Here is a 51,395-nt window from a genome sequence, read left to right as displayed (position 1 = left end):
CCGGAAGCTTCGGCTTTTCAATGCCCATTCCACTTAGGAAAGACAAAAGAAACGCCATTGCTTTTTTTGTTTCCGGTGCTGCCAGAGTTCGAAGCATTGACCCGTAGCTGGCTTCCTTGTTTTCAGATTGAACAGCCCCGTGCAGGCCGCCGTTTATTTTCTCGATAAATGGATTCATATCTTCAATATTGACTTTTCCAAGTGCGCCCAGCATAAGCAGCGTATTTTTAATAATCTTAGCGACTTCCGGCTTGTCCGTTGCTTTTACAAGAACATCAAGGTCACTCCGCTTCCCAGCCGGCGGCGTTTCTGGAAAGACAGGCGTTTTCAATCAGCCTCTAACTTTGTCTACACTCTCAATCCGCCCTGTAAAAGGGCGGATTTCTTGGTTATGGCTTTAATACGACTTTGATGCACTCGTCCGCATGCTCGTCGAAAATTTTGTAGGCGTCTGCTGCCTGCTCAAGAGGCACTTTGTGAGTAATGATTTCCGTTGGGTCAATTTCACCGGCTGTTATTTTTTCGAACAGTTCCGGCATATAGTGGATAACCGGTGCCTGCCCCATTTTAACGGTAATGTTTCGTTCAAATAAATAGCCAAGCGGGAACATGTTGTACAGTGAGCCATATACGCCAGTCAGCTGAATCGTTCCGAATTTGCGTACCGCTCTCAAGGCAATCTCGATGGCGCTTAATGTTCCGCCCTGCAATTTTAGCTTTTGCTCGATTGTTTCGACCGGAGATTTTTTTCCGTCCATGCCGACACAGTCAATGACAATATCAGCACCGCCGTTTGTAATTTCTTTTAAATGATCGCCCATATTTTTGTACTCGGAGAAGTTGAAAACTTCAACATTGTTCATTTTTTTTGCGTGAGCGAGGCGATATGGCACGTGGTCAACCGCAATAACACGCTTGGCGCCTTTCATCCATGCAAACTTCTGTGTCATCAGGCCAACCGGGCCGCAGCCGAGGACAACCACAGTGTCTCCCGCTTTTACACCGGAATTTTCAACGCTCCAATAAGCAGTCGGCAGAACATCTGACAAAAATAAAACCGATTCATCTTCTAATTCACATGATTCGGGGATTACAAAAGGCATAAAGTTCCCGTACGGCACGCGCAAAAGCTCCGCCTGGCCGCCAGGGAAGTTTCCGTAACGCTGAGTAAAGCCAAAGTAGCCGCCGGTATCCAGATGAGGGTTAAGGTTGGAATTGTCACACTGACTCTCCATATCGTGATTACAATAGAAGCACTGTCCGCAGGAAACATTAAACGGCAGGACGACACGGTCGCCTTTTTTTACCTTTGTAACTTCCGGACCGACTTCTTCTACAATCCCCATTGGTTCATGGCCAATAACATAGTCGTCTTCCGCCGGCGGCAGCGCCCCTTTATAAATATGTAGGTCGGACCCGCAAATGGCTGTAGAGGTGATGCGGACGATGATATCTTCTCTCTCGCGAATCGTTGGATCAGCTACATTCTTTACCTGCATGTTTTTAACGCCCTGATACGTAACTGCGCGCATAAAAAAACCTCCTAATAGTTGAATAGTTTTCTTTACCCGCATAACAAAATATTATTCTAGCAAAAATTGCTCTTTTTACCTTTTCCCTTCGCAGGGTGTTTTTGGGCTGTTATAGTTAAAAATAACAATGTTAACTTAAAAGAGTGAGGGAGGAGAAAAACATGCAGAATTTATATGATTATCATGCATGGGCCAATGAGCAAATGCTTGGCCATATTCTGCAGCAGTTTCCTGATGTTTTCACTAAGCCGGCAACGGGGCCTTTTTCATCCATTGCCCGGACATTCGAGCATATATACGAGGTGGACAAAATTTGGTTTTCGCGTATGGCGGGAAAAAATCTTCCGCCTGCTGATGGAGCAGAATTTACCGATGTGCAGCAGGCAAAAGAGGCATTTAATTCTTTATCAAAACAAATAAGTTCCTTTTTAAGGCGGGAGCCACATGGGAATAAGATGATCTGCTATAAGGATTTAGAAGGGAATTCGTTTCAAAATACTTTGTCTGAGCTTGTTACGCATATTGTAAACCATGGAACATCCCATCGTGGAAACATAGTGGTTATGCTTAGAGAAGCGGGATACAGAAGCTGTCCGACTGACTATATTTATTTTCTGAGAAGATAATAGCGAACCTGCCCGATTCAGTATAATGGAAAAGAGAACTGCCGTGCAAAGCGGCAGTTCTCAGAGTGTAGACAAAGTTAGAAAGCAGGCTGATTGAAAACGTTTGGCTTTCCAGGAACGCCGCCGTGCTGGGAAGCGGAGTGACCTTTTGGGGTCATGAGCATTCACAGCCGGCAAGTGACGCCGAAAGCAAGCGTTTTCAATCAGCCTGAGAACTGCCGTGCAAAACGGCAGTTCTTTTTTGCGTCTATTCCAGATTGGCATGCCGTCCGTACATATTGCCGGAGTTCATTCCGCGTTTTTCCATGATTTCTAAGATGAGTGAGTCGTAAAATAGCAGCAGGCTTTGCTCAAACAGAGAGCCCATCGGCTGGATCGATTTATTGCTTGTGTCGGCTTTTGTCTGGGCCGGAAGCTCAATGACAAGATCCGCAAGCCGGCCGATTGAAGAGTCTGGCACAATGGTAACGGCTGCCACAGATGCCCCGATGGACTTCGCTTTTTCCGCCATCGCGGCCAGGCTTTTCGTTTCACCGGAACCAGAACCGATGATTAATAAATCCTCTTCTTGTAAATTCGGCGTAATCGTTTCGCCGACAACGTATGGATCTAAGCCAACATGCATCATCCGCATCGCAAATGATTTTGCCATAAATCCGGAACGTCCGGCACCGGCAACGAAGATTTTCTTCGCTTCAAGAATGCGGTTTACAAGCTGGGCAGCATCCTCATCGCGGATCAGGCCGGCTGTCGCCTGAATTTCGTGTAAAATACGTTCAAGCTGCTTCGTCATTAAGCATTAACTGCTTCTTTGATTAATTTTTGCATTTCAGCAGCCGCTGCTTTTTTGTCTTCCTTGCTTGTAATGCCGCCGCCGACAATGACAAGATCCGGCTGCTCCTGGATCACTTCAGGAAGCGTCTCAAGCTTAATGCCGCCTGCAATAGCTGTTTTAGCATTTTTCACAACGCTTTTGATTGTATGAAGATCTTCAAAAGAATTTTTGCCGGCTGCCTGCAAATCATAGCCGGTATGAACACAAATATAATCAACGCCAAGCGCATCCAATTCCCGGGCGCGTGTTTTAATGTCTTTTACGGCGATCATATCAACAAGAATTTGCTTGCCCTGTTTTTTTGCTTCTTCCACCGCGCCTTTAATGGAAGCATCCTCTGCCTGAGCCAGGATTGTTACGATGTCAGCTCCGGCTGCTGATGCCTGTGATACTTCATAGCCGGCTGCGTCCATAATTTTAAGGTCAGCGAGCACATCCAGGTCAGGGAACGCGTCTTTCATTGCTTTAACAGCGTGAAGCCCTTCATTGATGATAACAGGTGTACCGATTTCAACGATATCAACATGCTCCTGTACTTCTTTTACAAGCTCGATGCCTTCTGGAATGTTCACAAGATCTAGTGCTAACTGTAGTTTCATGATGAATTCTCCTTTTTTGTTTGATGTCTGTTCATTGTAAAGCGATGCGGGCCAAAAAAGAAGTACGCACTTTAAACTCATATAGTGCGAAAAAGTATACTGTAAAATCAAAAAAGGCATGCAGCTGCATGCTCCTTTGGTTACTTATTATGTCCAATTTTCATGGAAGGTTCATCTACTTGTTCTTCAATAAATTCCTTATATTTCTTGCCCCAGTCATACATGGATTCCAGGATTGGCATTAACGTCCGTCCCTGGTCCGTTAATGAGTATTCCACTTTTGGCGGTACTACTGGATATACTTCACGATGCACGATAAAATCGGATTCAAGCTCGCGCAGCTGGTTCACAAGCATCCGCTGTGTAATACCCGGCATCAGCGATTTCAACTCATTAAACCGCTTTGTGCCTTCTTTTCCTAAATGCCAGAGAATCAGCATTTTCCATTTGCCGCCGATCACGGCCAGTGTTAATTCTTTTTCACAGTTATAGTCTCTTGCGCATACATGTCCCATCTCTTCGCCTCCTATGGTAAACAGTATACGGAGAGCAGGTACATACGAAAAGAAAACTGCTTACAGACCAGTTGATTCTGGAAAGCTTTACTGAGAAAATGGACAGGAGGAAAGGACTTTGTATATTTTTACAGAAAAGAGGAACTGGATATGAATGTTGCTACGATAGGAACAAGTTCTATCACAGAGCGGTTTATTGATGCATTAAGCAGGACAGATGCGCTCACCTTTGCCGGTGCTTACTCCCGGACGGCCCCTAAAGCGGAAAAACTGGATGCGCCAAAGATTTACACAGATTTAAAAGACCTGGCAGCTGATCAAACGATTGATATTGTTTATATTGCTTCGCCGAATTCCCTTCACTTTGAACAGGCAGCTTTTTTGATGAAGCATAAAAAGCATATTATTTGCGAAAAACCAATGTTTTCAACGTCGGATGAATTAACAGAAGCCTTTAAAATAGCGGATCAAAATGGTGTTTTTTTATTCGAAGCTTTTCGTAACCTTTATACGCCAAATCATGACAGATTAAAAGCGGCTGTTGAAAAAGCTGGTCCTCTTCGCCATTCGTTTTTTCAATATATGAAGTATTCATCGCGTTATGATAACGTGCTTGCAGGGGAAGAGCCGAATATTTTTTCACCCGTTTTCTCGGGAGGAGCCCTTGTTGATTTAGGAGTATACCCGATCAGCCTGGCGGTATCCTTATTCGGGAAACCTGAAAAGATTTCTGCCCATGTCACGATGCTGCCAACAGGAGTAGACGGGAGCGGGTCAGTTATTCTCGATTATGGCAGCCATGTATGCACAACAATGTTTTCAAAAATTACGAATTCTTACCTGCCGGGTGAAATCAGCGGAGAAAACGGAACCATTAGTCTTGACCATGTTGCTCCCATTTCAAGTGTTGAATTTACAGAACGGCGCACCGGTGAAAAAGAACAGCTGGCTGTACAGGAAGAAGAAAACGATATGATGTATGAAGCAGAGGCCATTGCAGCCGCCATTCAATCAAAGGATCAGGACACATATCAGTATTTCAGGGATATTAGTGAAACAGTTATCCGTATTACAGAAGAAGCCCGGAAGCAGACAAATATTGTTTTTGCGGCAGAGACAGAATAAGAAAAACGTGTTTACCTTGCTTTTTTTAAAGGCCAGGTGAACACGTTTTTTTGATGGGAAAAATGGGCGAGCGGTTTTTGGCTTAACATATAATCCGGAACCAAAGAGGGCATAGCCTGGTCGTGAATCATACAAGAGGCCTCCGCTACGCGCCAGCGGTCATGGTGGATATCTCCGCGGAAAATATGGCGTCCTTTTTGTACCCAAAAGCAGTAACGCTCCAGCAGCCAGCTGTCCAGGCTGCCTTCTTCTGGAACAAAAATCGGTGAGGAAGGAGAGTAAGATACTTTAAAACTCTCTGTGATCGTTCCAAATTGAGTGCGCACTGAATGAAAATGGACGACTTGATTTTGTATGGACATACTCATGCCGGCATGATAATACGGCAGAAAAGAAGCCATTTTGGCTCCGAGCATTACAGGCCATTTATCCGTACCAAGACGGAAAAAATAAACACCGGGAATCCCGTCGTATTTAATATACGTCCGAACATTTAATTCAAGATAAGTATGATAAAAAGGAAAACGCGGAAGGCCGCGCAGCCGGGTATGACAGGCTAAAAAAGGAATAATGCTGATCCAGGCCTGCCCTTCAAACAAATCAAGTGAAAAAGCGTTTGGAATATGCTTCTTCAACAATTCTCCAGGGACTGGCCAGTGAATAAAAAGCATGTGATCCCAGCGCTGTTTCATTATCCATGGATAGGAAGGCGGCGGAAAAGGGCGTTGATTCGTTTCTTTAAATTCTAAAGGCAATCCGGAAAGCTCCTTTCTGCTTTTTATCAGCTGCTTACCGCTTGCCCTGATCAAGATCCAGGTCTACTGCATCCTCTTCTTTTTTTGGTTCCGTTGCTTTTTCTATAAGAGAGGTTATTTTTTCATCTGCATCTTCCACCAGCGGCTTCATTTTTTCTAAATCAGGATTGTCTTTTTTGGCTTCATCAATAAGCGGGTAAAGGCTTTTTTCAATGGCGGCATAATCTTCTGGATATTGTTCTTCAACTTGAGCTTCTGCCAGGTCCCAGTGTTCTTCGAGACTTCCACCGGTTTCTTGAATGGTTTCACTGCTTTCAGGAGACTCAAGATCCGTGTTTAGTCTGAGCAGCATGCTTTGTACATTTTGCAGCTTATTAGGGAGATCACGTGCATTTTCTTCAACTGTATCCGTTTCTGTATCCAGAACAGGCTGTTCACTTTCATCTGTTCCGCAGCCGGCAGCCAGTATTCCTGTTAAAAACAAAGAAGCGGCAATAGAATAAGTTTTTTTCATAATGAATCTCCTTTTTATTCTTTTTCTACTACTATTTACAAATGAAGTGGTTTTAAACATTATTTTTGTATCATCCGGGTACTTAAAAAAGCAGGTGGAAAAAAGAAAAAAAGGGGAGAAAGGCAATGGCATTTGACTATTCACTTGATTTTAATGAAATTGACTTTCGAAAGGAACCGGAAAAATACCGGGTTGGGCGCGGAGAGCAGGGGGTATTGCTGGTAGAACCTTACAAAAGTGAAATTTTGCCGCACTGGCGTTTTAAAACACCGGCAATTGCCAGGGAATCATCTGAGAAAATTTACGAAATGTTTTTAGAATACAAAAAGAAGGATGACTTTGTCGGGATGGACATGGCCCGGAAATTTTTGCAGATGGGTTATACCCGTGCGCGCCGTTACACCAATTATAAAGGCGGACGGAAATACGATAAAAATGGAAATGTAAATGAGCGTGCGATTGACGAAGAAAAAGCAAAATCTGCGGCCATTTTCGAAGTGAAATGGAAAATGGCACGCGAAGATGCAGAATATTTGAAGATGAAAAAAGCGCATCAAAAGAAGTACGGTTAATGATCCTGCTTAAACCAGCCTTTTTTCCAAAAGAAAACAAACATAGTAATCGAGATGCCGGCCATTAATCCAAGAACAGCGAAATAGCCATACTGCCAGTGGAGCTCAGGCATATGATCGAAATTCATTCCATAAATACCGGCGATAAACGTAAGGGGCATGAAAATGGTTGTAATGACAGTCAGGGTCATCATAATACTGTTCATCCGATTTGAGTTAACGGACAAATAGCTGTCCCGTATATCCTTTGTAAGCTCCCTGTTTGATTCAACAATTTCTGTCAGCATAAGCAAGTGGTCATAAATATCTTTAAAATATACTTTGCTTTTTTTGGTAAGCTGAATACGCTCGGAATTAAGAACCCGGTACAAAAGCTCTCTCATTGGAAAAATGACCCTGCGCAGCTTTAGCAGCTCTTTTCGGATATCAAATAAGTCGTCCGCCTGATATTGATCTGATTCTTCCGCCTCAAGCTGGATCAAACTGTCTTCGATTTGATAGACACTTGGAAAAAACCGGTCAACAACCTTATCCAGCAAATGGTATAAAATTTGAACGGGATTTAAATTCTTTATCTTTTTTGCATCAAACAGCCTGTTCCAGACGGTATCTACTTCGGCGGATTTCCGGCGGTGAAAGGTAACAATAAAATTTGAGCTCCAAAAAATATCAATTTCTTCCGGAGAGAGTGTTTTTTGATTAATGGATTGAATAATCATGAAGCTATGGTTGTCATAATAATCAAGCTTTGGCCTTTGAATAAACTGGAGGCAGTCTTCAATAGCCAGCGGGTGAAAAGCAAAAAAGTCCTGTAAAATGGCCGATTCTTCATTTGTGGGCTGATCAAGATCCACCCAGTACCAGAGAATATTCTCGCCGTGTAACTGCTCGAGCGGCACATTATGCAAAATAGTTTGCTCAGCTGTAATGGCTGCTGTTCGAATCATATCAATCACCTTCTTTTTTGTTCAAGCCATTAACAGTATACAGGAATTTGAATGTTTATGGGAAAGCGGATAAGCGTCGTCTACATAAAGCGGCATTTCTTTTTTAAATCGTAATAATGACGATTTACAATCAGCAGAACCTGTGATACGATTGTTTTCATTAAAAAGAAACAGTGGAGGATTATGGGATGAAAAAGCAATTCTTTGGAATGCTGGTTATAGTAATGAGTCTATTTTTTCTGGCAGCCTGCTCAGAAGGGAATGATGGAAAGACCGATTCAACCGGAACAAAAGAAGTGAGCCTGCTGTTTAACTTTTCGACTGACTCGCTTGATCCAAATGTGGATGCTGTGTATATTCCTCTTCGGGCGGGAATAACCGAGACACTTGTTCACTTAAATGATGAAACACTTCAAATTGAACCATGGCTAGCGGAGAGCTGGAAAAGCGATGACGGCCAAAATTGGACAATTCAGCTGCGTGACGGCGTAACCTTTCAAAATGGCAAAGCAGTTGACGGGACGGCTGTAAAAGCATCACTTGAACGGGCCATGAAGGACAACCCGGCTGTGGAGACAGCATTAAAAATCCAATCAATAAAAGCGGAAGGAAATACACTTTACATAAAGACAACCAGCCCGTTTGCGGAATTTCCATCCGAGCTCGTCCACCCGAATACCTCCATTGTAGATGTGGCTGAAACAGATTTCGTTAATAAACCAGTAGGAACGGGTCCGTTTAAAATTGCTTCTTTTACACCTGGATCAGAAGTAAGGGTTGAACGTTATGACGATTACTGGGATGGAGCAGCAAAGCTGGATTCAGCGGTTTTACGTTTTAATGAAGATGCCAATGCCCGTTCGCTTGCACTTCAATCAGGAGAGGCTGACATTGTTTTTCGTCCGGAAGCGGAAAGCCTGGATACACTTCGGGCACTCCCGGGTGTAACAGTCGATTCAGAGGAGACGTTTCGTGTCCATCAGTTGACGATGAACATGGAATCCGGTCCGCTTGCTGATATTCATGTCCGCAAAGCAATAGATGCGCTTATTGACCGTGAGGCGATCGTGGAGAATGTTTTGCTTGGACTTGGACAGGCTGCAGAAGGTCCTTTTCCATCTACATTCTCTTTTGCTCCTGATTACCCGGAAAAGAAGCAGGGGACGGAAGCAGCAAAACAGTATTTAAAAGAAGCCGGTTATACAGAAAAAGATGGCGTCATGACAAAAAACGGCCAGCCGTTAAAGCTGAAGCTTATCACATACAACGGCCGTCCCGAATTGCCGCTTATTTCCCAGGTTTTCCAGTCGGAAGCAAAAAAAATCGGCATTCAGGTGGAGATTCAGCTTGTTGAAACACCGGAAGATTATATGGCAGCCAACAATGACTGGCAGCTTTCTATGTACAGCAATTTAACGGCTCCCCGAGGCGACGCGGGCTACTATTTAAACGCCACCTATCATCCCGATGGAGCGCTTCACTTTAGCGGCTTAAATGATGATAAGCTGACGGCTATGATCGATCAATTAAATGCAACGGTGGGACAGGAAGAACGGTCGGCTGAAGCCAAAAAAATTGCTTCTTACATTGATGAACAAATGTATCATTCTTTTATTGTTCATCCAAATTCGCTTGTTGCCTATTATTCAAATAAAGTAGAGAGCTGGATAACGACGAAAAGTGAATATTATATGCTGACAAATGAGCTGGATGTGAAGTAAATGATCGGAGTAATTGGAAAAAGACTGGCGGAAGTGATCATTTTTGTACTGATTTTGTCTTTTGCCAGTTTTGTCTTTGTCCGCCTGGCACCTGGTGATCCAGTGTTGTCTATTCTGCGTGTGGATGATGTTTCAGTGACAAAAGAACAAATTGAAGCTATGCGTGAAGAGCTTGGGTTCAATGATCCGCTGCTTATCCAATATGGGCACTGGCTGCTTGATTTTATCAAGTTTGATTTCGGCACATCTTACGTATCGGGGCAGCCTGTCATGTCGATGATGATGAGCGCGCTTCCGGCAACGCTTGAACTGGCAGGAGGATCGCTGCTTGTCCTCATTTTATTTTCAGTTCCGCTCGGTTCGCTGGCGGCTCTTTATAAAGGAAGCTGGGTAGACCACGCCAGCCGTATTGTCTCAATGATTGGTGCGGCGGTACCCAGCTTTTGGCTTGGTTTAATTCTTATTGACCTGCTTGCGGTTCGGGCCGGCTGGTTTCCGACGATGGGGAGAAATGGCCTTTACTCATTGATTCTTCCCTGTCTTACACTTGGACTCGCTATGTCCGGCGTGTATGTCCGGCTTTTGCGGGCAAGCTTGCTCGAGTCAATGGGGCAGGAGTTTATCCGTGCTGGACGCGCAAGAGGATTATCGGAAACGCGTCTTTTTTTTACCTATACTCTTCGCCACAGTCTGCCGCCGATCGTGACGGTTTTTGGATTGAGCCTTGGCAGCTTAATTGGCGGTGTTGTCGTTATTGAAGTGATTTTTTCTTATCCTGGAATTGGAAAGCTGGTAGTCGATTCTATCCGGCAGCGGGATTATCCAGTGATCCAGGGATACATGCTCATTATGGCGGCAGTTGTGTTTATCGTTAACAGCCTGGTTGATCTCTCATACCAATTCATTAACCCGGGCTTGAAAATGAACGAAAGGAAAGAGGGTTAAATGGACGCACTGGTTATAAAAAAACAGACGAAAAATCGTCTGGCCATTGCTTTAACGGCAGGGCTTTTCGTTTGTCTGGCGGGGATGATGGCATATGTGTTTTTTGTGCTCAAACATGATCCGCTGCTTGTTAATTTAAATGAGCGGCTGCAGCCGGCGAACCTTGAGCATCCGCTAGGAACCGATCATTTAGGACGTGATGTTCTAACGCGGCTGATCGTTGGCGCCCGGTACACAATTGGATATGGAGTGCTTGCCCTGGCTATTGCAGCCCTCATCGGCATTCCTTTTGGGCTGCTGTCTGGTTTAAAAGGAGGAATTATAGACCGTTTATTTATGCGGACAGCAGACGCTTTCCTGGCGTTTCCCGACACAATTGTTGCCATTGTGCTGAGCGGTTTACTCGGTGCCGGTATTGAACAGCTGCTTTTCGCCATTGTGATGGTGAAGTGGGTCAGCTATGCTCGGATTGTCCGCAGCACCGTGCTGACAGAACGTGATAAGGATTATATGCTGGCCGCGGCTATTAATGGCCTGTCCACCTGGTCCATTATGAAAAAGCATTTATTTCCGCATGTGGCGGGCCATGTGGTCGTGCTGGCGAGCCTGGACCTTGGCAAGATTATTTTGCTGATTTCCGCGCTCTCTTATATTGGGCTTGGTGCACAGCCGCCTGTGCCGGAATGGGGAGCGATGCTGAATGACGCAAGACCCTATTTTCAGTCTGCCCCATCTCTTATGCTTTATCCTGGCCTGGCGATTGCCGGCGTTGTGTTATTGTCCAACATAGCGGGTGACTACTTAAGGGATCATTTTGATGTGAAAAAGGAAGTGAAAGAATGACTGCCTTGTCTGTAGAAAATGTAACGATAAAAGCCGGAAGCCGACCGATTATTCATAATCTTTCCTTTCATCTGAATAAAGGTGAGTGGCTGGCGCTGGTCGGGCAAAGCGGGAGCGGCAAAAGCATGACAGCGTCTGCCGTGGGGCGGATACTGCCGCCAAATGTCACGGCAGAAGGACGGATTCTTTATGAAGGACAAAATCTGCTTGAGCTTCGGCCGGCTGCTATGCGGAAGCTGCGGGGCAAAAAAATCTCATTTGTTTTCCAGGAATACAAACAAGTTTTTAATCCCTTTATGACGATTGGACGTCATTTTGATGAGTATCAGCGCACACATGAAAGCAAATCTAAAAAGGAACGAATTTTACAGGCGAAGGAAGCACTGGTATCTGTCAGCCTGCCCGAGTCGTTTTATTCCAGGTACCCATCCGAGCTAAGCGGCGGGCAGCTGCAGCGCGCTGCGATTGCCCTGGCTCTTTTGTTAAAGCCTGATCTGCTAATTGCAGATGAACCGACAACAGCGCTTGACAGTGTAACAGCTTTTTCAATGTTAGAATTGCTTTCGAATTTGCAAAAAAAAGTAAACTGCTCGATTTTATTTGTTACACATGATTTGCGCCATGTTCGCCGCTATGCGGATCGGGTCGCCATTATGCATGAAGGAACGATTATTGAAGCAGGATCTAAAGAGCAGATTTTCAAGCAGCCGTTCCATCCTTATACAAAGCAGCTGCTTGCAGCCGTCCCAACACTTCGTAATGCAGCTGAAATCGAGCCGCGGAGTGTGGTGAACCGATGAACTTTATCGAAGAAGTATTGCGTGTAGACGCTGTAAGCAAACAATACACACGCGGCCATCAAGCGCTGTCTGATATTTCTTTTACTCTAAAAAAAGGAATGTGCATCGGGCTTGTTGGAGAAAGCGGGAGCGGCAAAAGCACACTTGCTAAATGTATTTTAATGGTTGAGAAACTGGATAGCGGCGGTGTCTGGCTGAATGGGCAGCCGCTCCATCAAATGAAGAAAAAAGCCATGCAGCAGGAGAGAAAAGCGATGCAGGCTGTTTTTCAGCATCCGGCTGCATCATTAAATCCGAAAATAAAAATAATTGATTCATTAATGGAGCCGCTCGACGTTCAGAAAAACAAGCGGCCTTCTTTTTTGCCGGCTGAAAAGAAGTATACGAGAGAGGCAGCAGCTGTGCGTTTAATGGAGATGGTCGGACTTTCGCCCTCGTACCTTCGGGTGTATCCTCATGAACTGAGCGGCGGCCAAAAACAGCGTATCGCCATTGCAAGAGCGATCAGCACGGAGCCGGCCCTTATTATTCTGGATGAGCCGACTGCAAGCCTTGATGTTCTGGCTCAGGCGGATATTTTGCAGCTGCTAAAAAGCCTTAAATTCCAGTTAGGACTTTCTTATTTATTTATTTCCCATGATTTAGCGGCTGTGCAGTTTTTAAGTGACTATATTCTTGTTATGCGGCACGGCCGAATTGAAGACCGGTTTGATAAAAAGCATTTATTTTCACAGGACAGGCATTCATATACAAAAAAATTAATTCATGTATTTGAGTCTCAGGAGGATCAGCAGTGAAGCATCGAACGTATTTAGCTTTAGCACTCCCGCTAACGGTTTCCACTATTACAACACCGCTTCTTGGAGCCGTGGATACAGCGGTTGTTGGCTGGCTGCCTGATCCGTCATATATTGGCGGCGTGGCGATTGGAACCATTATTTTCAATACTATGTACTGGCTTTTCGGTTTTCTGCGCGTTAGTACGTCAGGCTTTACGGCCCAGGCACGCGGCGGAGGTGATCCGCTTGAAGAAAAAAGCGTTTTTCTTCGCTCATTTGGACTGGCGCTGGTGATTGGCGCCCTGTTTATTTTGCTGCAATGGCCCATTGTGAAGCTCGCCTTCGCCATTATAAATCCCGATGAAGCGGTTCGGTCACTGGCATCCGATTATTTTGGTATCCGAATATGGGGCGCGCCATTTGCTTTAATGAATTACGTTATTATCGGCTGGCTGATGGGAATGTCTTTTATTAAGGCGACTCTTTTGCTGCAGCTCTGGATGAATGCAACGAATATTGTGCTGGACATTTTGTTTGTTAAAGTATTTTCATTTGGCGTGCCGGGCGTCGCTGCCGCAACGCTTACGGCGGAAATATCCGCTTTTATTATCGGCCTGTTTATGATTCGGAAGTTTTCGGGCATCAGCTTTCAGGATGTAAAGGGGGCTGGCTTGATAAAGGGAGCGCCGCTTTTAAAAATGCTGGCTGTTAACCGGGACTTAATGATCCGGACAATATGTCTTTTAACCGTTTTTAATTTGTTTACCGCTAAAGGAGCCTCATTCGGAACAGAGGTGCTTGCAGCGAATGCCATTCTTCTTCAAATTCATTATATTATGGCTTATTTTTTTGACGGCTTTGCCAATGCATCAAGTATTTTAACCGGGAAGGCAGTCGGCTCGCAGGATGAAAGATTATTCAGAAGAACAGTACTCCTGTCATGCCAATGGGCAGGAACGATGGCGTTGCTGCTGACTGTTGGATATTACGTTTTCAGTGAGACTATTATTGGTTTATTTACAAACTTGCCTGAAGTGGCCCAGCTGGCAGAGCAATACAGCCTCTGGATTCTTTTCTTCCCGGCAAGCGCAGCATTCGGTCTTGTCCTGTATGGTGCTTTTACCGGTGCTTCAGAAGTGGCGCCGGTTCGCAATTCAATCATGCTGGCCCTTGTTGTTTATCTTGTTGTTCAGTTTGTTTTTATTCCTCATCTCCAAAACCATGGACTGTGGCTGGCTTTTATAAGCTTTACAATAGGCCGTTCTGTATTTCTTGCCGCTTATGTTCCATCGCTGGGCAGGAAGCTGTTTCCCGCAGACCGCCGGACGGCCGCATCCAACTAAAAGCCTTTGCTGATTTCTATGGATCAGCAAGGGCTTTTTTGGGTATGGATGAATACAAAAGGAGGCGGTTATATGGAAAATAATGATAACAGTTTAGCTGAAACAGCCATTGAATCTATTGAAGCATTAATGGGGAAACATCCGGGCTATCGCCGTGCACATGCAAAAGGAAGCTATTATGAGGCCATTTTTACGCCGAATGGACAGGCAGCCGCCTACACTACAGCGGCTCATCTGCAGCAGAAAGCCGTGAAAGCAGTTGTCCGTTTTTCTGACAGCTCGCCGAATCCAAAAATGATTGACGGTTTGTCACCTGTAAAAGGCATGTCTGTTGAATTTCATTTGCCGGCCGGGGAAGTCACATATTTAGTCGGCGTCACAGTGCCCGTTTTTTTAACGAAAACGCCAGAAGCTTTTGTTGAAATGCTTCGGCTGGCAGCTGAGAAGCCGGGACCGCGGGATTTGGTGAAAATGTTGATAAAATATCCCGAAAGCAAAGCGGCTTTTCGAATTATAAAGAATACAAAGCCTTTCCTCAGCTATTCAACAAGCTGTTATTATCCTATCCATGCTTTTTATTTTGTTAATAAAGAGGGGAAGCGGCAGGCTGTGAAATATAAATGGGTGCCAGACGAAACATTCAGCCTTGAAGCGAAAAAAGAAGCCGCCATCCACACGATGGATTATTTGGAGAAAGAACTGGATGAGCAGCTGCCGGTCGGTTTTACATTGTATGTTACTCTTGGAGAAGAAGGAGATCCGGTTGATGATTCGACAGCATCCTGGCCGGAGGAGCGAACCACCTTCGCGGCCGGCCATCTTAAAATAAGACAAAAAATACAGCAGCCGAACGATCAGGTTATTTTTGATCCAACCATTGTCCCGCGAGGAATTGAGTGTTCGGCTGACCCTGTGTTGCATGCCCGTCCGAATATTTATGCTGCTTCATTTAAACGTCGAAAAATGGGTCTGTAACACAAATGAAATATAATTGACTCGAAAAAAAAGTTAAAATGATACCAATGAAACCGATGTAATGGTTAGAAGCAGCATATTTTTCGAATGGAGGCAACAAAGTGAAAAAATGGATAACTTTCGCCTTGGCGTTTTGCATGCTCCTTTCCCTTTTGGGCATCCAGACGCCTGTTCAGGCAGCAGGCTTTGTGGATGTGCCGTCGCGGGCTTTAAATGAAGTGAACTACCTCGTCCAGGGCGGGGTTGTCCAGGGGTCTTCACCGACTACATTTAATCCTTACCAAACCATTACACGGGCCGAGGCAGCGACTTTTGTCGGACGAGCCATCCAGCTGGATGGCACAAAGCGTCAAACGCGGTTTAATGATGTAAACCCGGGAAGCTTTGCAGCAGGATATATCGAATCCATTGCAGCTAAAGGAATTATGTCAGGTGATTCAAGTGGAAAGTTTTCTCCTGAAAAGCTCGTTACGCGTGGAGAAATGGCCATCATTATCGCGAAAGCATTTGGCTATACAGGAAATGCGGAAACCGCGCTTATGAACCTTGGGATTGCCAGCGGCATGAGCAACGGCTCGTTCGGTTCGAGCCAGACGATTACGCGGGCTGATTTCGCTGTGTTTTTATCCCGGGCTATTAATCCGGATTTTCGTTTAAAACAGAGCGTTACATTTTCTTCTAAACTGAAATCAACGGCCAATAATTTAAATATACGGACAGGTCCGTCGACAGCTTATCCGTCAATTGGAAAAATTCCGGCAGGTACATCTGTCACAGGTGCCTTTTCGGTGGGCGGCTGGATGTTTGTGAAAACGGGAAGTGTAACAGGCTTTATCAGTACGTACTATTTATCAGGTTCCACTGGATCAGGAACAGTGACTGAACCGGCAACGCCGCCAGCTTCACCAGCGCCGCCAGCAGCAGAAATCGATTCGCGGATTCCCACTCAAACGATTATCCTTGATCCAGGGCATGGCGGGACTGATCCGGGTGCTGTAAATGGAAGTTTAAGAGAAAAAGATATTGTTCTCAATGTCGGACTTAAAGTAAACAAACTATTTGAGCAGACACCGTTTAAAGTAAAAATGACAAGATCAACCGATACTTTTATTAAGCTGGCTGACCGCTCTGCTTTTGCAAAAAATAATAAAGGAAATGTGTTTGTCAGCATCCACGTTAATTCATCAACAAACAGCAGCGCAAACGGTACAGAAACATTTTATTATGCGGCAGGCAACCCATATGTTACAGACAGCAAGCTGCTTTCGTCAAAAATTCAAGCACGCATGCTCGAAGCGTGGGGACTAAAAGACCGCGGAATTAAAAACGGCAACCTTTCTGTCCTGCGGGAAAATAACATGCCGGCAGCGCTCGCTGAACTTGGCTTTATCTCAAACGCAGGCGATTCAGCAAAAATGAAAAACGAAGCGGCGTTATCTAAAATATCTGTCGCTATCTATAACGGAATCCTTGATTACTATAAAGCAAAGGGTTACGATATTACTGCACTTTACAGATAAGCAAGCAGCCTCCATGGATAAGATGGAGGCTGTTTTTTTAAACTCAAGGAGGGATTTTAAAATGGTTCGTATTCAAAAATCAGGCACATTATACCAGCTTTCGTTTCTGCCGTCCTTTTTTCCTGTAAATTGTTATATTGTCGAAGAAAAAACCTTTCTTACATTAATAGATGCCGCCCTGCCATTTAGTGTAAAAGCGATAATGAATATGGTAAAACAGCTCGAAAAGCCAATTGAGCATATTGTGCTCACACATGCCCATGAAGATCATATTGGAGCAGTTGATGCACTAAAAGATATTTTGCCTGATGTACCCGTTTATTTATCCGAGCGTGATACAAGGCTGATTGAAGGTGATCTGTCAGTTGATGCGGACGAGCCGCAAAAGCCTATTAAAGGCGGCGTTCCAAAAAGGATGAAAACGCGCCCGGATGTGCAGCTGAAAGAAGGAGACCGGATTGGTTCTTTGGAGGCTTTTCTCACGCCGGGCCATACACCGGGCTCAATGTCTTTTTACGATCATCGGACTGGCCAGCTGGCTGCCGGCGATGCTTTTCAAACAAAAGGCGGGCTTGCGGTCAGCGGAACAGTTAAACCAATTTTTCCGTTTCCGGCGCTCGCGACCTGGGATAAAAAAACGGCTATCGAGAGTGCCAGGCGGCTTCAAGACGTTCATCCCACATTGCTTGCTGTCGGTCACGGCAATATGGTAAGTGAGCCTGCAGCCCTTATTCGCCAGGCCATTGGAGAAGCAGAAAGGAAGCTGGAGAAGAAATAAGTGAAGCAGCGTACTGCTTCGCTTTTTGTGTTTGCTAAATCAGATGTACGCTCTTATAATGAAGTTATCGAACGCGTGTTTTATTGATCGGAGGGAAATGAATGCAGGCGATTATTGCCGAAAAGGCTTCACAGGCACAGGCGCTGGCAGCTCCGTTTCGCCATGTGAAAAAAGAGACACATATTGAGATTGCACCTTGTGAAACATTTCGGAACGGGGCTCTTCTTGCCTGGTGCAGCGGCCACTTGTTTGAGATTGTACCGCCCCACGAAATGGACCCGAAATTAAAGAGATGGCATCTTGAAACACTCCCAATGATTCCGGAAACGTTTAAATATAAAGTTATTCCTGCTAAGACAAGCCGGTTTAAAGCGGTGAAAGAGATCATTAGAAATCCAGCCGTTACAGAAATCATTGCTGCAGGCGATCCTGCACGGGAAGGAGAGCTGATTGTCCAGCTCGTTGTCCGCATGTCGGGCATCAATAAGCCGATGCGCCGCCTCTGGGTCAGCAGCCTGACACCGAAAGCGGTCGAGCAGGCCTTTTTGAACCTGCGGCCGATTGAAGAAACCATGCCTCTATATCATGAGGCTATGGCGCGAAGCTATGCGGACTGGCTGATTGGCATGAATGCCAGCCGGGCTTACACGCTGCTTATTCAATCAAAAACAAAAGGAGCAGGGCGGGACGTCTACGCGGTCGGCCGCGTTCAAACGCCTACACTGGCTCTTGTTGTGAAACGCGAAAAAGAAATTCTTGATTTTGTATCCAGGCCTTTTTATGAAGTTGTTGCTTCGTTCAACATAAACGGAGCGGTTTATGAAGGAAAATATACGAAAGAAAAAGAGACGCGTTTTTATGAGAAAGAAGACGCGGAAGCGATTCGGGAAGAATGTGCTGGAAAGAAAGCCGGTGTCGTGAAAGTAAAAACAGAAAATAAGCCCGTACCGCCGCCTGCTCTTCATAGTCTTTCTACTCTACAGGCTCTAGCGAACAAGCGGTTTAATTTTTCGCCAAAAAGAACGCTGGAAATCACACAGTCACTGTATGAAAAGTCTTACGTTACGTACCCAAGGACAGACAGCAATCACGTAAACCCGGAGGAAGCAGCAGCTTTTCCTGAGATTTTAACGAAGCTGTCCCGTCTTGAGCCGTACGAAAAATGGGCGGCTGAGACAACCCGCTCCATTATGTCGGATAAAAGATACGTTGATTCAAAAAAAGTAAGCGACCATTATGCGATTATTCCAACAGAGAAAGTGCCCTCACTGCATTCGTTAAGTGGGGACGAGCGAAAAATCTATGACATGATTGCCCGGTCACTGATTGCGGCGCATTATGGACCCGCGGTTTTTGCCCATTCAAGCATTCAAACGGATATTGGGCCGCATTCGTTTATTACGAATGGAAAACGGCTGCTCCAGCCAGGCTGGCGGCCTGTCCTGTTTGAAAATGAAAAAGAAGATGTACTGCTGCCGGATGTTCAGGAAGGGCAAAGCGGACTTGCCGAAGAGGTAAAAGTAATAGAAGGAAAAACAGTTCCGCCCAAGCGCTACACAGAGGGCGAACTCATTACAGCCATGAAAAATATCGGGCATGGAATGGAAGACAAAGAGCTTGGCAAAATATTAAAAGCTGTTTCGGGGCTTGGAGAAGAAAGCACGCGCTCTAATATCATGGAGCGGCTAAAGCAGCTCGATTACATGAAAATCGAACAGCACCGGATTGTGCCGACGGCTAAAGCGTTTATTTTAATTGATGCCGTTCAAAATACACTGCTTGCTTCACCGGAGCTCACCGGTCGATGGGAGCAGCGCTTAAAAGAAATTGGCCAGGGGGAAGCACCGGCAAATGTATTTATTGAACAATCCAAACGGCTTGCGGAAAAAATTGTCCGGGATGCCGTTCAGCATTCCGAGGACTGGACATTTGATGCACCGGCGAAAGACCGGGCGCCCGATGAAAACCAGCCGCTTGGCCCATGCCCGAAATGTGGCAGCCCGGTTGTAGATAAAAGAAAGTTTTACGGCTGTTCTGCTTACCAGTCATCAAAATGCAGCTTCACGCTCGGTAAAAAAATGCTGGGAAAAACCATCAGCGTGACAAATGCTAAAAAGCTTCTTACGAAAGGGAAAACTAATTTAATTAAAGGGTTTAAAGGAAAGCGCCCTTTTGACGCTTATCTTATTTGGAAAGATAGAAATGAAGGCACAGTCCAATTCGAATTTAAATCTTCAAAAGCCAATTGAAAGATAAAAAAAGCGGTCCTGCTTGTAAAGCAATGACCGCTTTTTGAGCATCCTCAATTTTCACGGCGCCGGAGCAGCCATTGTTCATATAAAAGGGCGAGAACCGTGCCGGTAACGAGGCCGTTTGACAATGTTGCTGCAACCGCTGCCGGAAGCTCCGATACACTTTCAGGCGGGAGAAACATAAAGCCAACACCGCTCATCAGCCCGATTGCCGCTACTTTTAGTGAACGCTCCAAATCACTTGTGCTGCTCAGCTCATGAAAAGCCATCCGCACCATTCCGGTAAAAATGGCAAATGTCACGGCATAAGCAACCGGAGCGGGCAGTGATGAAAGAAAAAGCATAGCGGCGGGAAAAAAGGTGACAATAACAATTAGCAGGCAGCCGGCAGCAAAAGGCCAGATCGAACGCATCCTGGTGGCGGAAACAAACCCGGCTGCACCGGAAATCGGCACAGGACCAACTGCGGAAAACGCTCCCGCGATAAAATGGTTAATCCCGGCGAAAAAGCCGGCCTGCCGGATGCGGTTTGGCGCTTCTTCTTCAAATTCCCGGCGCAGTGTTCCTTCCATTACACGGATGGACGCCATCATGTTTGCAATAAGCAGCAGTGTAATAAAAAACGACGTGATCAGCATACCGCCATCAAAAACCGGCGGGCCAAATACGAGTAAATCCGGCAGTGAAAAAGCTGGAGTGTTATCCATAGCAGGCAGTCCGCCTTTTCCTAGCAGAATAAAAACAAGCCAGCCGGCTCCGATTGAAATTAACACTGAATAGCGCCGTAAAAGAGGACTCGGGTGTCCGCTGATCCAGAAAGTAAAGCCAAGGGTGAGCAGGCTTCCGAAAATAACGATAACATCTACATGGCCGTCTTCATTCGGGAGCCCCATCATGCCTTTCACAAACGTGCCGCTTAACTGCAGGACAAGCAGCAGCAAATACACAAATGTAATCGTTGGTGTGAACAGGCCTTTCATCTTATTCATCAGACCGGAGGCCGCAAACAAGAAAAACAGCACACCTGCATAAAGGGTGCCGCTTTGAAGCACCTGTAAGGTGGAAGAGGCATCGGCATATAAAACACCGGCAAATCCGGCGTAAATAGTGAAAACACCCCACCATAATCCGGCGGGACCTTCATTAATCGGCAGTTTATGACCGAATAAACTTTGCAGGATGCCGGCGGCGCCCAGAACAAGCATCGTACGTTGAATAAAATCCGCTGTGCCGTCCGCATTCAAATGAAAAAGAGCCGCGATTGCTACGGGAGCGGCGATAGAAGAGGCAATTAAAAAAACTGCCCATTGCAATGAACCCGCTAACATTTTAAACATTGTATAAAAATCCCTTCAAGTCCTTTTTTTAAATTGTACCATACACCTAAAATATACCGATTGCTGATTCTTTTTGGTAAGATAAAGGAAAAAAGCTTCAGGAGGAAAGAATGAAAACACTACTTGATATAAAAGTAAATAAGAAAGCAGCGGCAAAGCTTCGCAGCGGCTATCCGCTTCTTGAAAAAGAAGCCGTACAAAATTTGAAGGCGTTAAAAGAAGAAGGTACTATTCTTCGGATTTTAGACGATAAAAAGAATTACATTGGGACAGGATATTACGGTTTACAGAATAAAGGAGTTGGCTGGGTCATTTCCCGGGAGCCCGAGGAATCTATTGATGATGCTTTTTTTGCGAGAAAAATTGAAGCGGCTGTACAAAGGCGTAAAAAATTAATGGAGGATCCGGATACAACGGCGTTCCGCATATTGAATGGTGAAGGAGACGGGCTTGGAGGCCTGACTATCGATTACTATGACGGCTTTTATTTAATCCAATGGTACAGCGAGGGCATATATTTATTTAGAGAAGATATTTTAAAGGCAATGCGTAAAAAACTTGTTTATAAGGGCATCTATGAGAAAAAGCGGTTTGACAAAAAGGGCCAGTATATTGAAGACGATGATTTTGTGGAAGGAGAGCGGGGCAGCTTTCCGCTGATCATAAAAGAAAACGGAGTAAATTTTGCAGTTGATTTAAACGATGGAGCCATGACAGGGGTTTTTCTTGACCAGCGTGAAGTGCGAAAAGCGATTCGCGAGCGGTATTCAAATGGCGCGAAAATGTTGAATATGTTTTCGTATACAGGTGCTTTTTCTGTTTGCTCAGCCCTGGGCGGTGCTGCAAAAACAACAAGCGTGGATGTGGCCAACCGGAGCAAGCCAAAAACCATCCAGCAGTTTGAAGCCAATCAGCTTGATCCCTCTCTTCATGAAATTGTTGTAGAGGATGTATTTCAATATTTTAAATATGCGGCTCGTAAAGAGCGGACCTTTGATCTTGTTGTTGTCGACCCGCCAAGCTTTGCTAAAACAAAAAAACGGACATTCAGCGTGGCAAAGGACTACACAAAATTGTTAAAAGAAACGATTGATTTAACAAAAAACGGCGGTGTGATTGTCGCTTCCACAAACAGCAGTGCTGTAAGCGTAAAGACCTTTAAGCAATTTATTAAGGCGGCCTGCAAGGAAAAAGGAGCAGGATACGATATTTTGGAGCATTATTCACTCCCGGATGATTTCCGTACGATTTCCGCTTTTCCAGAAGGCAGCTACTTAAAAGTGTTTTTCGTTAAAATCACAAAATAGTAAAAGCCGGCTCCTGCATTGGAGCCGGTTTTTTTGAGTTATTAATAAGAAAATAGCAGAGAAGAAGGATAGCAGGCAAGAAGCACAGAAAGGTAATAGCGCTTTAACTGCCTTTACGTAAGAGTAGCGCGTTTATTCCTTTCTGGCATAAGATAGTAAGGATGATGTGAGAAAAGGAGAGATTCATATGGAAATGCAGCCGGTCATTTTCGCCCATCGCGGCGCAAGCGGTACGCATCCGGAAAATACAATGGCTGCTTTTTACGCAGCGGTGGAAAAAGGGGCAGATGGCATCGAGCTGGATGTACAAATGACCCGTGATGGGGAAATTGTAATTATCCATGATGAGCTGGTAAACCGGACAACAGACGGAGCGGGAGCGATTGAGCGAATGACCGTTGAAGAAGTGAAAGAGCTGGATGCAGGCAGCTGGTTCAGCTCTTCGTTTAAAGGTGAAAAAATACCGACGCTTGACGAATTTTTCACCTGGGCCTCGGGAAACAGTCTGCAAATTAATATAGAATTAAAAACAAATAAAGTACCGTACCATGGTATTGAAAAAAAGGTGCTGGATTTAATTGAGCACTTTGATATGCGGGGGAGAGTCGTGATCTCTTCCTTTAACTTTGACAGTATCAAACGAGTCATTGAACTGGATCCGTATATTGCTGTGGCCGGGCTGGTCTGGAAAATAAAGCGCGACGCACTAGCCAGGGCAAAGGATCTTGGGCTGACCGCTCTTCATACGCAGGCTTCTTTTGCACTCAGCAGGTATGGGAAAGAGGCGGTAGAAAATGGAATGCTTCTTCGTTTATATACGATCAATGAAATAAAGGAATGGGAGCGGATTAAAGCAAGCGGTATACCTGTCGAAGCAATTATTACAGATTACCCGGAAGTATTTTAAAATCTCTTTTTTATTTGTTTGTTTTTCTCTATAATTAAAAAAGTAATAGGACTTTTTGATTATATGTAAAAAGGAGAAAAAATGGAATTATTTGAATTAGCCACTGTTATTAATAAACATGTAGATGAATTGGATTATTTTTCCGCAAGAAAGTATATTGAAGCTAACCTGGATCAGCTCGAAAAAAACAGGCGGGTATTAAACAGCAATGCTAAAGAGATTATGAACTTTTTGATTGATCAGCAAAAAGCGGGGCACAAAGCATTGACCAGAAAGGAAACACTTATTATTAATGCTATTAACGATTATTCGCGCCAGTTTGATTTGCGGGGAATCAAAATGCTGTTAAAAAACAACACCGCTTTGTTTGTACGCGAAGATATTGAAGTATATCTGAATAAGGATGCAAAAGAAATTTTAACGGGAATGGGTGCCATTAAACAGGCTTAATTTATTTTTGCCGGGAAATAGTGATGAATTTTATTCCGCAGCCGCACAGTGTGCTATGTTTTAATTTTTTAACGGCAGTCTGGCAGTTCGGACAGATTTGAGCTGTTTTCACTCGTTTCACTCCTTGGTTTAAAGATGAAAGAGGTATACGCCCTGGGGGCGGTATACCTCTTTTTTATTATTCGGCTGGCACCGGAATAGCCAGGCCAAGGCCTTCTGCAATGCGTGTTCCGTATTCCGGATCTGCTTTATAGAAATGGCCGATCTGGCGAAGTTTGATATCTTCACGTTCAACCGGCTTCATTGCACCAACAATATTGTTAACAAGACGAGTACGCTCATCCTCAGAAAGCAAGCGGTACAAGTCGCCGGCTTGTGTATAGTGGTCATCATGGCTATAGTTGTGCTGGCCGGCCTGTCCTTCTACTTCAAATGGCGTCAGCTTCGCTTCCGGAGATTCTTTAGGACCGTCGAAGCTGTTTGGCTCGTAATAAACTGCACTGCCGCCGTTGCCGTCAAAGCGCATTTGGCCATCACGCTGATAGTTGTGATAAGGGCACTTTGGTGCGTTGATTGGCAGTGTATTATGGTTAGCGCCGACACGGTAGCGATGTGCATCTGCATAAGCAAACAAGCGGCCTTGCAGCATCTTATCCGGTGACGGTTCAATACCAGGAACCAGGGTGCCTGGTGAGAACGTTGCCTGTTCCACTTCCGCGAAATAGTTTTCAGGATTGCGGTTAAGAGTCATTTTGCCTACTTCAATTAATGGATAATCCTTTTGTGACCATACTTTTGTCACATCAAACGGATCCCATTTATACGTATTGGCATCTTCAACTGGCATAATTTGAACAGAAAGCGTCCAGGAAGGGAAGTCGCCATTCTCAATTGCATTAAACAAATCTTCTGTATGATAATCCGGATTCTCACCTGCCAGTTTAGCAGCCAGGTCAACATCAAGGTTTTTTACACCCTGATCTGTTTTAAAGTGGTATTTCACCCATACAGCTTGTCCTTCTGCGTTTACCCATTTAAATGTATGGCTGCCAAATCCGTGCATATGGCGAAGTGTTGCCGGAATACCACGGTCAGACATTAAAATCGTTACCTGATGAAGTGATTCAGGTGAAAGAGACCAGAAATCCCAAACCGCGTTCGGGTTTTTTAAGTGTGTTTGCGGATGGCGTTTTTGTGTATGAATAAAGTCAGGAAATTTGATCGCATCGCGAATAAAGAACACAGGTGTGTTGTTTCCGACGATGTCATAGTTGCCTTCCTCTGTATAAAATTTCACTGCGAAGCCGCGCGGGTCACGAACCGTATCAGCTGAGCCAAGCTCACCGGCAACCGTTGAAAAACGGATGAACATCGGTGTGCGTTTGCCTGCTTCAGATAAAAAGCCGGCTTTTGTGTATTTGGAGATATCATTGTTTGTTACTTCAAAATAACCATGGGCACCGGCACCTTTTGCATGAACTACACGCTCAGGGACACGTTCCCGGTTAAAATGCGCCAATTTTTCAAGTAAGTGAACATCCTGAATTAAAGTAGGGCCGCGCCGGCCAGCCGTTTGTGAATTTTGATTATCGCCAACAGGAGCACCCCAGCTGGTCGTTAAACGATTGCTTTTTTCGATCAAATGAATCACCTCATCAGATATTTGTTTAGCTTATATTGCAATGATAACACTTCTCAAACAAAAGTCAATATTTATTTATAATAATTATTAATAAAAATCTTTTCTTAAATGATATTTCTGAAAAAACCTTCTGATAGGACTATAGTAATGGTTTTGTGTTGTAAAGAACGGTTAATTGAGTAAGGTGAGAACGAGCTGGCATCACTCAGCAGTAAGCGGGTGTTTGAAAATGCCCAAGAATGTAAAAATTCCGCCGGGTTCGCTGTGCTGGGCCGGTATAAAGGAATTTAGGGCGGTTTTCCGAGTGCCAGGGGCGGAAAAATAGTTTACCGGCCGTCACATAGGAAATACCGCCCCAAAATAGTAGATACCGTCCATAAGCAGTGATTAATAAATTGAACAAATGATTTTCCGTACAGTAAACAGCCCGTGTAAAAAGCTTTATTCAATTTATACAGTTAAGAAGAAGTCCATTCTCCTCCATTTACGTGGAGTGTCTGCCCGGTAACAAAGCGTGAATCGTCCGAAGCAAGGTAAACATAAGTGGGTGCCAGTTCAAACGGCTGGCCCTGGCGGTTCATTGGATTGTTCACAAGCGGAACTTGATCTGCTGAAAAACTGGCCGGAATTAATGGTGTCCATACCCGCCCGGGTGCCACTGCATTCACGCGGATGCCCTTGCTGATAAGATTATTGGCCAATGCTCGCGTAAACCCGACATTCGCTGCTTTTGTAGCTGTATAATCAATTAATTCCTTATAGCCATCGTAAGCGACGACAGAAGCAGTATTAATAATCGAGCTTCCCGCTTTTAAATAAGGGAGCGCGGCCCGGGTAGTATAGAAATGAGAATAAATATTTACTTTAAACGTATTATCAAATTGTTCATCAGTAATATCCAGTAAGCTTAATTGCTGGAATTGAATGCCGACATGGTTGCAGAGAGTATCCAGTTTGCCGAAGGTTTCTACTGTTTTTTCAACTATATTTACACACTGCTGCTTTTCTCTTACATCACCGGGCAGCAGCAAACAGCGCTGTCCAAGCGACTCAATCCTTTTTTGGGTCCGTTCGGCGTCCTCATGCTCATCCAAATAAGAAATGGCTGTATCAGCACCTTCTTTAGCAAATGCAATAGCCACTGCCGCGCCAATTCCGCTGTCTCCGCCTGTAATAAGCGCAGTTTTCCCCTTTAATTTTCCGCTTCCTTTGTAATTTGGATTCTCAATAATAGGCTGAGGAACCATCCACTTCTCTAACCCTGGCTGGCGAAGCTGGCGCTGTTCGGGAACAGTTAATGGAACGTCCTGGTACTGGGTTATTTTTCCGTAGTTCGGGTAAAGAGGATATGTCTGACTGGCTTGCTTCGCAGCGGCTTTTTTTTCATTGGCCGAAATGGGAATCCCCTCCTTCTTGGTAAATAATAGCTAACATCACTTTATGTAAGGTGGGCTTCTGCTGTGCATATCCAACTGCCTTCATCTGTAAAATAAAAATTGCCTTTTAAATCCCTGCAGGCGGGAGGCAAGATAAAGAGTGCTTGAATAAAGTATGAAGGAACAAAATAGGAGGGAGACGGAGAGATGAATCCCGTTATTATTCATTACGAAGTGAAGTTACTGCTGATAAACCAGTCACATGAAAAAGAAGAGGTTATCTATACGGCAGACTCTTCACGCTATCAGCTGCCTAAAATAGGCTCCAGGCCGCCTTACTACTGCAATCCAAGATATGAACGGACCCGCCCGGTTATTTAAGCAATCTTTGCAAAGCCGCTGCAAATAGTTTATTTCAAACAATGGAATAATACGTCTTGATTACTCACTAATACAAGGGAGGACAAAAAATGGATCAGAATATGAAATACGGCAGCGATTATAAACGTATTCCTGCCACATCCGTCAACAGCGGCCAATCAATTAAAATGCAGCCTGATTTGCTTTGCCATACGATTCAAATTGTTAATATTTGCTTCGCTGGAAATCCGGAAACGAACGAATTTGTCCTAATTGACGCGGGAATGCCGGGATCTGCGGATGAGATCATTTCAGTTTCTGAAAAACATTTTGGACCAGACAGCCGTCCCAGAGCTATCATATTAACGCATGGCCATTTCGACCATGTTGGCGCTGTTATCGAGTTAATCCAGCATTGGGATGTGCCTGTTTATGCCCATGAGCTCGAGCTTCCTTTTTTAACAGGGCAAACAAGTTACCCCGAGCCGGACCCAACGGTCGAGGGAGGCGCCGTGGCCAAAATGTCTCCCATGTTCCCGAACGAACCGATTGATTTAGGCGGCAATATACGAAAACTTCCTGACGATCAAACGGTGCCGCATCTGCCTGATTTTCGCTGGATTCATACTCCAGGGCATTCACCCGGCCATGTTTCTTTATTTAAAGAAAAAGACAGGACCTTACTGGCAGGCGATGCCTTTGTCACAGTAAAACAAGACGCGCTTTACAAAGTGTTGACACAAAAGCAGGAATTGAATGGACCGCCCCGGTATTTGACTACAGACTGGGATGCGGCAAAAGCATCGGTGCAAAAATTGGCAAATCTTAATCCAGCCCTGGCTGTAACAGGACATGGACCGCCAGTGGAAGGGGAAGAGCTGTCGGGCGGACTGAAAAGATTAGTTCAGGAGTTTGACAGCGTAGCCGTTCCGGATTATGGAAAGTATGTAGGCAATGATTCAAAAAATGAATAAGAACTGGAATGTAAAGCATCAAAAGAAGCTGTTCCGTTTATACGGAACAGCTTTTTCAGCTGAACGAGCTGAGAAGAATGCCGCCCAGTGCACCAGTAACAACAACGACCCACGGGGGAACCTTCCAGTATACAAGCATGCTGAACAAAATCGCTGCAAAAACAAAATCAACAGCTGCGGTAACGGTGCTCGTCCAGATAGGAGTATAAAAAGCGGCGATCAGGATGCCGACAACGGCTGCATTAACCCCCATAAGCGCGCCTTGAATGTTTGGATTGCGGCGCAGCGCATCCCAAAAAGGAAGTGCGCCGAGAATAAGGAGAAATGCAGGGAGGAAAATCGCAAATGCTGCCAATAATCCACCCGCCCAGCCGTCGATGACAGCACCGATATAAGCAGCGAATGTAAAAAGCGGTCCGGGCACTGCCTGAGCGGCTCCGTAGCCGGCTAAAAACTGTTCTGCCGTCAGCCAGCCGGCCGGAACAAATTCACGCTCTAAAAGCGGAAGCACAACATGGCCGCCGCCAAAAACAAGCGCGCCGCTTCGATAAAAGCTGTCAAACAGAGCTATCCAGCTTAATGAGACGGTATCCCGCAAAATCGGCAGCAGAACGAGCAGGATAAAAAAGAGAAAGAGGCAAGCTGCGCCAAACGTCCGGGAAACAGGAAAAGAAAATGATGGTGCTGAATCTGTCTTATGCTCTTTATAGAGAAGAAAGCCTGCTATTGCAGCGATTAAAATAACGCTAACCTGCGTAAAAGCAGTCTGCCACAAAAGAACAATGGCCAGGGCAGCAAGAACAATTGCTTTTCGCTTTAAGTCCGGTGCTAGTTTTCCGGCCATGCCAAGAATAGCATGAGCCACAACTGCCACCGCCACAATTTTCAATCCGTGAATCCATCCGGCATCGGCCGCATTGAATTCTTGAAGCAAGAGCGCAAAAATAATTAAAGCAATAACAGATGGCAGGGTGAAACCGAGAAAGGCAATAATCCCCCCGAGAATGCCGCCGCGTATAACTCCGATTCCAATTCCGACCTGGCTGCTCGCCGGCCCGGGAAGGAACTGGCACAGAGCCACTAAATCAGCATAGCTTTTTTCGTCCATCCATTTGCGCCGGCGCACGTATTCTTCATGAAAATAACCTAAATGGGCAACCGGGCCTCCAAAAGAGGTAAATCCAAGCCGGGTTGAAACAAGCAGAATCTCCATTAGTGTACCAAAATTAATTTTTTTCATCGTCATCTCCTTTAGTCTTTAATTTCTTTAAACAGCTCACATGCTTTTTTGCGTGCTTCATTTAAGATATCCGTTCCCTTGTCCGTTATCGTATAGTATTTTCTTATTTTCCCTTCAATATTTCGGTCTTCACGGGTCAGAAGGCCGTCTTCTTCCATCGTGTGCAGGATAGGGTACAGTGTGCCGGGACTAATTGTATATCCATGCTCACGCAGCTCTTCCAGCATCCAGGCGCCAAAGATAGGGTGCTCTTTTGCGTGGTGAAGAATGTGAATATGGATAAAGCCGAGAAATAACTTGCGCAGTACTTTGTCTTCCAATAAGCTGTCTCCTCCCCATAACGAAAGTCAATATCGGTTTTCGTAATCAATGATAGCACATTATTTTGGATACGTTAATAAAAAGGCTAACCTTTACAAAATCTTAATATTTTAGGGGACAGCTGAGTAAAAAGCGGAGGGCTGCATAAAAGGCCAGAAAAAATACCGCTCTAAGGCGGCAGTGATTGAAAAGCATCGTTAAAGCAGTTTTTCACCAAGCAGGGAAGCGATCAGAGCAACTGCTGCATCACCTGTTTTGTTTTTTTCATCTAGGATTGGATTTACTTCTACAAACTCTGCTGATGTAACAATAGTTGATTCTTCCAGCATTTCCATGGCCAGATGGCTTTCCCGGTAGCTGAGGCCGCCCGCGACCGGTGTGCCAACGCCGGGGGCTTCAGTCGGATCGAGTCCATCAAGATCCAGAGAAAGGTGAACATAATCAGTCCGCTCGCGCAGGTAATCAATCGTTTCTTTCATAACGGTTGTCATGCCCAGACGGTCAATTTCATGCATTGTATATACTTTAATGCCCAGTTCTTTAATAAGCTTTCGTTCTCCCTCATCCAGGTCACGGGCACCTATAATGACCACATGCTCAGGCTTTATTTTCGGAGCAAAGCCGCCTATGCTGGTTAAAGACGGCTGCCCGATACCAAGACTGGCGGCAAGCGGCATACCGTGAATATTCCCGGACGGAGACGTATCAGCAGTGTTTAAATCTCCATGCGCGTCATACCAGATAACGCCCAATTTTTTGTGTTTCCTCGCGATTCCGGCAAGCGTTCCAAGAGCAATGCTGTGATCGCCGCCCAGCACAAGCGGAAAGCGGCCTTCCATAACGGTTTCTTCTACTTTTTCTGCCAGCAGTTCACTTGCTTTCACAACGGCATCTAAATTTTTTAAATTGGTATTATCAGGCTGGGCCGCATTTTCAGGAATCTCAACGGCAATATCTCCCTTGTCATGCACAATATAGCCAAGGCTTTCGAGGCGTTCATGCAGCCCGCCGTAGCGGATGGCACTCGGTCCCATGTCAACTCCACGGCGGGTCTGCCCCAAATCCATCGGCACACCGATGATAGATACATGTCTCTTACTCATAGAAAAACCTCCTTCTCTCCTAAATGTCCTGTCTATTCATTAAAAACGTAAAAAAGAAATGGTTCAAGCGTGCATAAATTCGAATATTCATACAATTTACGGAAACCTGCTGTTGGTATTTAGAAAAGAAGCGGCAAGCTGTACCAGTTACAATAAACGGGAAAATTTATTGTTCATCTTTTAAAAGTATTCATGTAGCTTCGATTTCGCATATCTTTTTATTATGGGTAATGTTTTCTTTTTCATAATTGAATGCATTCGCATTCTGCCGTCTCATTATGAAGAAGTATAAATGAAGTTCCTGAAAAATCATATATTTTAACGAAACCGCTGAAATTGGGCAGTTGGGAATTATTAAATCCACCATATGCAGGGAAAAGTCATTTTGGAAATGTTTTGATGTGGAAAGGGGAAAAAAGAATGGAATCAGCCGATAAATCAACACAATTAATGAAGCAGGCAGAGCGGTTCGGGGCGCATAACTACCAGCCGCTGCCTGTCGTTATAGCGGAAGCAGAGGGTGTTTGGGTAAAAGATCCGGAAGGAAACCGGTATATGGATATGCTCAGTGCCTACTCCGCTGTTAATCAGGGGCACCGCCATCCAAAAATTATTCAGGCGCTGAAAGATCAGGCAGACCGGGTAACATTAACATCCAGAGCATTTTATAACGATCAGCTAGGTCCATGGTGTGAAAAAATTTGCAGGCTGACAAACAAAGACATGGCGCTGCCAATGAATACGGGAGCCGAAGCAGTTGAAACAGCAGTAAAAGCAGCCCGCCGCTGGGCGTACGATGAAAAGGGAGCAGCGGAAAATCAGGCAGAAATCATCGTCTGCACCGGCAATTTTCACGGACGGACGATGACAGCCGTATCCCTTTCATCTGAAGCGCAGTACAAGCGCGGCTTCGGGCCAATGCTGCCAGGCATCAAGCTGATTCCTTATGGCGATATTGACGCGCTTAAGGCGGCAATCACCCCGAATACAGCTGCCTTCTTAGTTGAGCCAATTCAGGGAGAAGCGGGAATTATTATTCCGCCGCCGGGCTTTCTAAAAGCCGCATCGGTGCTTTGCCGGAAGCATAATGTTTTGTTTATTGCCGATGAAGTTCAAACAGGGCTCGCCCGTACCGGCAGGCTGTTTGCCTGTGACTGGGAAGGTGTAAAACCGGATATGTTTATTCTTGGAAAAGCGCTTGGAGGGGGGGTATTTCCCATTTCCTGCGTTGTGGCGGATAAAAATATACTAAAAATATTTAATCCGGGATCACATGGATCAACGTTCGGCGGAAATCCGCTGGCCTGTGCTGTGTCCATTGCCTCGCTCGAGGTAATAGAAGAAGAAAACCTTGTTACCCGGTCGCTTGAACTGGGCACGTATTTTCAAAAAAAGCTTGCTGAGCTTACGCACCCGGCAATCAAAGAAGTACGAGGGAGGGGCTTATTAATCGGTGTTGAATTAAAAGAAGCAGCCCGTCCCTATTGTGAAAAGCTGAAGCAGAAGGGTCTTCTGTGCAAGGAAACACATGATACAGTTATCCGCTTTGCACCGCCTTTAACTATTTCAATAGAAGAATTGTGCTGGGCGATTGAAAGAATCAAAAGGATTTTCACGTAAAACCTGCCAGCTTTCCCTGTTATGCCAAGAAAAAACACTTGAAAAAATAGTTATGCGAAAATATAGATTGAATTTTCAGAAAGTATATTTCAAAATGAAGAAATAATCTTTTTTATTTTAGTTAGAAAGGAAGTGGCCGCTATGGCAGCATTATTATGGGATTCACCGGAAAAGCTTCGTGGATTGCTCGCTGAGCTTGTCAGCTGGAAAAGCATTACACTGACCGAGGATGAGCGGCAGTTTCCGATGAAGCTTCAATCAAAGCTTTTACAGCTGGACTATTTCCAAAGAAAACCAGACCATTTGGCTCTGCATACAGCTGATTCCCGCAGAAAATTCATTACAGCACTCTACAAGCATCCGGAAGCAGTAAAAACAATTTGCTTTATCAGCCATTTTGATACGGTCAGCACCGAAGAATACGGGGAGCTGGAGCCGCTGGCGACACAGCCCGAGGAACTAACCGCCTATTGGATGGAGCGGCCAAATGATTTGCCTGATGATGCACTTGAAGATTTGCAGTCAGGCCATTACTTATTTGGGCGCGGGACAATGGATATGAAAATGGGGCTGGCGCTTCATCTTCAGCTGCTTGAAAAAGCAAGCGTGGAAAACTGGCCGGTTAATCTTCTCCTTCTTTCCGTTCCGGATGAAGAAGTCAATTCAGCCGGGATGCGTGCCGCTGTACCGAAGCTGCTGGAGCTTCAAGAAGAATTCGGTCTTACATACAGCCTTTTCGTAAACAGTGAGCCGGTATTTACGCAAAAACCCGGCGATACAGCACGCAAGGTTTACACAGGCACGATTGGCAAGATGATGCCCGGAGCGCTTTTTTATGGAAGGGAAACACATGCAGGCGAACCATTTAACGGGCTGACCTCCACTTATATTGCTTCTTTTCTAACAAGAAAAATGGAATGGAACCCGCTGTTTCAGGAAACGGTGTTTGGCGAATCGACGCCGCTGCCGGTGACGTTGCAGCAAAAAGACCTTCGGCTGGAATATTCAACCCAGACACCCTGCCGGTCCTCTGCGCTCTATAATGTGTTTACACTGAAACAAACACCCCGGGAAATTATGAATATATTTGAACAAACGGCTCAAATAGCGGCAGAAGAGTGCAGCAAAGCATATCAGGCTATTTGCCGGGCGAACCGGATTCAGGCGATTGGAAAAGTGCGTGTTCTCCGCTATGAAGAGCTGCTCTCGCATTCTGCCGGGAAATTCGGAAACGAGTTTGTGGAAGAAGTAAAAGCGGATGTCTATGCAAATGAGGAATGGGATGACCGTGAAAAGTCGATTCGAATAGCCGACAGATTAATTATCCAGTCGCAGGAACTGGCGCCGGCAGTCATCTTATTATTTGCTCCTCCTTTTTATCCAGCAGTAAATTCTTCAGGTGACGAGCTGGTAGAGAAAACAGTGGACTTTCTGAAGAATCTTGCAGAAAAGAAGTTTGGAATGCCGATTGAGCGTGTCCATTACTTTAATGGGATTTGTGATTTAAGCTACGTGAACGGAAGCGGTGAAGGAGAAGGCTGGCAGGCGTTTGAACGAAATACTCCGGTCTGGAAGGAAGTTTATTCTATTCCGTTTTCCGAAATGGCCAGGCTTCAGGCTCCTGTTTTAAATATCGGTCCGTTTGGAAAAGACGCTCATAAACGAACGGAACGGCTGCATATCCAGCACGCTTTTGAGCAGCTGCCCTTTTTGCTGGAGAAGTGGATAAAGGAAGTAATGCTTTGACCCAGGTCAAGGCTTTTTTTTTTTTGGGGCAGCGTGCTTTAGCATCCGGCAGTTCTCCGTGCTTTTCTTATGAATGTATGGACAAAAGTATCAGATGTATGGTACCTTTTAACTGATACTGATTATCAATTGCATTCTTTGCAGATAAAGGAAATATAAATGAGGTAAAACAATGGGCACGCTGCGCGCTTTGCTGACTATATTGCTGTGATGAGCAAAGGTGCTATTGTTTGCGGAGGAACACCCGAAACAGTTATGACAAAAGAAAATCTATATAACGTTTTTCAAACTGAAACGGAAATTGTCCGTGATCCGCGGTCGAAAAACCAGTTTGTTTAACATATGACCTGGTAGAGGTGCCGGAGGTTTCACTGGCAGGGAGCCGTTAAATGTAAATAAATAAAGCAGGTGACTGTGTGATTAAGCAATTTTTTTCTTATTATCGTCCATATAAGAAGCTTTTCTTTCTGGACTTTTTTTGTGCGGTGCTGGCCGGGCTGTTGGAGCTCGCTTTCCCGCTTGTCGTTAACTATTTTATCGACACTCTTTTGCCCGGAGAAAACTGGAATTTAATTTTAGCCGCCAGCCTCGGCCTGCTGTTTATCTATGTTGTGAATGCGGGCTTACAGTATGTTGTTACGTACTGGGGGCATATGCTCGGCATTAACATTGAAACCGATATGCGCAGCAGGCTGTTTGCGCATGTGCAAAAGCTGTCATTTCGTTTTTTTGATAATACGAAAACCGGGCACCTTATCTCCCGGATGACCAGTGATTTGATGGAAATTGGAGAGATGGCGCATCATGGACCAGAAGACCTGTTCATTGCTTTTATGACATTAACCGGAGCGTTTGGCATTATGCTTACAATTAACTGGAAGCTTGCGGTCCTGACCTTTATTATTGTCCCGGCGGTTTTATGGCTGGCCGTATTCTTTAATAAAAAAATGACGGGAGCATTTCACCGGTTATTCGGCGACATTGCTGATTTCAATGCCCGTATTGAAGACAGTATGGGCGGCATCCGGGTCGTGCAGGCGTTTGCCAATGAGCCGCATGAAAGAGAGCAGTTTGAAGAAAACAACCGCCGCTTCCGCTTCACGAAGCTTCTCTCTTATAAGATTATGGCGCAAAATATGTCAATCAGTTATATGCTTATGCGGATTGTAACTCTTTTTGTGCTGATTTGCGGAACGTATTTCGTTATGCAGAATGAGCTGACATATGGCGAGTTTGTCGGATTTATTTTGCTTTCGAATATTTTCTTCCGGCCGATCGAAAAAATAAATGCTATTATTGAAAGCTATCCAAAAGGCATTGCCGGCTTTAAACGGTATGTAGAGCTTCTCAATACGGAACCGGATGTAGCTGATTCGCCAGATGCCATCCAAGTGGAGACAGTAAAAGGCAATATTCAATATCATAACGTTACGTTCGGCTATGAAGGAAAAAAACCGGTACTGAATCATATCAGCCTTTCTATTCAAGCAGGAGAAACCGTGGCATTTGTCGGGCCGTCCGGTGCAGGGAAAACGACGATGTGCAGCTTGCTGCCGCGTTTTTATGACGCAGAGGAAGGCTTTATTTCGATTGATGGAATTGATATTAAAAATATGTCGCTTGCCTCACTCAGACGCCAAATTGGAATTGTCCAGCAGGATGTATTTTTATTCTCGGGAACGATTCGTGAAAATATTTTATATGGTGACCTTGGTGCCTCGGATGAAGCTGTTATGGATGCAATCAAGCGCGCACGACTTGAGGAATTTGTAGCCTCTCTTCCGGAGGGGCTGGAAACAATTATTGGCGAGCGCGGTGTAAAGCTGTCGGGCGGACAAAAGCAGCGTCTCGCCATTGCAAGGATATTCTTGAAAAATCCGCCAATTTTAATTTTAGATGAAGCCACGTCCGCGCTTGATACAGAAACAGAGCTTGCGATCCAGCAGGCACTGGCAGAGCTTGCCGTTGGGCGGACTACTCTCGTTATTGCCCACAGGCTGGCGACGATTAAACATGCGGACCGGATTATCGTTGTTACACCGGACGGGATTAACGAGCAGGGGAGCCACCATGAGCTGCTGGAACAAAATGGCCATTACCGGCGCCTGCATGAAGCTCAGTTCGGCAGCTTCTGATGTTTAAAAAAGCCTTTCCTGCCACATGGGGAAAGGTTTTTTTATGAGGATTCAAGCAGCAGCAATCGGGCCGGGGCATTTGTGTGAATGGCGGCGGGTACAATAGTAATAATGAGAAATGAAGAGAAAATGTACGGGGAAGCTGCCAGGCGATATACATAGCAGCTTTTAGCCGGAGGTGTATGGCGGATTGCATCCGCCGGGCAAGCAGGCAAACAAGCTGACGAAAGGGATTTGCTTCCTTATACTGAATGGGAAGAACGAAGGAGGGACATGATGAGCGAGACGGTTTATTTAAACGAACGGCTTTTTCAAGCTCTGGATTTTCAAGAGGAAGCTGTTCAAAAAGGTGAAAAGCAGGTGCCAAAAATTGCGTTCCATTTTAATGTAACGCATGAGGAATACCATGATGTGACAACGCTGCTTTATCAAAATGATTTCCATGTCAGCGTGCCGGCCCGGAATATAGAGTTTAAGGGAACGATTCACAAGTATTCCACATCAACGGTTAATTTATATGAAAAAGGCGCAGCAGGTGACTTTTATTTAGAGATTGTCGGCTATTAAAAGGAGGAAAAAGCAATGCTTTCAGTGAGCGGAATCAAGCCGGTTGTTGACACAGAAGCAATTGAAACAGCAATCGAACAAGGGAAACACAACAGTACACACCGGATTACCATCAGCTTTAAAGACCGGGAGCAGCAGCACGTGGGCGATCTGGATGTTTACTTTATTGTGAAAAGCCCTGAAGACGAAAACGAAACAGAAGAAATTGATGTGTATTTTAACGTCCCGTTTTTTAGTGTTTACGAAACGGAGGGCGAACGTTTTATGGAAGAAGCCGAAGCAATGCAGTTCATTTTTATTAATTTCGCAAGTGAGGTTCAAAATGTGGTGGACGAAGTGCTTAACACGCTTTATGAAAGCTTCGAAAAATAAAAAAGAGGCCGCTTTTCATGAAGGAAAAGCGGTCTTTTCATTGATCATTTTTAAAAGCTTCTTTAGTGCGAATGACTGGTATGCACCTTTTTTTGTAATAATCCCCAGATTCCAGGGGAGCAGCTGATGGAGAGGAATCATGATAATGGATGGGTTTGATTGCTTTTGAAATACAGATTTCGGAAGTATGGTCACGCCAAGGCGTGAAGCAACCAGTTCAAAGATAAGATCCCATTGCGAGCTTTCGTATGAAACAGCTGGATTAAACCCTGTCTTTTTACAGGCGTTCAATACATAATCATGCAGGGTGAAATTTTTTGAAAAAACGATGAATTTTTCATCCTGAAGCTCGGAAAGGGCAACTGCCTGGCGTTCAGCCAGCGGGTGATCGCTATGCGTATAAAGAGCAAACTCATCTGTGATAAATGAATAAATATCGAATATACCTTCATCGACCGGCAGCACAACAATCCCAACATCCACACTTCCGTCAGCGGTAAGCTGTTCAATAACCTTCGCCCCGTCCTCTACAAGTTCCAGGACAACGTTCGGATACCGCTCATGGAATCTTCTCGCTATTTGCGGGAAAAAGAGTGTACCGATCAGAGGAGGTACGCCAATTCGGATCGTTCCAGCTGCTACAGCCATCAGCTCATCCAGCAGCACGGGAAGCTCACGAAGCGGCGCCATTGCTTTGGATGCCTGAGCATAAACAACTTTGCCGGCATCGGTTAAATAAAGGTGGCGGGTAGAACGGTCAAACAGCTCAACATGCAGTTCTTCTTCTAATTTTTTGACCGCCTTGCTTAAGGAAGGCTGAGAGCTATAAGAATGCTCTGCCGCTTTTGTAAAGCTTTTATAGTCTGCTACATATAAAAAAGACTGCAGGTCGCGAAGTTCCAATACAATCACTCCTTATCCCCTTAAAAAGCGAAAGACTTTGTGGGTATGTTAATTTATTCTTTAACAGAATAAAGTTTATTCTATTTATGTATTTTACTTATATATTCTCTGGATGTAAACTCTTACATAAGAAAATAACTGAAAGGGGAACAGGGCATGAGCAAAGTGATGTCATCATTTCCGAAAGCGGTTTCAGACATTAGGGATGGAGCTTCTATTGCTGTCGGGGGGTTCGGTTTGTGCGGTATTCCGGAAAAAGCGATTCAAGCGCTCTGTGAGCAAGGAACAAAGGATTTAACAATTTACAGCAATAATTGCGGAGTGGATAACTGGGGGCTCGGGCTGCTTCTAGCCAATAAACAAATCAAAAAAATGGTGTCCTCCTATGTGGGAGAAAACAAAATTTTTGAACAGCAGTTTTTAAACGGTGAGCTGGAAGTGGAATTAACACCGCAGGGAACGCTGGCTGAGCGGATGCGTGCAGGAGGGGCGGGAATCCCGGGGTTTTATACGGCGACGGGGGTTGGCACACCGATTGCGGAAGGAAAAGAAACGAAGAAATTTGATGGGAAAACATATTTGCTTGAAAAAGGAATTACGGCGGATTTTGCTTTTGTAAAGGCATGGAAGGCGGATACACTTGGAAATCTTGTTTTCCGGAAGACGTCCCGCAATTTCAATCCTCTTGCAGCAATGGCAGGCAAAATTACGATTGCGGAAGCAGAGGAAATTGTCGAGCCGGGCGAACTGGACCCGGATGAAATTCATACACCAGGCATTTATGTTCAAAGGCTGCTTTTAGGGACTGATTATCAAAAACGAATCGAACGCCGGACGGTTGTCACGGCTCGCTAAAAAGGAGCGGATTATTAATGAAGGATAAGCGGATAGCAATTGTGAAGCGGGCGGTAAAAGAAATTCAGGACGGCATGAATGTCAACCTTGGTATTGGGATGCCGACCCTGGTTGCAAATGAAATTCCAGCTGACTTTAATGTGCTGCTTCAATCGGAAAATGGGCTGCTCGGCATTGGTCCGTATCCAGTTGAAGGCAAAGAGGACCCAGACTTGATTAACGCTGGCAAAGAAACGATTACTACGATGCCGGGTTCTTCGTTTTTTGACAGTGCAGAATCATTTGCAATGATCCGGGGAGGGCATATTGACCTCGCTATTTTGGGGGGCATGGAAGTGTCCGAAACAGCGGATCTTGCCAACTGGATGATACCGGGGAAAATGGTGAAAGGCATGGGCGGCGCAATGGATTTAGTAAATGGCGCCAAACGGGTCGTCGTTATTATGGAGCATGTAAACAAACACGGCGAATCGAAAATAAAAAAAGAATGCTCGCTGCCGTTAACGGGGCAGGGAGTTGTGCACCGCCTGATTACCGACCTTGCTGTTTTTGATTTCACCGATAAAGGCATGATGCTTATTGAAACGATGGAAGGAATTACGATTGAAGAAGTAAAAGAGAAAACAGCGGCTTCCTTTACAGTGGCACCAGAATTCGCGGAGGTGAAATAAGTGGCAAAAACAGTCATTCTTGAAGGAGCACGCACACCGGTGGGCAAGTTCGGAGGAGCACTTGCCCCATTAACAGCCGCACAGCTGGGCGGCATTGCCATGAAAGAAGCAATGAAGCGGGCGGGCGTAAAGCCGGAACAGCTGGGTGAAATCATTTTTGGCAATGTTCTTCAGGCTGGCCAGGGACAGATTCCTTCACGGCAAGCAGCCCGTGAAGCGGGTATTTCCTGGGGAATTAAAACGGAAACAATCAATAAAGTGTGTGCATCAGGCCTTCGAAGTGTAACGATAGCTGACCAGATTATCCGGAGCGGCGATGAAGAAGTTATTCTGGCCGGCGGCATGGAATCAATGTCCAATGTACCGTACGGAACAGCTAAAGCAAGATGGGGTGCCCGTATGGGGGATGTGCCAATGATAGATTTAATGATACATGATGGGCTGTCATGCAGCTTTACAGGTGTGCATATGGGCACGTACGGAAATGCGACGGCGGAAGAACTGGAACTGACACGTGAAGACCAGGACAATTGGGCGGCCAGGAGCCATCAGCGTGCCATCATGGCTATTGAAAACGGAACGATGGCAGAAGAGATTGTGCCGGTTCAGGTGCCGCAGCGCAAAGGAGATCCGATTATCGTTGATCAAGATGAAGCGCCGCGGAGAGATACTACACAGGAAGCTCTCGCAAAGCTGCGCCCTGCCTTTGGCAAAGACGGGACGATCACTGCAGGAAATGCGCCCGGTGTGAATGACGGGGCAGCTGCTCTCGTCTTAATGAGTGATGAACGGGCCCAAAAGGAAGGAAAACCGTTTTTAGCAACAATACTTGCCCATGCTGAAGTAGCCGTTGAAGCGGAAAGATTTCCGCAGACTCCCGGACTTGTCATTAATGAAATTTTAAAGAAAACAGGAAAAACTGCAGAGGAAATTGAGTTGTTTGAAATAAATGAGGCTTTTGCGGCAGTAGCTCTCGCCAGCAGCAAAATTGCCGGTCTTGACCCTGAAAAAGTAAACGTTAACGGCGGCGCGGTCGCGTTTGGGCACCCGATTGGTGCAAGCGGCGCACGCATCATTCTGACACTCGCCTATGAACTTCGGCGCCGTGGTGGAGGGATTGGTATCGCGGCAATCTGTTCCGGAAGCGGCCAGGGAGATGCAATTATGATTGAAGTAAAATAATTAAAGCGGGCTGTCTCAATGGCTGAGACAGCTTTTCTATTCAAAGCATTTCAATTTGATTTAAATTAAAGCCCTGACGCCGATGAAGAATCTTATCATATTTAACTCGAATTTGAATAACTAACAAAAAGGAAGGGGTGTGCTGGATGCACAGCCAGGCTGAAAAGATAAGTGGGAGATGAAGTGTTTGGGCCGGTTTCTTCTCTGGCCGGGGCGGAAAAAATATTTTACCGCCCGAGGCGTCATGAATTTTGCCTCTAAACAGCATATTCCGCCCCAAAAAGCTGTTTTCTTAATAAGAAACAGTTTTTTTGTTCAAAAGTGGTAAAAAATCCAGAGGCGCGATACGATAAAAGAAGATCAGTTACTAAAGGGGGAGAAAAAATGGCAGGCGAGCAAAAACAGCAGTTATTTAAAGAAGCAATGGGCAATTACCCGACAGGTGTTACTGTTGTAACAACAGCAGCTGCTAACGGCGAGCCAGTAGGACTAACCGTTAATTCATTTGCGTCCGTCTCACTGGACCCGCTTTTAATTCTATGGTCGATTGATCATAAAGTGTCAACCATTCAAGAGTTTGTAAAAAGCGGAAAATTCGCGGTCCATATTCTGGCCGGGGACCAGCAGGATCTTTGTATGACGTTTGCCACAAAAGGCGTGGACCGCTTCAGCACCTGTAAATGGTCTTTTTCACCAGAATACAATCTGCCGATTATCGAAGGCGCGTTTGCTGTGCTGCAGTGTAACACATTCAAAACAGTTGAAGCAGGGGACCATACAATTTTGATTGGGGAAGTAGACGATATCCAGATTAACGCCGATAAAGATCCGATGCTTTATCACCGGCGGCATTTCGCTTCCATACCGGCAGAGTTTTATAATACAAATAAATAAAAGAAAAAGCATGGGCGCTGTCCATGCTTTTTTATATTCTGGCGCTTCCAGCGTTTGCTTCACTAAATTAGCCAACAAAAAAATTTTTTAAGAATGTTTAAAAGCAAGGCTCATATATTTATCTTTGTGGTTTATTTTTCAAATCGAGGAGGAAGAAAAGTGGTTATGAATTTGTCAGGTGTAAAATGGGCAGCAGCGGCTTTTGCAATTTTGTCTCTGGCAGCGGCATTTCTGTTTGGCCCGGTTTCAAATGCGTCTGCATCGATTAATTATGGGGAGGAAGCTGCGGCCACAGCCGGCAGGTATGTGGGAACCCCTTATAAATATGGCGGGACAACCCCAAAAGGATTTGATGCAAGCGGCTTTACCCAATATGTGTACAAAACGGCGTCAGCCAAAATGGCTATTCCGCGTACAAGCACAGAACAGTACAAAATAGGAAAAGCGGTTAGCAAAAAAGAATTAAAAGCAGGAGACCTGGTTTTTTATGCAACCGGCGTGAAAGGAAAAGTATCGTTTGTGGGTATCTATGATAAAAACGGGACCTTTATCGGCGCAACCTCCAAAGGAGTAAAAGCCGTAAAAATGAGTGATAAGTACTGGCAGGACCGGTATATAGGAGCAAAGCGAATTATAAAATAAAAACCCATGCTTCGCTAAAATGAGGGAATATGCTGTACGGGTAAAAAAGCGGTCTGCTGTGTTTAAGGCAGGCCGCTTTTTTGATATTTAAAAAAAAGGAAGTAACAGGGCGGAACAACAGAGTAACAAGTTTCAATTCACGTTATACCGGACAAAATCAGTGTCTTTTATTTACCGGGAAATTGGTACACGCTAGGATAAGAATAAAATATAGAAAAGGAGCGGGAGCACTATGGCGTACGAAATAAAGTTTCCTGAGAATTTTTTATGGGGCGGCGCAACAGCGGCTAACCAGATAGAAGGGGCCTACAATGAAGCCGGCAAGGGACTGTCAAATAACGATGTGATCGAGCGGATTAAGCCGGAGGACCGGAAAAAGCTGCATTTGCCATTTCCCTCAACAGAAGAAGTAAAAGAAGCGCTTCGTGATGAAGCAAGCCGCCATTTTCCGAAGCGGTACGGCATTGATTTTTACCATCGCTATAAAGAAGATATCGCGTTGTTTAAAGAATTAGGATTTAAAGCATTCCGGCTGTCGATTGCCTGGACTCGTATTTTTCCGAATGGGGATGAGGCAGAGCCAAACGAAGCGGGGCTTGCTTATTACGATGAACTGTTTGACGAGCTTCTGAAAAACGGCATCGAGCCGGTGGTGACGTTGTCTCATTATGAAATGCCGCTTCACCTGTCCATGGAGTATGGCGGCTGGACCAATCGGAAAACGATTGATTTCTTTACGCGCTATGCAAAAACGGTTTTGAATCGCTTTAAAGATAAAGTGAAATACTGGATCACCTTTAATGAAATTAACTCAATTTTAATGAGTCCCTTTATCAGCGGCGGATTCCTGCGGGACCAGGTGAAGGAAGAAGAAGTACTGCAGGCATCATTTCAGGCAGCGCATCATCAGCTTGTTGCAAGCGCCAGAGCGGTTGAAGCATGCCGCCGTCTTGTGCCTGGCGGGAAAATTGGCTGCATGGTGCTGGGTATGCTGAATTATTCAAATACGCCGCATCCCGGCGACATGCTGGCGGCACTCCAGGACCAGCATAAAACCTTTTTCTTTACAGATGTTCATGTGCGCGGGCACTATCCTGCTTATATGAACCGCTTCTTCCATGAGAACAATATTACGATTGAGATGGCACCGGAAGATGACCAGGTGCTGAAAGAAAATCTTGTTGACTTTGTTTCTCTCAGCTACTATATGTCCACGGTATCTGCGCGGCCGGAAACTGCCGGTGAGCAGGCAGCGGGAAATATTTTAACCAATTTGAAAAACCCATATTTGGAAGCCTCGGATTGGGGCTGGCAGATTGATCCGACTGGCCTTCGCACTCTGCTGAACATGTTTTATGAACGGTATGAAAAACCGCTTTTTGTAGTGGAAAATGGACTTGGAGCTTTTGATAAAGTAGAAGAAGATGGTTCAATTCATGATCAATACCGCATCGATTATTTGGGCCGGCACATTGCAGCGATGAAAGAAGCGGTGGGTGACGGGGTTGACTTAATGGGCTATACAGCCTGGGGCCCGATTGATCTTGTCAGCTTCTCTACATCTGAAATGTCCAAACGGTACGGGTTTATTTACGTTGACCTTGATGATGATGGAAAGGGAACCCTGGCTCGAAGCAAAAAGAACAGCTTTGCCTGGTATCAAAATGTGATTGCGACAAATGGAGAAGAACTATAATTTTAAAAAACGGATTGCTTTCAGGCGCAATCCGTTTTTTATTGTTTTTGCCGGGACAGCCGGTATATTTCCCGGGCAAGTGATTCAAGAATATAAACAACAGGTACCTGGGTGGTAATATTGGATTCTTCGAAACGCTCTTCTGAAACATAATAAGAGAGATTCAAATCGGAAATTTTAGCCACGGTACAATGCTTATTGTTTGTAATACTGATTACAACGCTTCCTGCTTCACGCATCTGGTGTGCGTGCCGGACTGTATAATCATTTTCACCGGAAACAGATAAAACAACGGTTGCGCTGTTTTGAAGGAAATCTGTATGGATTGGGTAGTGAGGGTCTTTTATGTACAAAGCCAGCTTTCCCAGGCTGGAAAAATAGCGGGCGCCGTATTCCGCCAAAATGCCGGAGCTGCCAATGCCAATAAAAATAATACTGTCTGCTGCTTCCATAATACGTGCCGCTTCTGAGATATGTTCTTCAATAGGACCATTCAGCGTTCGCTCAAAAAATTCTGTGACCGAATGGTTCATGCTTTTCAGATGCTTTTGGCCATCTTCTTGTAAATGAAGCTTCAGCCTTACCTTAAATTCAGAAAATCCATCACAGCCTGCTTTTCGGCAGAAGCGTAAAATGGTGGCAGTGGAGACATGTGTTTCGGCTGCCAGCTCACGGATACGCATATAAATCACTTTATGGCTGTTTTTTGAAATGTATTGATATACAGCGGTTTCAAGCTCATTGAAAGAAGCAATCATTTCATTTGTAAACACTCCGGTATCTTCTCCTATAAAAAAAGCCGCTTTGTTATAAAAGAAAGCGGCTTTTTTGCTTATTCTTCACCGATAATTTTCACTTCTGTTTCCAGCTGAACGCCGAATTTTTCATATACGGTTTTTTGTGCATGACGGATCAGATGCAAATAATCGCTTGAAGAAGCGCTATCTACATTAACAATAAAGCCCGCATGCTTAGTAGAAATTTCAGCGCCGCCGATACGGGTTCCCTGGAGGCCGCTGTCCTGGATGAGTTTTCCAGCGAAGTATCCGGCCGGGCGTTTGAAAACACTTCCGCATGAAGGGTATTCCAGCGGCTGTTTAGATTCGCGAAGAGCAGTAAACGTGTCCATCGCTTCTTTAATTTCCTCATAGTTTCCAGGCTTTAGCTCAAAAACAGCCTCTAAAATAATATAATCTTTTTCTGTAAACACACTTTTGCGATAGCCAAAATGAAAGTCGTCTTCTTTTAACGTTATCAGCTCGCCTTCATAGGAAAGGACAACCGCCTTCGTTAAGACATTCGATGTTTCTCCCCCATAGGCTCCTGCATTCATAACAAGGGCTCCACCGACTGAGCCGGGAATACCGCATGCAAATTCAAGTCCCGTTAAATGATGATCAAGAGCTGTGCGGGAAACATCAATAATCTTTGCGCCGCTTCCGGCTGTAATGGAAGTTCCGTCAACGTGAATTTGGTCAAAATATTCCAGGGCAATGACAATGCCGCGCAGCCCTTTATCCCGAACAAGCACATTTGATCCATTGCCTAAAATAGTCAGGGGTGTCTTGTTTTCTTTCGCATATTTGATAACTGTTTGTAAGTCGTCTATATGTTTAGGCTTCACAAAAACATCCGCTGTTCCGCCTGTTTTTGTATACGTATGTTTACAGAGTGGAAACATTGAATACACAGATTGTTCATCAATCTGTTTCTTTAAGTCGTTTGCAATTTGCAGCGCATCGATAGCTGCTCACCTTCCTTTTCGCATAATCCATTCCTATTATAAAGGATATGACGGGATTCGTTAATGATCTTTCTTTTTTTGAGAAATGTTCCCTATGTTTCAGGGTAATGAGTATAGTATAAACAGGATTCTTTCTATTTAATAATGATGGGGTATTTTTTAAAAGAGGTGAGAGAATGGAAAAAACAAAAAGCTCTAAATTTATTCAGCAGCATTTAGCGAATGAACGAACCTACCTTGCCTGGGTACGGACGGCGATCGCCATTATTGGAATTGGGTTTCTTGTTATTAACCTTCATTTTAATTTTCTCCCCCAGCATTCTGCTAAAGCGGATTTGGCGGCCAATGTGGTTGGGATCATCGCTGTCATTTCAGGCCTTTTTGTCATTGGCTTTTCAACATACAGCTACTTTGCGAAAAGCAAAACGATTGATAACGAAGTGTTTAAGCCGGAGAAAAACAGCATTTTGGTTCTGACCGGCATTATTGCCGTGACCATGATTATTTTTGGCCTGTATGTCACCTTTATCTTTTTATGAAAATATTTTAAAGACGAAAAGAAGAGAAGGGATTTCTCAGCCGAAAAGTAGTTTTCTACTAGCCAGAAACAAACGTTTTTTGAAGAGCAATGTCAAGGGCTGCCGTCTGCTTCACCTGTCCGCTCGTCCTGCGGAAGTTTCCGCCGGCAGCCCTCCGCCCGTTGTTTTTCTAAAAAAGAAAGAAATATAAAGAGGTTTTTCTGCCATTCCCCTTTTAATGTATAAAAGAAAATCACCCGGGTTTTCCTTTTGTGATTTTTCCTTTCTGCCAGCTTGTAAATGCTGCCTTTTCTATACTTGGACAATATATCATGCCGGCATCTTATTCACATGCAAATATGCTGGATTTAAACGGGCGAATAGATAGCCAGCTTTTAATGATCCTGCGAGTAATAAATAGAGGTAAACAAAAAACCGATACAGTGAGCAACATACAGTGCGGTCATTAAAAAAAAGGAAAAGGAAATACCGTCAACAAAAATGACAACAGCCCATGCAATAATCAGTACTCCGAAGGTAATATTCCAGGAAGCCGCTCTTGCCTTCCTGCTTAACTCCTTCTGCCTTTCGTCAAACCATCTTTTTTTCCTGCCGATCCGGCGGTTAATCAAATAAACGATCCCGGCAATAAGCAGTCCTGCGGCAAGTCCGGATAAGCCAATTAAATTATTCATCAATGTTTTCATCTCCTTCAAAAATAAACAGCTCTTCAATTGAACAGCGAAAGACTTGAGCGAGTTTGTGGGCAAGCACGAGCGAGGGTTTGTATTTCCCTTTTTCCAGTGAAATAATGGTCTGTCTCGATACATTTAATTTTGTTGATAAGTCTTCTTGAGTGATTTGAAAAAAAAGGCGTTTTTCTTTAATTTTATTTTGCATAAATTCCCTCTATTCGTAAAGCTTACTTTACGTAAAGTGTACTTTACAAACATGCTGATGTCAACCTTGCTTTACATTGATAAAAAAATAAGCCAAAAGGAGGGGGTAAGGAATTCTTGAGAGACAAACCCGACTATAGTCATGCAAAAAAGAAAAAAACCTAGTGAAATAAAATTAATGGATGGAAAATAAAAGGATGTATTATTACAAAAGGGTCGAAAAATGTAATTTTAACGTAAAACATTGTAATGTTTATTTTTGCTAGAATGAGATTTATAAGGAAGATAAAAAAAGAAGAGTGAGAGAATCGGGGAGGTACAGTGTGAACAGTTGCAAAAAAGCAATTTTTTCGTTTTTGGCTATCATCTTGTTTTTAAGCATGTCTCCGCTGACAGCTGTTAAAACAGAAGCCGCTTCTATTGGTGAGTCAGTTGTCGCTTATGGGAAAAAGTTCATAGGCGTACCGTACGTATGGGGAGGAACAACTCCAGGCGGCTTCGATTGCTCTGGTTTTGTTCAATATATTTATAAAAATGTGGCCGATGTTTCTTTACCGCGGACAACCGGCGAGCAGTATGCTGTAGGCACTGCTGTAGCAAAAAGCGAATTACAGGTCGGAGACCTCATTTTCTATGCAAACACATACAAAAAAGGAATTTCCCATGTAGGGATTTATGCTGGAAACAATCAAGTGTTAAACGCAACATCCAGCAAGGGAATTGCATTGGTTTCAATGAATGATTCTTATTGGGGTCCAAAATACGCTGGAGCGAAGCGCGTATTAGCCGGGCCTGCATCCTCCATTGCGGCACCGGATTGGTTTACTGATGTTCCTGCAGCATCTATTACCTATCAGGCTATTAAAACATTAACTGAAAGCAATATTATTAATGGATATAATGATTATACTTTCCGTCCAGATGAACAAGTAACCCGGGGCCAGGCAGCCGCTATTTTAAATCGTGTGTTAGGACTTCAAGCGCAGGCCTCATCAAGCTTTACCGATGTACCAGCCGGGAACGCTTTTGCGGCAGATATCGCAGCGATCCAGGAAGCCGGCATTATTAATGGTTTTGATGATCAAACATTCCGCCCGTATAACAATATGACCCGCAATGAAATGGCTATTATTATTCACAGGGCATTTGAATTAGAACTGCCAGCAGCAGCGGCAGGCCCAATTTATTCGGATGTTAATTCCAGCCACTGGGCTTATGCTGGAATTCTAACGGTCGCTTCTACTGATAAAATCGGATTCTTCCAAAATGAAAAATTTGATGGATCAAAAACAGCGACACGTGAGGCATTTACAGCAGCTATCTTCAATGCAATGAATGCAAATTAAAAAAGCACTGCCCTGATACAGGGCGGTGCTTTTTGTGTTGAAAAAAAGAAGCGGAAACGAGATAAAAAGCCATTTAAGACAATCGGGATAACGGTAAATCAAAGTAAAGCGGTAAAACTGCCACGGAATGGCGGGATACAATGGGAATAATGACATATCGGTACTTGCAGCTATATATTATCGAAGGCTTAAATCAAGAAAAGCTGCTTTCGCTAGATCGGTATTTTACCAGGAGAAAATTGATTATCTGGCTTATGTAACGGAAACGAAACCGTTCGTCTGCCTGGGTAAAATAAATATAATAATCCCCCCTGGATTAAAGGGGGGATGTCAGCATTTCGTTTATTTGACGAATGGAAGGGAGGGAAGAGATAGCTCCTTTTCCTGTTGTGGTGATGGCGCCGGCTGCGTTGGCAAACTGCAGCATTTCTTCGCCATGCTGCTCGAGAATGGATAAGCTGTTTTCCGGCGCTGTCTCTAACTCAAGCATTTGGAATAAAAAGCTGCCGATAAAGGCATCGCCGGCACCCGTTGTATCCTGAACCTGTACAGAAAAGCCGGCCGACTCCATTTTCCTATCATTCATATACAGAGCCGCGCCATCCGCGCCTCGCGTGTAAATGACTGCTTTCACATCGCCAGTGAAAAGAGACTTGATGGCTGCTTGTTCATCTGAAAGCCCGGTAATAAACTCAAGCTCTTCATCAGATATTTTTATAAGGTGGGCTTTCGGAATAAAGGATAAAATGGTTTCGCGGCACGCCTCCTCACTGTCCCAGAGCGGCAGCCGGACATTTGGATCAAAGCTGACAAAAGCTCCGTTTCTTTTCGCTGATTCGATTGCTTTCAGGTGAGCATGCTTCATCGGACTTTCTACTAAATCAACCGAGCAGAAGTGCAAAATATCTCCGGCAGAGAAAAGAGATTCATCCACTTCATCCGCGGTCATAAGCAAATCCGCGCAGGGCTTCCGGTAAAAAGAAAAGTCACGCTCGCCATCTTCACGGAGTGAAACAAAAGCAAGAGCCGTATTGGCTTCACTTGTGCGAATAATATGCTTTGTTTCCACACCGGCTTCGGCAAGTTTTTCTAATAAAAAGTCTCCAAAGGCGTCTTCACCCAGTTTGGTCAGCATTGCCGAGCTTCCTCCAAGCTTTGACACGGACGCCGCTACATTGGCAGGAGCTCCGCCTGGCGCTCGTTCAAAGGAAACAACATCTTTTAAAGCTTTTCCTTTTTGCAGTGGAATAAAGTCAATTAGTACTTCTCCAATTGAATAAAGTGTCCCCATTTTTTATCCTCCTATCGTCCACTTTGCCGCATTGCACGATGCTTGGCCGCCATTTGCGAAAAAGCGGATATCGGTACTCCCAGCACCGGGAAAAATGCGGCTTGTAAATACTTCCATTCCATCATTTACAAACAATTCCAGCGAGGATGAATCTACGAATAAATGAAAGGTGACTTGTTCAGCTTCCAGGCGGCAGCTACGAACCGTTCCATATGCAGAATCCGAAAGAGCGCCGGAATTTGTTCGGTCGACCATGACCTTTTGCTGAAGAGCATCATATGTGATAACGGTTTTTTCTGTTTCACTGGCACGGATTTCAATTCCGCATGAATCAGCATCCTGCAGCTCAAAAGAGCAAATTAGTTCAAATGCAGTTCCGCTGAAACCATCAAATGATTTTACCTCATCATGTAACTCGGCGGCAGCTTCTGCTTTCAAGCCGCGCAGACTTTGAAGCTCTCGGATCGGCCGCTGGATAAGCCGCCCATTTTCAATGGTAATTTCACGCGGGAGTGTCAGGCAGTGGGCCCATCCATGTTTATCAGTTGGATAAGATATCTCAGGGAGGCCCATCCAGCCGACCATAATCCGCCGCCCATCCGGCGCTTCCATTGTTTGCGGTGCATAAAAGTCAAAGCCGCGGTCCAACTCCTGAAAGCTGCCGTGCTGCATGGTGTGTGTGTGAACATCCAAATTGCCGAGCACGTAACCCGATTGATAAATATTATGATAGCAGTCGCCGTCCGGCGCAATACCCTGCGGTGAAAAAACGAGAACACCCTGTCCGTTGACAGTAAAATAATCCGGGCATTCCCACATATAGCCAAAGCGGGGGAGAGAGGTTGTAATTTCTCCTTCAAAAGTCCATGACTCCATATCAGGAGAACTGTATAAAACAACACAGCCGGTTTTGTTGATCCGCTGCGCGCCGATAATGGCATAAAACAGGCCGTTTTCTTCCCATACCTTCGGGTCACGAAAATGATCGGTATAGCCATCAGGCACGTCATTGATAACGGACTTTTTCCATTTGGAAACGATGCCCTGTTCATTCATAACGGCAATATTCTGCTTGGGATGGCGAACCCAATTTTCATCGCGCGTATTGCCGGTATACATTAAATAAAGCTGGCCATTGTGTTCGATGCCGCTGCCAGAATACGCTCCATGGCTGTCGGTTTCATCGTTTGGGTGAATCGCAATACCGGCATTCTCCCAGTGAACAAGATCTTTTGATTTTGTATGATACCAGTATTTTATTCCATGAACGGGGCCAAGGGGAAACCATTGATAAAATAAATGATATTCGCCGTTGTAGAAG

General features: G+C 44.8%; 52 protein-coding genes (1 of these 52 only partly in view). 31 read left to right on the top strand and 21 right to left on the bottom strand.

What is annotated here, in order from left to right:
* Window positions 1–331, bottom strand: a 331-nt coding sequence (locus tag VP98_RS13585; RefSeq protein ID WP_156151394.1) for a DUF1641 domain-containing protein, incomplete at its 3' end; no start/stop codon positions are given.
* A 58-nt stretch (window positions 332–389) separates the two neighbouring features.
* Entirely contained in the window at window positions 390–1,532 is a 1,143-nt protein-coding gene (locus VP98_RS13580) for a zinc-dependent alcohol dehydrogenase (protein ID WP_046175923.1), read from the bottom strand.
* A 161-nt stretch (window positions 1,533–1,693) separates the two neighbouring features.
* On the opposite strand from VP98_RS13580, the gene VP98_RS13575 reads away from it, so the two are divergent.
* Entirely contained in the window at window positions 1,694–2,158 is a 465-nt protein-coding gene (locus VP98_RS13575; protein ID WP_046175922.1) for a DinB family protein, read from the top strand.
* A gap of 247 nt (window positions 2,159–2,405) precedes the next feature.
* On the opposite strand, the gene hxlB is transcribed toward VP98_RS13575, so the two are convergent.
* The 3 genes from hxlB to VP98_RS13560 form a co-directional block, all read right to left on the bottom strand.
* On the bottom strand, window positions 2,406–2,951 hold the full coding sequence (hxlB, locus tag VP98_RS13570; protein WP_046175921.1) for a 6-phospho-3-hexuloisomerase: 546 nt from the start codon (window positions 2,949–2,951) through the stop codon (window positions 2,406–2,408).
* Complete coding sequence (hxlA, locus tag VP98_RS13565; protein ID WP_046175943.1) at window positions 2,951–3,592, bottom strand: 3-hexulose-6-phosphate synthase; 642 nt, start codon at window positions 3,590–3,592, stop codon at window positions 2,951–2,953. The genes hxlB and hxlA overlap by 1 nt, the downstream gene beginning before the upstream one ends.
* Window positions 3,593–3,732: 140 nt before the next feature.
* Window positions 3,733–4,107, bottom strand: a complete 375-nt coding sequence (locus tag VP98_RS13560) for a winged helix-turn-helix transcriptional regulator (RefSeq protein WP_046175920.1) — start codon at window positions 4,105–4,107, stop codon at window positions 3,733–3,735.
* A 150-nt stretch (window positions 4,108–4,257) separates the two neighbouring features.
* Between VP98_RS13560 and VP98_RS13555 the strand changes: the two genes are divergently transcribed.
* Window positions 4,258–5,232 carry a Gfo/Idh/MocA family protein gene (locus tag VP98_RS13555; RefSeq protein WP_046175919.1) on the top strand — a complete coding sequence of 325 codons (975 nt, stop codon included), beginning with the start codon at window positions 4,258–4,260 and terminating at the stop codon, window positions 5,230–5,232.
* An 11-nt stretch (window positions 5,233–5,243) separates the two neighbouring features.
* On the opposite strand, the gene VP98_RS13550 is transcribed toward VP98_RS13555, so the two are convergent.
* Together VP98_RS13550 and VP98_RS13545 are read right to left on the bottom strand one after the other, a co-directional pair.
* Window positions 5,244–5,987: a YqjF family protein gene (locus VP98_RS13550; RefSeq protein ID WP_046175942.1), complete on the bottom strand. Its 744-nt coding sequence runs from the start codon at window positions 5,985–5,987 to the stop codon at window positions 5,244–5,246.
* A 34-nt stretch (window positions 5,988–6,021) separates the two neighbouring features.
* Window positions 6,022–6,501 (bottom strand): hypothetical protein, encoded by a 480-nt coding sequence (locus VP98_RS13545; RefSeq protein ID WP_052712244.1) that lies wholly within the window; start codon window positions 6,499–6,501, stop codon window positions 6,022–6,024.
* Between the two features lie 125 nt (window positions 6,502–6,626).
* Here VP98_RS13545 and VP98_RS13540 point away from each other — a divergent pair, with 125 nt between their 5' ends.
* The gene (locus VP98_RS13540; RefSeq protein WP_046175918.1) at window positions 6,627–7,073 is read left to right on the top strand and encodes a DUF4385 domain-containing protein; all 447 of its coding nucleotides are present in this window, start codon (window positions 6,627–6,629) and stop codon (window positions 7,071–7,073) included.
* Here VP98_RS13540 and corA read toward each other — a convergent pair.
* Window positions 7,070–8,020 carry a magnesium/cobalt transporter CorA gene (corA, locus tag VP98_RS13535; RefSeq protein WP_046175917.1) on the bottom strand — a complete coding sequence of 317 codons (951 nt, stop codon included), beginning with the start codon at window positions 8,018–8,020 and terminating at the stop codon, window positions 7,070–7,072. The two genes, VP98_RS13540 and corA, sit on opposite strands and share 4 nt — an antisense overlap.
* Before the next feature lie 188 nt (window positions 8,021–8,208).
* Between corA and nikA the strand changes: the two genes are divergently transcribed.
* The 10 genes from nikA to VP98_RS13485 all read left to right on the top strand — a co-directional run bounded on the left by nikA (window position 8,209) and on the right by VP98_RS13485 (window position 19,973).
* Window positions 8,209–9,741 (top strand): nickel ABC transporter substrate-binding protein, encoded by a 1,533-nt coding sequence (gene nikA, locus VP98_RS13530; RefSeq protein WP_046175916.1) that lies wholly within the window; start codon window positions 8,209–8,211, stop codon window positions 9,739–9,741.
* Entirely contained in the window at window positions 9,742–10,686 is a 945-nt protein-coding gene (gene nikB / locus VP98_RS13525) for a nickel ABC transporter permease (RefSeq protein WP_046175915.1), read from the top strand.
* Window positions 10,687–11,529, top strand: a complete 843-nt coding sequence (gene nikC, locus VP98_RS13520; RefSeq protein ID WP_046175914.1) for a nickel transporter permease — start codon at window positions 10,687–10,689, stop codon at window positions 11,527–11,529. It begins immediately after the preceding gene.
* Window positions 11,526–12,329, top strand: a complete 804-nt coding sequence (locus VP98_RS13515) for an ATP-binding cassette domain-containing protein (protein ID WP_046175913.1) — start codon at window positions 11,526–11,528, stop codon at window positions 12,327–12,329. Before nikC ends, VP98_RS13515 begins: the two co-directional genes overlap by 4 nt.
* Complete coding sequence (locus VP98_RS13510) at window positions 12,326–13,126, top strand: ABC transporter ATP-binding protein (RefSeq protein WP_156151393.1); 801 nt, start codon at window positions 12,326–12,328, stop codon at window positions 13,124–13,126. The genes VP98_RS13515 and VP98_RS13510 overlap by 4 nt, the downstream gene beginning before the upstream one ends.
* Window positions 13,123–14,451 carry an MATE family efflux transporter gene (locus tag VP98_RS13505; protein ID WP_046175912.1) on the top strand — a complete coding sequence of 443 codons (1,329 nt, stop codon included), beginning with the start codon at window positions 13,123–13,125 and terminating at the stop codon, window positions 14,449–14,451. The genes VP98_RS13510 and VP98_RS13505 overlap by 4 nt, the downstream gene beginning before the upstream one ends.
* Before the next feature lie 72 nt (window positions 14,452–14,523).
* A complete protein-coding gene (locus VP98_RS13500; protein WP_046175911.1) occupies window positions 14,524–15,426 on the top strand; it encodes a catalase family peroxidase in 903 nt (300 codons plus the stop codon).
* Window positions 15,427–15,527: 101 nt separating this feature from the next.
* Window positions 15,528–16,946: an N-acetylmuramoyl-L-alanine amidase gene (locus VP98_RS13495; protein WP_231584180.1), complete on the top strand. Its 1,419-nt coding sequence runs from the start codon at window positions 15,528–15,530 to the stop codon at window positions 16,944–16,946.
* Between the two features lie 61 nt (window positions 16,947–17,007).
* Window positions 17,008–17,724, top strand: a complete 717-nt coding sequence (locus tag VP98_RS13490; protein ID WP_046175910.1) for an MBL fold metallo-hydrolase — start codon at window positions 17,008–17,010, stop codon at window positions 17,722–17,724.
* A gap of 101 nt (window positions 17,725–17,825) precedes the next feature.
* Window positions 17,826–19,973: a type IA DNA topoisomerase gene (locus VP98_RS13485; RefSeq protein WP_046175909.1), complete on the top strand. Its 2,148-nt coding sequence runs from the start codon at window positions 17,826–17,828 to the stop codon at window positions 19,971–19,973.
* Window positions 19,974–20,026: 53 nt separating this feature from the next.
* Here VP98_RS13485 and VP98_RS13480 read toward each other — a convergent pair whose 3' ends face one another.
* Window positions 20,027–21,313 carry a purine/pyrimidine permease gene (locus tag VP98_RS13480; protein ID WP_046175908.1) on the bottom strand — a complete coding sequence of 429 codons (1,287 nt, stop codon included), beginning with the start codon at window positions 21,311–21,313 and terminating at the stop codon, window positions 20,027–20,029.
* 110 nt (window positions 21,314–21,423) lie between these two features.
* On the opposite strand from VP98_RS13480, the gene VP98_RS13475 reads away from it, so the two are divergent.
* The 3 genes from VP98_RS13475 (at window position 21,424) to VP98_RS13465 (ending at window position 23,977) form a co-directional block, all read left to right on the top strand.
* A complete protein-coding gene (locus tag VP98_RS13475) occupies window positions 21,424–22,620 on the top strand; it encodes a class I SAM-dependent rRNA methyltransferase (protein WP_046175907.1) in 1,197 nt (398 codons plus the stop codon).
* A gap of 187 nt (window positions 22,621–22,807) precedes the next feature.
* Window positions 22,808–23,527 carry a glycerophosphodiester phosphodiesterase gene (locus VP98_RS13470; protein WP_046175906.1) on the top strand — a complete coding sequence of 240 codons (720 nt, stop codon included), beginning with the start codon at window positions 22,808–22,810 and terminating at the stop codon, window positions 23,525–23,527.
* 81 nt (window positions 23,528–23,608) lie between these two features.
* A complete protein-coding gene (locus VP98_RS13465; RefSeq protein ID WP_046175905.1) occupies window positions 23,609–23,977 on the top strand; it encodes a hypothetical protein in 369 nt (122 codons plus the stop codon).
* 178 nt (window positions 23,978–24,155) lie between these two features.
* Here the strand turns inward: VP98_RS13465 and katA are convergent, their stop codons facing one another.
* Both katA and VP98_RS13455 read right to left on the bottom strand, forming a co-directional pair.
* Window positions 24,156–25,616 (bottom strand): catalase KatA, encoded by a 1,461-nt coding sequence (katA, locus tag VP98_RS13460; RefSeq protein WP_156151395.1) that lies wholly within the window; start codon window positions 25,614–25,616, stop codon window positions 24,156–24,158.
* A gap of 461 nt (window positions 25,617–26,077) precedes the next feature.
* Window positions 26,078–26,866 (bottom strand): SDR family oxidoreductase, encoded by a 789-nt coding sequence (locus VP98_RS13455; protein ID WP_231584179.1) that lies wholly within the window; start codon window positions 26,864–26,866, stop codon window positions 26,078–26,080.
* A gap of 336 nt (window positions 26,867–27,202) precedes the next feature.
* Here VP98_RS13455 and VP98_RS19120 point away from each other — a divergent pair, with 336 nt between their 5' ends.
* Window positions 27,203–27,376 (top strand): hypothetical protein, encoded by a 174-nt coding sequence (locus VP98_RS19120; RefSeq protein WP_197076597.1) that lies wholly within the window; start codon window positions 27,203–27,205, stop codon window positions 27,374–27,376.
* 89 nt (window positions 27,377–27,465) lie between these two features.
* Window positions 27,466–28,329, top strand: coding sequence for an MBL fold metallo-hydrolase (locus VP98_RS13450; protein WP_046175902.1), 864 nt, complete (start codon window positions 27,466–27,468; stop codon window positions 28,327–28,329).
* 55 nt (window positions 28,330–28,384) lie between these two features.
* On the opposite strand, the gene chrA is transcribed toward VP98_RS13450, so the two are convergent.
* The 3 genes from chrA to rocF all read right to left on the bottom strand — a co-directional run bounded on the left by chrA (window position 28,385) and on the right by rocF (window position 30,993).
* Window positions 28,385–29,569: a chromate efflux transporter gene (gene chrA, locus VP98_RS13445; protein ID WP_082087932.1), complete on the bottom strand. Its 1,185-nt coding sequence runs from the start codon at window positions 29,567–29,569 to the stop codon at window positions 28,385–28,387.
* 11 nt (window positions 29,570–29,580) lie between these two features.
* Entirely contained in the window at window positions 29,581–29,889 is a 309-nt protein-coding gene (locus tag VP98_RS13440) for a PadR family transcriptional regulator (protein ID WP_046175900.1), read from the bottom strand.
* A gap of 198 nt (window positions 29,890–30,087) precedes the next feature.
* Window positions 30,088–30,993 carry an arginase gene (gene rocF / locus VP98_RS13435; protein ID WP_046175899.1) on the bottom strand — a complete coding sequence of 302 codons (906 nt, stop codon included), beginning with the start codon at window positions 30,991–30,993 and terminating at the stop codon, window positions 30,088–30,090.
* Between the two features lie 420 nt (window positions 30,994–31,413).
* Here rocF and VP98_RS13430 point away from each other — a divergent pair, with 420 nt between their 5' ends.
* The 5 genes from VP98_RS13430 (at window position 31,414) to VP98_RS13410 (ending at window position 37,433) form a co-directional block, all read left to right on the top strand.
* Window positions 31,414–32,613, top strand: a complete 1,200-nt coding sequence (locus VP98_RS13430; protein ID WP_046175898.1) for an ornithine--oxo-acid transaminase — start codon at window positions 31,414–31,416, stop codon at window positions 32,611–32,613.
* Window positions 32,614–32,754: 141 nt separating this feature from the next.
* Window positions 32,755–34,359: a M20/M25/M40 family metallo-hydrolase gene (locus tag VP98_RS13425; protein WP_046175897.1), complete on the top strand. Its 1,605-nt coding sequence runs from the start codon at window positions 32,755–32,757 to the stop codon at window positions 34,357–34,359.
* Window positions 34,360–34,775: 416 nt separating this feature from the next.
* Window positions 34,776–36,494, top strand: coding sequence for an ABC transporter ATP-binding protein (locus VP98_RS13420; protein ID WP_046175896.1), 1,719 nt, complete (start codon window positions 34,776–34,778; stop codon window positions 36,492–36,494).
* A gap of 276 nt (window positions 36,495–36,770) precedes the next feature.
* The gene (locus VP98_RS13415) at window positions 36,771–37,061 is read left to right on the top strand and encodes a DUF3219 family protein (protein ID WP_046175895.1); all 291 of its coding nucleotides are present in this window, start codon (window positions 36,771–36,773) and stop codon (window positions 37,059–37,061) included.
* A gap of 15 nt (window positions 37,062–37,076) precedes the next feature.
* Window positions 37,077–37,433, top strand: coding sequence for a hypothetical protein (locus VP98_RS13410; RefSeq protein WP_046175894.1), 357 nt, complete (start codon window positions 37,077–37,079; stop codon window positions 37,431–37,433).
* Window positions 37,434–37,448: 15 nt separating this feature from the next.
* Here VP98_RS13410 and VP98_RS13405 read toward each other — a convergent pair whose 3' ends face one another.
* Complete coding sequence (locus VP98_RS13405) at window positions 37,449–38,336, bottom strand: LysR family transcriptional regulator (protein WP_046175893.1); 888 nt, start codon at window positions 38,334–38,336, stop codon at window positions 37,449–37,451.
* Between the two features lie 156 nt (window positions 38,337–38,492).
* Here VP98_RS13405 and VP98_RS13400 point away from each other — a divergent pair, with 156 nt between their 5' ends.
* From VP98_RS13400 to VP98_RS13375, 6 genes are all read left to right on the top strand, one after another.
* Window positions 38,493–39,191 carry a CoA transferase subunit A gene (locus VP98_RS13400; RefSeq protein WP_046175892.1) on the top strand — a complete coding sequence of 233 codons (699 nt, stop codon included), beginning with the start codon at window positions 38,493–38,495 and terminating at the stop codon, window positions 39,189–39,191.
* Between the two features lie 17 nt (window positions 39,192–39,208).
* Window positions 39,209–39,862: a 3-oxoacid CoA-transferase subunit B gene (locus VP98_RS13395; RefSeq protein ID WP_046175891.1), complete on the top strand. Its 654-nt coding sequence runs from the start codon at window positions 39,209–39,211 to the stop codon at window positions 39,860–39,862.
* Window positions 39,863–41,044: an acetyl-CoA C-acetyltransferase gene (locus VP98_RS13390; RefSeq protein WP_046175890.1), complete on the top strand. Its 1,182-nt coding sequence runs from the start codon at window positions 39,863–39,865 to the stop codon at window positions 41,042–41,044. It begins immediately after the preceding gene.
* 384 nt (window positions 41,045–41,428) lie between these two features.
* Window positions 41,429–41,938, top strand: coding sequence for a flavin reductase family protein (locus VP98_RS13385; RefSeq protein WP_046175889.1), 510 nt, complete (start codon window positions 41,429–41,431; stop codon window positions 41,936–41,938).
* Between the two features lie 165 nt (window positions 41,939–42,103).
* Complete coding sequence (locus VP98_RS13380) at window positions 42,104–42,580, top strand: C40 family peptidase (protein ID WP_046175938.1); 477 nt, start codon at window positions 42,104–42,106, stop codon at window positions 42,578–42,580.
* Window positions 42,581–42,812: 232 nt separating this feature from the next.
* Window positions 42,813–44,276 carry a glycoside hydrolase family 1 protein gene (locus tag VP98_RS13375; protein WP_046175888.1) on the top strand — a complete coding sequence of 488 codons (1,464 nt, stop codon included), beginning with the start codon at window positions 42,813–42,815 and terminating at the stop codon, window positions 44,274–44,276.
* A 38-nt stretch (window positions 44,277–44,314) separates the two neighbouring features.
* On the opposite strand, the gene VP98_RS13370 is transcribed toward VP98_RS13375, so the two are convergent.
* Entirely contained in the window at window positions 44,315–45,049 is a 735-nt protein-coding gene (locus VP98_RS13370) for a MurR/RpiR family transcriptional regulator (protein WP_046175887.1), read from the bottom strand.
* Window positions 45,050–45,108: 59 nt separating this feature from the next.
* Window positions 45,109–46,005, bottom strand: a complete 897-nt coding sequence (gene murB / locus VP98_RS13365) for a UDP-N-acetylmuramate dehydrogenase (protein WP_407919219.1) — start codon at window positions 46,003–46,005, stop codon at window positions 45,109–45,111.
* A gap of 191 nt (window positions 46,006–46,196) precedes the next feature.
* Between murB and VP98_RS13360 the strand changes: the two genes are divergently transcribed.
* Window positions 46,197–46,559, top strand: a complete 363-nt coding sequence (locus VP98_RS13360) for a YidH family protein (RefSeq protein ID WP_046175885.1) — start codon at window positions 46,197–46,199, stop codon at window positions 46,557–46,559.
* A 374-nt stretch (window positions 46,560–46,933) separates the two neighbouring features.
* Here VP98_RS13360 and VP98_RS13350 read toward each other — a convergent pair whose 3' ends face one another.
* Complete coding sequence (locus tag VP98_RS13350) at window positions 46,934–47,233, bottom strand: DUF2178 domain-containing protein (RefSeq protein WP_231584182.1); 300 nt, start codon at window positions 47,231–47,233, stop codon at window positions 46,934–46,936.
* On the bottom strand, window positions 47,226–47,438 hold the full coding sequence (locus tag VP98_RS13345) for a helix-turn-helix transcriptional regulator (RefSeq protein ID WP_046175882.1): 213 nt from the start codon (window positions 47,436–47,438) through the stop codon (window positions 47,226–47,228). Before VP98_RS13345 ends, VP98_RS13350 begins: the two co-directional genes overlap by 8 nt.
* Window positions 47,439–47,760: 322 nt before the next feature.
* Between VP98_RS13345 and VP98_RS13340 the strand changes: the two genes are divergently transcribed.
* On the top strand, window positions 47,761–48,783 hold the full coding sequence (locus VP98_RS13340) for a C40 family peptidase (protein ID WP_082087931.1): 1,023 nt from the start codon (window positions 47,761–47,763) through the stop codon (window positions 48,781–48,783).
* Between the two features lie 316 nt (window positions 48,784–49,099).
* Here the strand turns inward: VP98_RS13340 and VP98_RS13335 are convergent, their stop codons facing one another.
* A complete protein-coding gene (locus VP98_RS13335) occupies window positions 49,100–50,074 on the bottom strand; it encodes a carbohydrate kinase family protein (protein ID WP_046175881.1) in 975 nt (324 codons plus the stop codon).
* A 3-nt stretch (window positions 50,075–50,077) separates the two neighbouring features.
* On the bottom strand, window positions 50,078–51,395 hold the 3' portion of the coding sequence (locus VP98_RS13330) for a glycoside hydrolase family 32 protein (RefSeq protein ID WP_046175880.1). Its footprint extends 155 nt past the window's final position; the window shows 1,318 of its 1,473 coding nt (coding positions 156–1,473); its start codon lies off the right edge, out of view — the gene reads right to left on this strand; the stop codon is at window positions 50,078–50,080.

The organism is Domibacillus indicus (assembly GCF_000970685.1).
Lineage (GTDB): Bacteria > Bacillota > Bacilli > Bacillales > Domibacillaceae > Domibacillus > Domibacillus indicus.
Note: the sequence above shows the minus strand (reverse complement) of the source record. Positions and strands in the feature narration are given on the sequence as shown.

Excerpts from the sequence above, each read along its gene's own strand:
- VP98_RS13580 (WP_046175923.1), bottom strand. The coding sequence starts at position 1,532 with ATGCGCGCAGTTACGTATCAGGGCGTTAAAAACATGCAGGTAAAGAAT.
- VP98_RS13575 (WP_046175922.1), top strand. The coding sequence starts at position 1,694 with ATGCAGAATTTATATGATTATCATGCATGGGCCAATGAGCAAATGCTT.
- hxlB (WP_046175921.1), bottom strand. The coding sequence starts at position 2,951 with ATGACGAAGCAGCTTGAACGTATTTTACACGAAATTCAGGCGACAGCC.
- hxlA (WP_046175943.1), bottom strand. The coding sequence starts at position 3,592 with ATGAAACTACAGTTAGCACTAGATCTTGTGAACATTCCAGAAGGCATC.
- VP98_RS13560 (WP_046175920.1), bottom strand. The coding sequence starts at position 4,107 with ATGGGACATGTATGCGCAAGAGACTATAACTGTGAAAAAGAATTAACA.
- VP98_RS13555 (WP_046175919.1), top strand. The coding sequence starts at position 4,258 with ATGAATGTTGCTACGATAGGAACAAGTTCTATCACAGAGCGGTTTATT.
- VP98_RS13545 (WP_052712244.1), bottom strand. The coding sequence starts at position 6,501 with ATGAAAAAAACTTATTCTATTGCCGCTTCTTTGTTTTTAACAGGAATA.
- VP98_RS13540 (WP_046175918.1), top strand. The coding sequence starts at position 6,627 with ATGGCATTTGACTATTCACTTGATTTTAATGAAATTGACTTTCGAAAG.
- corA (WP_046175917.1), bottom strand. The coding sequence starts at position 8,020 with ATGATTCGAACAGCAGCCATTACAGCTGAGCAAACTATTTTGCATAAT.
- nikA (WP_046175916.1), top strand. The coding sequence starts at position 8,209 with ATGAAAAAGCAATTCTTTGGAATGCTGGTTATAGTAATGAGTCTATTT.
- nikB (WP_046175915.1), top strand. The coding sequence starts at position 9,742 with ATGATCGGAGTAATTGGAAAAAGACTGGCGGAAGTGATCATTTTTGTA.
- nikC (WP_046175914.1), top strand. The coding sequence starts at position 10,687 with ATGGACGCACTGGTTATAAAAAAACAGACGAAAAATCGTCTGGCCATT.
- VP98_RS13515 (WP_046175913.1), top strand. The coding sequence starts at position 11,526 with ATGACTGCCTTGTCTGTAGAAAATGTAACGATAAAAGCCGGAAGCCGA.
- VP98_RS13510 (WP_156151393.1), top strand. The coding sequence starts at position 12,326 with ATGAACTTTATCGAAGAAGTATTGCGTGTAGACGCTGTAAGCAAACAA.
- VP98_RS13500 (WP_046175911.1), top strand. The coding sequence starts at position 14,524 with ATGGAAAATAATGATAACAGTTTAGCTGAAACAGCCATTGAATCTATT.
- VP98_RS13490 (WP_046175910.1), top strand. The coding sequence starts at position 17,008 with ATGGTTCGTATTCAAAAATCAGGCACATTATACCAGCTTTCGTTTCTG.
- VP98_RS13485 (WP_046175909.1), top strand. The coding sequence starts at position 17,826 with ATGCAGGCGATTATTGCCGAAAAGGCTTCACAGGCACAGGCGCTGGCA.
- VP98_RS13480 (WP_046175908.1), bottom strand. The coding sequence starts at position 21,313 with ATGTTTAAAATGTTAGCGGGTTCATTGCAATGGGCAGTTTTTTTAATT.
- VP98_RS13475 (WP_046175907.1), top strand. The coding sequence starts at position 21,424 with ATGAAAACACTACTTGATATAAAAGTAAATAAGAAAGCAGCGGCAAAG.
- VP98_RS13470 (WP_046175906.1), top strand. The coding sequence starts at position 22,808 with ATGGAAATGCAGCCGGTCATTTTCGCCCATCGCGGCGCAAGCGGTACG.
- VP98_RS13465 (WP_046175905.1), top strand. The coding sequence starts at position 23,609 with ATGGAATTATTTGAATTAGCCACTGTTATTAATAAACATGTAGATGAA.
- VP98_RS13455 (WP_231584179.1), bottom strand. The coding sequence starts at position 26,866 with ATGGTTCCTCAGCCTATTATTGAGAATCCAAATTACAAAGGAAGCGGA.
- VP98_RS19120 (WP_197076597.1), top strand. The coding sequence starts at position 27,203 with ATGAATCCCGTTATTATTCATTACGAAGTGAAGTTACTGCTGATAAAC.
- VP98_RS13450 (WP_046175902.1), top strand. The coding sequence starts at position 27,466 with ATGGATCAGAATATGAAATACGGCAGCGATTATAAACGTATTCCTGCC.
- chrA (WP_082087932.1), bottom strand. The coding sequence starts at position 29,569 with ATGAAAAAAATTAATTTTGGTACACTAATGGAGATTCTGCTTGTTTCA.
- rocF (WP_046175899.1), bottom strand. The coding sequence starts at position 30,993 with ATGAGTAAGAGACATGTATCTATCATCGGTGTGCCGATGGATTTGGGG.
- VP98_RS13430 (WP_046175898.1), top strand. The coding sequence starts at position 31,414 with ATGGAATCAGCCGATAAATCAACACAATTAATGAAGCAGGCAGAGCGG.
- VP98_RS13425 (WP_046175897.1), top strand. The coding sequence starts at position 32,755 with ATGGCAGCATTATTATGGGATTCACCGGAAAAGCTTCGTGGATTGCTC.
- VP98_RS13415 (WP_046175895.1), top strand. The coding sequence starts at position 36,771 with ATGAGCGAGACGGTTTATTTAAACGAACGGCTTTTTCAAGCTCTGGAT.
- VP98_RS13410 (WP_046175894.1), top strand. The coding sequence starts at position 37,077 with ATGCTTTCAGTGAGCGGAATCAAGCCGGTTGTTGACACAGAAGCAATT.
- VP98_RS13400 (WP_046175892.1), top strand. The coding sequence starts at position 38,493 with ATGAGCAAAGTGATGTCATCATTTCCGAAAGCGGTTTCAGACATTAGG.
- VP98_RS13395 (WP_046175891.1), top strand. The coding sequence starts at position 39,209 with ATGAAGGATAAGCGGATAGCAATTGTGAAGCGGGCGGTAAAAGAAATT.
- VP98_RS13385 (WP_046175889.1), top strand. The coding sequence starts at position 41,429 with ATGGCAGGCGAGCAAAAACAGCAGTTATTTAAAGAAGCAATGGGCAAT.
- VP98_RS13380 (WP_046175938.1), top strand. The coding sequence starts at position 42,104 with ATGAATTTGTCAGGTGTAAAATGGGCAGCAGCGGCTTTTGCAATTTTG.
- VP98_RS13375 (WP_046175888.1), top strand. The coding sequence starts at position 42,813 with ATGGCGTACGAAATAAAGTTTCCTGAGAATTTTTTATGGGGCGGCGCA.
- VP98_RS13360 (WP_046175885.1), top strand. The coding sequence starts at position 46,197 with ATGGAAAAAACAAAAAGCTCTAAATTTATTCAGCAGCATTTAGCGAAT.
- VP98_RS13350 (WP_231584182.1), bottom strand. The coding sequence starts at position 47,233 with ATGAATAATTTAATTGGCTTATCCGGACTTGCCGCAGGACTGCTTATT.
- VP98_RS13345 (WP_046175882.1), bottom strand. The coding sequence starts at position 47,438 with ATGCAAAATAAAATTAAAGAAAAACGCCTTTTTTTTCAAATCACTCAA.
- VP98_RS13335 (WP_046175881.1), bottom strand. The coding sequence starts at position 50,074 with ATGGGGACACTTTATTCAATTGGAGAAGTACTAATTGACTTTATTCCA.